This window comes from Candidatus Villigracilis sp. (assembly GCF_057083605.1).
Map to the genome: position 1 here is coordinate 57,672 of NZ_JBXMTI010000164.1, position 57,671 is coordinate 115,342.

Here is a 57,671-nt window from a genome sequence, read left to right on the forward strand (position 1 = left end):
CAAGAACTTCATGCAATTTATGAGAAATGAAGATGAGGGCATAACCATCCTTCACCATTTGGTGCATGATGATAAAAAATTCGTCCACTTCCTGCGGGGTGAGGACTGCCGTCGGCTCGTCCAAAATAAGCAATGCTGCGCCACGATAAAGCGCCTTGATAATTTCAACCCGTTGCTGCTGACCAACGGAAAGCTGCCAGATGTATGCATCAGGGTCGATTTTCAAACCGTAGATACCGGCCAATTCCAGGATTCGTTTCGACACACGGTCGAGATCCATCAACGGGCCGCGGGAGGATAGCAACCCCAACGCTACGTTTTCTGCGACAGTTAATGTTTGCACCAGCATGAAATGCTGATGAATCATGCCAATGCCACAGTTGATCGCATCAGTTGGTGAGGCAATGCTGACAGGTTTCCCATTCAATAAAATTTGACCTTCATCCGCATGGTACATACCATACAGAATCTTCATCAACGTGCTTTTACCGGCGCCATTCTCACCCAGCAAGGCATGGACTTCTCCAGACTTCACATCAAAATCCACGTGGTCGCTGGCAAGCACACCGGGAAACCGCTTGAGGATGCCGCGCATTTCAACACTGTCAATACGGGTCTGGCCTGAAGGTAGTTTATTTGAGTCAGTCATGGCGACACCTAAAGTTGGGAGACTTCGGAAGTCTTGAAGACTTCCGAAGTCTTGGTTTATTCTTTACGGGAGTGTGATCGTGATCGTTCCGTCAATGATCCCCTGAATGGTTGACTCAGCCAATGCCTTGGCATCATCGGGAAGAGCATAGTCCGAGTTGAATTCGATCACCTCGCCACCGTTGGCAAGATCAGCCTTGAAAGACTGTCCACCGAGTGTACCAGCTTGAATGAGGCCGATAATCTCATTAAGAGCAACTTCCCAATGATACACCTGTGAAGCAACCACAATGGAAGGAGCGAGAGACGATTGATTGGACTGCGTACCAAACCAGAGAGCATTTGCTTCCTCGGCTTTGCCAATAGCACCTACAACCATCTGGGCGGTGCCGGTCAACGCATCGGCTCCAGCGGAGATGTGAGTCGTCGCGGCTTCGGAGGCAAGCGCAACGTCAGAGAATGAACCGATGTAGTTCACGTTCACCTGAACCTCAGGGTTGGTCCCCGCAACGCCGGCTTTGAATCCATCCACATAAAGTTTCGCATCACCGACTTCGATTGGGCCAACTACGCCAATGACTTTGCTGGTGGAAAGAGTGGCTGCCAACACGCCATTAACATAGCCGCCTTCCTGTGATGCCGCTTCATAGGCAAAAATATTGGGTTGGCCGAAAGTTTCAGCAGTGGTACCCCAGGCAAAGCTGGTTTCGGGGAAGTCCGGTGCAATCTCTTGCAGAGAGGAGCCGTACTGCGAGCCATGAGCGATCACCAGGTCATAGCCTTCTGAAGCATAATCACGTATTGCGGCGGCAGCATCATCCACATTGAACATGCCTTCAGAGTAAACCAATTCAAAGGCGTCAGGCCCGCCCATTTCTTCCTGAATGCGGATAAGAGCATCGTACATGCTCTGACTAAAAGCCAGGTCATTGATGGCACTCGGCATGATAACAGCAACACGGAACGGTTCCGCCGGAGCGGTAGGCGGCTCGGTGGCTGCGGGAGCCTCAGTTGCATCGACGGGTGCTTCGGTTGCAGCTACCGGAGCTTCTGTAGCCGAAGCACCGCAGGCGCTCACGATCATAACGAACGCAAGCATTAAGGTAACTAACCATACAAACTTTTTCATCTTCTACTCCTTGTTTCAATTCTGATTATCAAATGTTTCAAATGATTTTGCGCAGACATAATTTTCAGGTTTACCAAATTTGGATACACCTCCTTCAAGATAGGATTAATCTTCCCGCTCGAAGGGTTTCGTCAGAGCAGATGGCGCTCGAACCCTTGAGACAGTAACTACCAATACCAAAATCGTGAGCACGTACGGCATCATCACTGCAATATCAGATGGGATGGGAATGCCCAACACTTGAATCCATAGCTGCAATGAGTTGATCATGCTGAATAACAGCGCGCCACCCAAAACTCCCCACGGACGCCACGCGCCGAAGTACACCAACGCCACCGCAATAAATCCAAGTCCGCTGGTCATGTTCTGTTGAAAGACATTCAATAAAGCGATGGAAAGGGATGCACCTGCGATCCCGGATAAGGTCCCGCCAAGGATAATGGTGAAGTATCGGATTCGCGCGACGCTCACGCCTAGGGAATCCGCCGCATCCGGGTTCTCCCCTACTGAACGGATCTTCAGCCCAAGCGTTGTCTTGTTCAACACGAACCACGCTACAGGCACAAGCAGATATGCGCCATAGACCAATATATTTTGACTAAAGAAAATTTCGCCGATGCCAGGAATGTCACTAAGCCCCGGGATGTTAAGCGGGGGAAAACCTTTCACTGTTTCCACCGTACCCATCAATTTTTGGAAAAGCAGGTCGCTCATCCCAAGGCCAAAGAGATAAAAGCCAATTCCACTGATCCCCTGTTCAGCATGTAGATTAACAGTGACATAAGCCATTGCCAACCCCATCAGCGCACCCACGATCATGGCGGTAAGCACGCCGAGCCATAAGCTTCCTGTTGTCAATGCAACATAGAAAGCGGCAAATGCCCCTAACAGCATCTGCCCTTCCACCCCCAGATTAAGCACACCGCTGCGCTGACCGAACGTCTCACCGATGGAGGCATACAAGTATGGAGTAGCTAGGCGAATCCCCGATGCGAGAATTCCAATGAGAACAGTGACAGTAAACAACTCTGAGATCATACGCTGGTCTCCGCTGACTGAGATCGTTCAGTGTCAACTTGAGGCGGGGATTCATCGCTTAACTTTGCGCTGGCTAATCTTCGTCGCTGTCTTCGCCTTCGCCAAAATTCACTGCTCACAACAAAGACCACAACCAATCCATTCAAAGCAATGACCAACGCCGAAGGGACCTGCACAACTCGTTGCATTTTGTTTGCGCCCACCAATAGCGCGCCGAATAAGATCGAAGCGGGAATGGTCAGAATCGGATGCAACTGCCCGAACAAAGCAGCCACAATTCCATTGAAGCCGGCACTGCCTGTAAAGCCCGAAGAGGAACCATCTGTGATCATGCGGTAGTTAACGCCGAATACCTGGGTTGCCCCGGCCAAGCCCGCAAAAGCCCCGCTGAACAATAGCGCCAATACAACATAACGCGGAACTTTAATTCCAGCATAACGCGAGGCATGCGGGTTTTGTCCCACAGCACGGATGCGATAACCAAGCGTTGTGCGCCATAACAAAATGTAAACGAGGATTGCCAGAATCACAGCGATCAATGCGCCAAGGTGCAAACGGGTCGGCGCCAATCGCGGCAGGCGGAAAATTTCCAAGAGGCGAGCCGTTTGAGGGATTTTAGAGGCAAGTTCGGCCTGCGAAGGATCGATCATCGGGCCGCGCAAAAGGAAATTCATCAACTGGACTGCGATGGCATTCATCATCACCGTGCTCAAAATTTCATTCACACTGAAATAAGCTTTTAACACACCCGGTATGCCGCCCCAAATTCCTCCGCCAATAAAACCAGCGATCATTGAAAATGTGATCACCAGCCAGCCCGGCAAACCCGTGAAGGTCAGGCCAACCCAGGTTGCCAAAATGGCCCCAATGATCATCTGCCCCTCTCCGCCAATATTGATCACGTCGCCGCGGAAGGAAATGCAAATACCAATCCCCACCAATAATAAAGGCGTTGCTTTGACGAGGGTTTCTGCAAAGGCATTGGAGCTGCCGAAGGCCCCATCCCAAAGAGCCTTATACGCCTCAATAGGGTTGACCTTCAAGAAGAACAGCATGACCGCGCCAATAAGTAAAGCAGTCATTGCCGCAAAAACGGGCAGAAGTGCATCCACCGAGCGGGAAATCCATTCGCTTTGAAAAAATTTTTTCATGGGTTGGTCACCGTTTGGTTTGAGTTTCGTGTTGCGAAATTCTCTTCATCAAGATTGCGCTTATTCATAGCTATAAACATCGCGGCCATAACCATCACCGGAGTTAGCTCCAGGCCTGTACCAGGCATAAACGTAAAATAGCATCGTTAAAATAATTGGTGCCAAGCGCCAATGGTAAATTATCCCTGCTATAAAATTCCAACTGTAGTTCCAAAATCGTCTTGTCCAATCCATCCCCCATTACGGTTTTTATTTCATTCCCCGCCAACACGGAGCGGATATCAGTAACCGCAAACGCAATTTCCTGGCGACAATATCTCTGCAAAATCTCTCGGATAGGAAGCTGCCCATCGATTTGATCAACTGGTTCGCGCAGATAAGAGGCGGGTATCACGTTGTTCGCCAAGATCACAGGCTGATCATCGGCATAAAACAGCCTTGCCATCGATAACAATTTTTCCCCTGCTCCAATGGCTAAGGCCGCTGCCTCTTTTTCTGTTGCGGCTCTTGACCCAACAGAAAGAGCCTTAATGGAGGGTTTATATCCATTGCTCTCGATCAGATTCACAAAATCCCAAAGGTTGCCGAAGTTTGCGCTGGTTTCGCGTATCTTGGAATTTACATAGGTGCCATCTCCATGCTTACGCAGGATAAGGCCATTCGCTGCCAGCTTGGCAAGAACGGTCCGCACTGTTGCCCGGCTGACTCCGAACTCCTCAGACAGTTCACTTTCTGAAGGGATGCGGCTGCCCGGTGTATAGGTGTCATCACGTATTCGGCCGTGAAGAATTTCCTCTACCTGGCTTACAACCGACTTTGTTTGGGTTACACGCATAAATCCAGCCTCTTAGTGGATAGTCGTCTGACGTCTTAAATCTTGTAGCATTTTCCACAACCAGATTCCAGTGCCATTCATCCATGCAAACAAGACATTCATAATATTTTCCTCCCACATACAAAAAGAGTCATGTGATAACTCATCGTTGTCGCATGACTCTCCATTGCTTATTCTGATCCAGAAATTACAGGCCACGCCCATCACGGGGCGATGGAACAATCACTAATCCCTCTCGAACGGCACACCTAACGCAGCAGGCGGCGATGCTTGCACCGAGCGAATTGCTTTAGCGAGGAATTTACGCATGGTTTCGGGCATGGCTGCCAGGGTCCGCTCCACCCATTCTGCGTTGCCGATGTTGACAAGCAAAAGCGTGAGGATCATGAGCGGAAATGGTGCGACCTGCAAAACCTGTGATGGCACTTCCGTAAACACAGGTTGCAGCACCAAACCAAGCCATTGTAAGAACGCAAAAAGATAAGCGCCAAACGCGGCACGGGATGGATTCCAACCGCCGAAGATGGTGATGGATAAGGCGATCCAACCAATGCCATCCAGACCTGAGATCGTGCCCATCCAGCCGGCACGAATGGCGAGAGAATATGCGGGGCCAGCCAGGCCGATCAATGCCCCACCGATGACTGTGTACACATAGCGCATGAGATTAACGTTTGCGCCGCGAATGAATGCCGCAGCTGGTTTTTCGCCAATACCCTGTAACATCAAACCGGGGCGGGTGCGGAAGATCCATATCCACGCGAGGATGATGGAAACGAAACTGATGTATGTGATTAGATCCTGTCGAAAAAACAGGGTCCCAAGAATTGGAATATCGCCAAGCACGGGAACAGGAAGTGCCTGCAAACGTGGCCCAGGTACGCCCATGTATGGGTTCCCAAGAAAATAGGATAGGTCACGGCAAGTAAGCGCGAGGACGAATCCAACCGCTACCTGGGATTGCTTCAAGGTGATGCTTGCAAATGCCACGACTAATGCCACAAGTGCGCCGATCAACATGCCTGCCAGAAAACCCAAAACGATATTGTCTGTGTTGTAGGCCACCGCGAACCCACCCATGGCCGAAAGCAGGATCGTACCATTCATGGAAAGATTGATCACCCCTGCACGCTCGGAGAATGTCTCACCGAGCACAGCAAAGATCACTGGAGCCGCCGAAGCGAGGACACCAGCTAGGCCGATAATAATAGTTTCCTGAGTCATATTATGCCTTCTTCACAAATTTCTGGCGCGCGCCTCCTGCCAGTAATACAAACAATACTAATGCACCTTGTAAAACGCCTGAAAGAGATGAGTCCAGCTTCATAATGATTGGCAGTTGAATGCTCCCGATATTCAATGCAGCAAAGAACAATGCAACCGGTATAGCCCAAATCGCGCCGTAGTTGATCAGCATGGCAACCATCAGACCGAGATAGCCGTATCCGCTTGAAATAGAGGGGATGAGGCGATGATACACAGCCGCCACCTGCATCGCCCCTGCCGCACCTGCCAGCGCACCACAAACAAGGAAGGAATACATCGAATATTGCCAGGTGGGAATGCCGAGTAAGTATGCAGCACGAAAGTTCTTGCCCACTGCCTTGAGGCGCAAGCCAAAATATGTGCCTTGCAAAATGAAATATACGATCACAATCCCCGCCAGAGCGATGCCCAACGCCCAGGGACTAATCCTCAAATCAGTCAACTGCGGCAGGGAAAATTGATCTGGAAAAGGCACCGTTCCACTCATGGAGGCAACACCGGGGCGCTTCCACGGTCCGAAGATGAGATAGATCGTCAACGCGGTAGAAACAAAGTTCAAACCAAGTCCGCCAAAGATTTCATTCACTCCGCCAAACACCTTTAACAAGCCGGTGAAGGAAGCCCATATCGCTCCGCCCAACATTCCGCCAAGAATGGCGAGGATAATGATCAAGGCAGGCGGCAGGTCGCTTTCAAGGAAATACCGAAACACCCATGTGGTTGTGATCGCGCCCAAAACAACCTGTCCTTCCACGCCGATATTCCATAGGCCAGAGGAGAATGTAACCAGCAAACCTGCGGTCACTAGCAAGAGAGGCACAAAGGCTACCAGTACTTCCGCAAATTTACGCATTGAGCCAAATGAACCTGCAAACATGTTTTTGTAGGCATCCACAGGCGATGCATCAACCGAAATCAAAATAATTGAAACAAACCCAAATGCAAGCAGAAGCGCAATTGTTTGAAAGAGAAACCCTCCGAAACGGCCCTTAAGCATGTTCATCTCCCATATCAGCCCAACCTTTTCCGCCGATCAATTGCCCGAGTACGTCCACGCTGGTTGCACTTGCATCAATTGGTTGGGAAACTTTGCCGTTAAAAAATACGAGCACGCGATCGCTGTATTGCAAAATTTCCTCCAGATCAGATGAAATAAAAATGATCGAAGCACCTTGTTTGCAGCGTTCTTTCAATTTAGCCCAGATGTAGATCACGGATTCAATATCCAAACCGCGGGTAGGATGTTCAAGCAGTACCAATGAAAGCGGGGATTGTAGTAATGCCAATTCAGCACGCTGTTGATTGCCGCCCGAAAGCGACTCAACTGGAGTGAGCGGTGTGCCTCGAATGTTAAAGGATTGGATGCGGTCTTCGGCAAGTTTTTGCCCGGCGACGCGATCAATGAAAATGCCCTTCGGTTCCTCCGCCAGAATAAAATGATCTGTCAGATTCAAACCCGGGACTAAGCCTTCTTCGAGGCGCGCGGCAGGCAGGAAATTCACGCCTGCATGTTTGAATTTATGATAAGACTTCCCGGTCAAATCCTGACCGTTGAGCTGGACTCTGCCTCCGACTGGCCTCACCAACCCTGCACACGCGCGGATGAACATCCCCTGCCCGGAGCCTTCCATGCCAGCCAGACCGATCACTTCCCCAGCTTTAACATCCAAATTTACATTTTTTATTTTCAAGCGCACATCTTCGAGAGAAATTTTGTCCAATGAGAAGCTGGTTGCGCCAGGCTTAGCAGGTTGCTTTTCGCCCAGTGTGATCATTTTACCGAACATCATTTCAACGAATTTTCGTGTGCTATACGGAGGTTTTAGTTCTCCGACCAATTCACCCGCGCGCATCACAGCCACTTGATCACACAGGTTTTCCACATCTTCGAGTTTGTGTGACACGAAGATGATTGTCATCCCTTGCTCTGGAAGTTTTCTCAGCGTTGCGAAAAGCTTATCTTTTTGAATGGCGCTGATACCAGTGGTGGGTTCGTCCAGAATAAAAACGCGGGCCCCCAGGAACAACAAGCGGATAATCTCAAGTTGTTGGCGCTCGCCAACAGTCAGTGAGTCTACATATCTTTCGGGGTCGATGGAGAAATCGAATTCTTTGGCAAGCAGGCTGAAGTCCTGCATGACTTCTTTTCGGTTAGGGAAAAGTTTACCCGGGATGCCAAGCAGGAAGTTATCAATGACGCGCATGGGAGGAAAATCCAATGGGTCTTGATGTAACATGCCCACGCCATACTTAATCGCATCTGCAGGTGAATGAATGACCACGGGTTTGCCATCCAAAATAATTTCGCCGCCCGGGTCGGCTTGAATAAATCCTGAAAGAATTTTCATCAGGGTGCTTTTGCCAGCACCGTTTTCCCCCAATATCCCTTGAATGGAGCCGGAGGGGATATTTAGATTAATGCCTTTATTGGCATGTACCTTGCCAAAATGCTTATGAATGTTTCTTAGTTCGATGTTCATGGGCGTTGCCGGTCTCCATGATTTAAATTGCTCTTTCGGGGGATCATCCCCCGAAAGAGCAAAAGTGTAAAAACAGGTTTACTTACTCGGCGGCGCTCAAGCCTTGCATGCCTTCGAGCAATTGCGGCAGGTACCAAATCTGCTGGTCTGTGGCAACTTCGCCGTCAGCCAGATAGGCGGTACCATCTTGCAGGTTAAGGGGACCCGTCCACAGATTGAGTCCACCAGCGAGTTCGGCAACAAACGCATCCACCGCCGCGGCATCGTCAGCGGCCAATGCAGGGCCATTCACAAAACCAACAGAGGAAGTATCAGGATTGTTGATGTCAGACCAATCGGGGCCAGCCCAAATGAACTGTGAAGTCCAGGAGCCATCCTGTGCGGATGAAACAGCCTTGAGGTACTCGGGCCCCCAGTTGAAGTATGGCACACCGATACAAACATCGGGTGCGGCATCACAAGCAGCCACATAATCATAGGCAACACCAAATGATTTTGTGCCTTCGGCAGTTAACTTCTGGGCCTCGCCGAGGTTGACAGGGTTATCAATACCGGAGATGACAACATCGAACCCGGTGGTATAGAAATCTTTTGAAACATCAACGGGGTCGGTGGTGAAGCCAGGGATATGGAACCAGAAGCCGATCCAGGTCACTTTGAATTCCAAGGCGGCAGGATCGTTGCCAGCAGTTTCCCAACAATGTTTGGCGCCGAGGAAAGCAGAAGCAGCGAGGCGGCGGGTTTCATCGTTGATCAATGGTCCAAGATAGCCGATCTTACCGGTTTCAGAAGTGAGGGCGGCGGCACAGCCACCGATCATCTTGCCATATTCCATGCGACCCATGATATTGGTGAGGTTGGGGATCTCTTCAAAAGCTTTGCCATCCGGCCAGACCTGATCACCAGAAGCCATGATGACGAATACATCCGGGTTGGCTTTCGCGAAAGTGGTGGAGGCGTCTTTCATGTCATCAGAGTTGAAGATGACCAACTTTGCGCCCTGGGCGACCAATTCTTCGGCGAGTTGATCGGGCGTGGTGCCAGGGCGGTCGGCGGGGTTGACCTTATCGAGATAGATCATCTTGGCGCCAAGTTTTTCTTCGAGATAGAGACCAGCTTCGTAGTGAGCCTGGCTCCAACCGTTATCATTGTATGGACCCACGAGCAGCAAACCAAAGACAAAGGGTTCGGCGACAGGCGCTTCGGTAACAACAGGGGCTTCAGTTACAACGGGAGCTTCTGTTACAACGGGGGCTTCAGTGGCGGCAGGTTGACCACCACCACAAGCGGACAGTACGAGCATGAGTGCCAACGCAAACATTGCGAGGCGGGCGAAATTCTTACGCATTCTTCTTCTCCTTATGAAAATATGTTTTGCGACGAAACTTGCAAGGTCAATTATTTCTTTCGACCTCCTTTCAAGCTGTCTCAACAATTGTAATCAAAACAATTGTTCTTGATAAGAAAACAAGCTCTGAATTTCTAAGGCAAACACCCAAAATCACTTCGCACTTGATCCAGCGCAGAAACCTGCTGTGGGGTACTTTCCGTCTCACGCTCAATACGGTCCCACAATTTACAGAGAAGTGGGCCCACATAATTCTTTGATATTTTATATGAAGTTGTCGACAATTCTACCGCTTTTTCCCAATCTCCAACATGAGCATAACCTTCGATAAAAACGAAGCGTTCCACCGGATCGTTGGGATGATCATCCAGCGCGAATGCAGTTTCACCAATTTCTACGACTTGATCCCAATCCCCTTTTTGACGCGCCAACTCGGCCTGTCCAAAATAATAACACCAGTCGTGTTCAGGCTCGCTTCCATAAAGCTGACCTGGTAACTGGTTCTGTTTCTCAAACAGGATCACACTCTGATTCGAATACCGCGCAACGTCTCTTAATGCAGGCGGCAGGAGACGATTCATCTCCTCCACTTCAGGGTCGATCACACGAAAGCACCCAGGCGGCTCATAATGGATGACAAGTATATTGGATGTGTTCCCATAAAAAGTCGGGCCGATGTAATATAACTCATGCGGCTGGCCTGGTTCCACACTTGGCAATGTTTTCCCAACCCGAATAGATGCAAAATACAGTATGAGGTTCATCTCGCCAGGCGGGCTATAAATCCAATTTAGCGGCCCGGTCAACGAATTGTCTGAATAATAAGTGACTGGCAAATCATTGGAAAGCAGGATCGTTCCTTTTTCGAGTGCAGGGATGCGCCATGTCATCTGCCAGAACAAGTCTTGTTGCGTGGCCCAATCACGCCGGAAAATGTCTTCGAGGCGGAAGTGCCTGCTTACAGCAAAGCCAACCAGCAAGGCAACCAAAATCATTTGTGCTCGTTGATTCTTGATCAGCGCGATCATACATGCCAGCAAGAGGCTTGACCCCAGCATAAAAGGCAGCATAAAGCGGTCAATTGAAAAATTCAACTGCGGAACGATCCCGATTACCCACACCGATCCACCTGATAAGCCCCAGAAGACCAGGCCAATAAAACCAGCCTGCTTTGAAAAATCACGGTCATTAGAATCGCCTGACACAAACTTGAAGAGAAATATCCCAGCCAAGATAATGACCGAGAATAACAGAACCAGCATCAAGGTAAGCGTGAGCGGCCCAAATCCTGTTGTACCGATGGTTAACATGGGATACAACCAAACTTCAAACACTGTCCGCCAGAAGCTGAGAGCAATGTTATTTATTAATAGCAATAACCCGGAGATAAAGTCAGCACGGAAGGCATCCAGCAAAACGTATTGATAGCTGGCATTCTGGAAAGTGAAGAAGAACATGCGCCAAAATGTGACGCCTGCAAAAATAAACAGGTATGGCAAAAAGTAGAAAAGGGATTTCTGTACTCGTGATTTCGTTGTCCCTGTGAAGACTTGCCAGAAAAGAAAAATCCGCGCGAACTCGAGGAAATAGAAATATTCCATCGTCAGTAAGTTGACCGCGGCTAGCAAATAGGAGGCCATAAATAAAACCGCGCGATATTTTTCATCCTTCAACGCCAGCAGGGAAAGATAAATTGAAAGCAAATAACAAGACAGCACGATGTAAAAATGGCTGTACATCATCGCGATGAAGTGCTGCCCCATACCGGGATACACAAGAAAAAGCAGGCTTGCCCATAACGCGGGTTTGGAATGCGCAGGCCACAAAACGCGCAGGATCGCCCACAATAAAACTGTGGTCAGCCAGCGTAAAACGACTGCCAGTAATTGCCAAACCCAGGGGTTGGGTCCAATTACTGGCAGGGTTAATTGATAGATCATGCCCCAAAATGGACGACTGGTGGAAAATGTTTTTGTTAAAACATCCGGGCCGAGGCGAAAATAGATCCAGACCCAGGGAAATTCATCCCAGTAAAAGCCGCGCTGCCAGAAGAATAATCCGTAAGACAGCGCGGCAATCAATAGCATAAACCACACAGCGCTGCGTGGTGTAAATTTCAGGACGTTGATGCGCTTGATCCAGTTTTTCATTTGTTACTTGACGATCCGCGTACCTGTTTCACCTTTGAGAGCCCGGCCAATATTTTCAGGGTTGGTGATCAGTGCCTCCGTACCGCCGTTTTCAAGATACCAGATCGCGGCCTGGATCTTCGGAGCCATGGAGCCTTTGGCAAAATGAATGCCTTCGGCAAGGTAGGTTTTGGCTTCGGCAATGGTTATTTTATCGAGCCACTTCTGTTCGGGTTTGCCGAAGTTGATGGCAACTTTTTCGACAGCAGTAGCAATCAGGAACATATCGGCTTTGATGGCTTGAGCCAGAAGTGAGGATGCAAAGTCCTTATCGATCACTGCGGCGGTGCCGGCGAGTTCTCCGTCACCAAGATCAATGACCGGGATGCCGCCGCCACCCACTGTGATGATGATATGCCCCGCATCCAGCAGAAGTTTCACCGATTCAAATTCCACGATCTCTTTCGGCAATGGCGAAGCGACAACCCGCCTCCAGCCACGTCCAGCATCCTCCACAACGGTCCAGCCCATTTCCTTTTCACGACGCTTGGCTTCGGCCTCATCCATAAATGAACCAATTGGTTTAGTGGGTTTCTTGAAAGCAGGGTCATCCTGGTCCACACGTACCTGGGTGATGACCGTGGCGGCTTTCTTGTTGATCTTGCGTCTCAAGAATTCGTTATGCAAAGCTTGCTGCAACTCATAGCCGATTGCACCCTGTGTATCTGCGCCACAGACATCAAGCGGAACTTCGTGCATGCCTTCAGTCTTGGCAGCGATTTCGGAACGACGCAAGATGAAGCCAACTTGCGGCCCATTTCCGTGACCAATGGCCAGATCCCACCCCGCTTCGATCATGTCTACCAGATGGACGGCGGTTTCACGAAGTGCGGCTTCCTGGTCTTCCACGCTAACGTGTTTATCATCTTTAATAAGTGAATTGCCGCCAATAGCGACGACTGCGAGTTTGTTGGTCATGAGCACTCCTAACTCATCGTAAGCGCCATCACGGCCTTTTGCGCGTGCAAGCGATTCTCGGCTTCGTCAAAGACCACAGATTGCGGGCCATTCAGGACGCTACTGGTGACTTCGATATCACGGTCAGCAGGCAGGGGGTGCATGTAGATGGCATCCTTGTGAGCGACTTTCAGCTTGGCATCATCCATGATCCAGTTCTTGTACATATCCTGTAATTTCTTGCCCTCGACGTTGTCATTTGTGGTCAATAACGGGCCCCATGACTTGGCGTAAATCACATCCGCATCTTTGCAGGCTTCGGTCATGCCATCTTTGGTATCAATGATCTCAAACTTGGTGCCAGCGATCTTGGCTTGCTCTTTCGCCTGCGCAACAATATCAGGCATCAATGAGAATTCAGGCGGATATGCCAAAGTCACATCCATGCCGAAGCGCGGCATTTGCAAAATCAAAGACTGGGGAACAGAGATCGGTTTGAGATAGGAAGCAGCATATGCCCATGAAACAACGATCTTCTTCTTGCGCAAATCCTTGCCTTTCTTTTCCATGATGGTCATCAGGTCAGCCAGGCATTGAAAGGGATGATAAATATCGCATTGCATATTCAAAACAGGAGCGCGTGAATTCTTCGCAACCGCATTCAAATATTTGTTGCCATCGCCATAATCGCAATGACGAATGGCAATTCCGTCAAAGTAGCGGCCAAAGATCTCGCCGATTTCAACCGGAGTATCACCGTGTGAGATTTGAGTGGTGTTGCTATCGATGAAAGCGCCATGCCCGCCCAGTTGCGCCATGCCTGCCTCGAACGATCCGCGGGTGCGGGTGGACGAGAAGAAAAACAACATGGCCAACGCCTTATCACGCAGATATGGATGCGGCTCACCAAGAGCGCGTTTGCGCTTCAGATCCCATGCTACTTCCAAAACAGTTTCGACTTCCTCTTTTGTGAAGTCGAGATCGCCGATGAAATCACGGCCACGAAAATTAGTTTGCATTGCTTAGTCTCCTTGTTATTGTGCTACGCGTAATTCTTCCGCGCGTATAAATTTATCATCCCAATATAATCTGACTCCCTCGCAATAATCCACAGAGCCACCCCATGCAGAGAAATCAAAATCGGACAGGCAGCCCACCACGCTCAGTTCCACCACACCGCCGTGATTGACCACCAATACAGAACGTTCTTCAGAAATGTGATTCAGTAAGCTGATGTAATACTTTGCCAATTTACCAGCATACTTCGCTGTGGCCTTGTGGCTGCGAATGGCAGTTGCATATTCCGCAAAGGACATCGGCCACGGAGATTCTTTCTCCACATCGCGCCCGTAGGTATTCATCAATTCATTCTGCTCATCCACGGCAAAGCCCATGGCGATGGCGGTTTCAAACGCGCGCGGAAGCGTGGAGGTGACTACGCGGTCAAACGGGCCGATATTCTGCCCAACCAGGCGAGCAAGTGTCACACCTGTTTGATTCAAATGTTCACCGGGCTGTGTGCGGATGGAATGTCGTCTAATTTCTAAAGTTTTCATGGGTTATGGTAAAAAATATACAAGTACACAGGTAAACATGTAGATACAGACCTGTGTACTTATCTACAATCTCTACTTTATCAAACTTGGCAAGATCGCATAAAACTCCGTCGCCTTGACCATATCTTCAAGCGACACAGAATCGCGGACGGTATGAGCGGTCTCTTCGTCGCCGGGGCCAAAGCCAATGGAGGGAATGCCAGCTTTGCCAGCCCAGTAAATCCCATTGGTGGAGAAATTCCATTTACCGCTTGGGGAGTCAGCAAGGCCAATAGTTTTTCGTGCCAACTGTCCCGCTTGAACGAGCGGATGTTCTTCCTCCAAAGCCCAGGCCGGGAAATATTTATCCACCGGAAAGACAAAACCCGTGTAGGAAGGCTCTTCGTAGAAAAGTTCTTCGAGCTTTACAGAGTCTTTGAAGTCAGCGGGAATTAAATCCTCGACCTGTTTCCTGACCGTTTCCTTGGTTTCGCCGAAGGTCATGCGACGGTCAATAAAAATGACGGCTTCATCAGGCACAGCATTGATAGATGGGGTTTTGACGTGCATATCGGAAACTGTGATCTTGCCATGGCCCAAAAATTCGTGATCGCCGAGTTTGGGCTCAAGGTCACGGATGCCTGTGATGACAGGCAATAATTTATAAATGGCGTTATCGCCGAGGTGATTGCTGGCCGCATGAGCAGATTTGCCTTTTGCGGTTACTTTCATTTCAAGGCGCCCTTTGTGGCCGCGATAGACCAACATTTTGGTCGGTTCGCCGATGACAACAAAATCAGGTTTGATTTTTGGGTCTATTTCAACGAAGGTATTGGGGGCAATGCCGTCGCACCACTCTTCCATATTGCCGAAGTAATACGCGGTCCAGCCATCCAGCAGACCGAGGTCACGCGCCATTGCCAGACCATAGATCATGCCGGGCGTGGAACCCTTTTCGTCACATGCACCACGGGCATACAAAACGCCATCTTCTATCTTTCCTTTGAACGGATCCCATTGCCATTCGTGCGGGTCACCGATTCCAACAGTATCCACATGCGAATCATAAACAATCACGCGCTTGCCGTTACCAATGCGCCCCATAATGTTCCCCATCGTGTCAAAGCGGACTTCATCAAAGCCGAGTTTGTTCATTTCTTTTGCGATGCGTTCGCCCACATCCTTGAGCTGCGAGTCCATCGAGGGGATTTCAACGATCTCCAACATGAACTGGATGATGTCTTCACGTGCTGCCTGCACACGTTTCTGTATTTCTTGAATTGTCATAAATACTCCTTATTGTTTTTTAGCCACAGAGTCACAGAGACACCGAGAATCTTTTTACTGGTCTCTTATGCTGATTTTATAGAATGAAGCGTTTAATCCCATCTTTTACAAGGCGGGAATTGAAATTAATGAGAAGTCCAACATGTTTTTCAGTCAGCCTTAAATAAGTCAATAATTGTGCCTCGAAAACAGGGTCAAACCGTTCAACGCTTTTGATCTCAACTACAACCAAACTCTCCACCAGGAGGTCAAGCCGATAGTTACCCAATTGTCTTCCTTTATAAATTACAGGTATTTCCAACTGCTGTTGATAATGGAGCCCATCCAAATCGAATTCAACAGACATCGCGTTTTCATATACACTCTCAAGCAATCCAGGGCCCAACTGCCTGTGTACTTCTATTGCACATTTTATGATTCGCTGCGTAATCGCGTTCTCGGGTATATCTTCTGGAATTTTCCGAACTGGATAATTTAATGCCATCAAACTTTCTCCACTTAAAAAGTCTCTGAGTCTCAGTGTCTCCGTGGCTAATTAATTCCCCACGCGTCTTACAATATGAAAGTGAAAGTATCCTGGAATAAAGTAACTCAATGAATAATCCACGATCTTTCCATTGACATCGAACAATTGGGAATAGAAGTGTAGTAATACATCTCCGCGCTGGATCTCGATGGCTTTCGCCACTTCGGCAGTTGCGCCGATGGCACTGACGTTCGCACGGGAAGAGGTTAGAGCATCGCCGCGACCCAGCAAAAAGTCAAGGACGGAGCCGTGGAAATCGGCAGGCAGATCCTTCGAACGCAGAATCGTCTCGGGCAGAATGTCCACAAGATAGGCCACAGGTCTGTTATCGGCACGCATTACGCGGCGCACACGAGTTAACTTGTCACCCACTTGAACACCCAGCAGCTTCGCAAGTTCATCATCAGCAGTTTCTGATTCGATGCTCAAATCACTGACCGAAATCTCGAGCCCCTGGCGCTTTGCAATCGTCTCAAGGCTTTCAAGAACTTCAAGGCCGCTATCCAACGCTTGCATCCTGCCGACCACAAAAGTTCCCGAACCCTGCCTGCGGCGAATCAATCCCTGTGTTTCAAAGGAACGCATGGCTTCACGCAAAGTGGCGCGCGAAACGCCAAGCTGTTTTGCAAGGTCTGGCTCAGATGGAAGCCGCTGGCCCGCTGGTGAACGTGAGATCAAAGCCGCCAGGTCGGCTTGCAATCGTTGAAAAGGAAAATTAGCCATTGATCCTCAATCCTCCAACACAGGCACAAAATCGAATTGTGTTACATCCACAAGACCCTTATCCGAAATTCTTAATTCGGGGATCACCACCAGCGCCATCAGGCTCAGTTGCATATTCGGGTTATTCAATTCACAACCACAAGCCTTGAACCCTTCCAGCACCGTCCCAGTTTTCTTCGCCACAACATCCGCGCGCTCGTTAGACATCAAACCTGCGATGGGCAACTCTACCAACCCGACTACTTTGCCATTAATCACCGCGATTTGACCGCCACCGCATTTCGCCAATTCATTCGCGGCAATCGCCATACTTTCATCATCCGTTCCAACCACAATCATGTGATGGCTGTCATGCGCCACTGTCGAACCTATCGCACATTTTCTTGTAAAACCAAACCCGCTGATCAAACCAACTGTAACCTTACCAGTTGCGCGATGACGTTCCACCAGCGCGATCTTCGCGAGGTCACGTTTGATATCTGCTTTGACTTCGCCATTTTCTGGCTTGACCTTCATCTTGAGATGATTGGTCGGTGCCTGGTTTTCGATCACACCTATGATGTGCGCCTCGATCTCCGCGCCGTCAACTGCTCTCGACTGAAGGACAAAGTCTGCCGCTTTGAGATTCCTCTTAATATGAACGGAATTGGTAACCCACTTGGGATACTTAACCACGGGTAATTTGACTTGCCATTCGCCCCCCTCGGCTATGACCTGTCCTTTGGCAATGACTACATCGGCTTTAAATTTCATCAGATCGGTTACAAGCAAAACATCTGCCCAGCGGCCAGGGGCGATCATTCCCATTTCTTTGGTAAGTCCAAAATGTTCAGCGGTATTGATCGTCATCATCTGAATAGCCGTCATCGGATTCAAACCTTCAGAAATTGCATGGCGCAACACGCGATCCATATGGCCTTCAGTCGTTAGCGTCTCCGCATGAGAATCATCGGTGCAAAGGATGAAGCGGCGCGAATCCATTTTCTTTTCGGTAATGGCTTTCACTTGAGCGGCAACATCAAACCACGAGGAGCCATAACGCAGCATGGCTTTCATGCCCTGCCGCACACGCGCAATCGCATCATCCATACGTGTGCCTTCGTGGTCATCTTCCGCGCCACCCGCTACATAGCCATGAAATGGAAGTCCGAGATCGGGCGAGGCATAATGACCGCCGATCACCTTGCCCGCTGCATGAGTGAGAGACATTTCATCCAACATCTTTTTATCGCTCATGAACACGCCGGGGAAATTCATCATCTCACCCAGGCCAATAATGCCTTTCCAGTTCATGGCTTCGGCTACTTCCCTGGGACCAATCGATGACCCGGGAGTTTCAAACCCCGGTGCAGAAGGGACACAAGATGGCATCTGCACCCATACGTGGATGGGTTGCTTGAGAGCCTCATCCACCATCAACTTGACACCTTTGAGGCCAAAGATATTCGCCATCTCATGCGGGTCAATGAACATACCAGTCGTTCCGCGAACTGCCACTACGCGCACAAACTCAGTCACTGTGACCATACCTGATTCAACATGCATGTGAGCATCCAGCAAACCAGGCACGAGAAAACGTCCCTTGGCCTCGATGACTTTTGTTTTCTTTCCAATCGCATGGCTGGCATTACGCCCCACGTAAGCGATGTGTCCCGCCACAATGGCAATATCGATTTCAGGAATAATCTCACCTGATTGCACACTCACCCATTTGCCGCCGCGAATCACGAGGTCGGCAGGAGTGCGTCCCATGGCTACATCAACAAGAGCAGTTGTCAGTTTTGTGGAAGATGACATAAATTACTCCAAGTTACTTATCCAGTGCATATTCGTCCACAACGACACCCAAACCATCTGCAACCCGGTTGACGTAGGCAAAATATGCAACTGTCTGGTTTAAGTCCAGGATGGCGCGGTCATCCAAGCCTGCATTTCGTAATGGCGTTAGGTCTGCCTCGGTCATGGCCCAGGGTTCGCGGGTAAGTTTATCTGCATAATCCAGCATGGCCCGTTGACGTAGAGTCAACTCTGCGGAGCGGTAATCGGTTTTCAAAGCTTCCACCAATTCTGGTTTCTTTACAAATCGCAGCAAACCGCGCGAATGATGCACAATTCAATAATGACATTGATTGATGGCACTCACTACAACCGCAACCATTTCACGCTCTGAACGGCTAAGCGGACTTTTCGCGTGCATGACTGAGTGATACAAATCCGCATGGGCGCGCAGAGTGGGCGGATTCAACGAATGGACAGCCAGTATGTTATCTGTGCCCTGTTTCTCGGCATCGAATTCCTGCTCGTACAGAGCCTTTAATTCACCTTCGGCTTCAGGCTCATCGATGACATGGATCCATGCGCGCTTCATAATGTTTAGCTTCCTCCACCGCGAGCCTGATCTTGCAGATTAAACGCCGCCGAAATCGGAAACAATAATTCTAAAAAGAAAATAAGCAAGATAGCCAAAGGATGGAATCGGCAATATCCATGCAAACACCATTTCATCGCGGCCAATGGCAAAAGCGGACAGGAACGAAAAGAGCGGTATCAATCTCACGATCAATAAGACGCCCGTCCACCCGCCCGCCACATAGGTGACCAGGATGGTCAGCAAAGCAGATGCCACCATCAGCCCAGCCTCTTTTCTGATCAAAGCCAGAAACATCAGGATGATCGCCAGCCCGGCAACCACGATGCCCGGAATTCCCTGGGAAAGTAACATTAGAGTATCGATCACTATGTTCATTTTCTCAACACCTTTAACCAGCTAATAATCTTTTCGCAGCTTTGTTATGCTTCTCGATCAACTTGCGCTGGTCCACCGTCACCAGTTGACCTTCCTTCACAACGAACTTTCCATTCACTACTGTGTAATCTACATTCACGGGTTGACCAAATACGATTGCGGAAACTGGATCATGCATACCTGTATAACCAAGTTTATTCAAATTGACCGCAAAGAAGTCGGCGCATTTGCCTGCTTCCAAACTGCCAATGTCATTTCGCCCCAGGACTGCCGCGCCGCCGCGTGTTCCCAAGTATAAAGCTTCTCTTGCGGTCATCAACTTTCTGCCCCCACCCTGCCCTGCCCCAGAGGGAGAGGGTGAAGCGGAGTATCCCGTAATTCCTTCTTTGACACGTGACAAAAGCATTGCTTGTCTTACTTCAGCTAGAAGATGTGAGCCATCGTTGGATGCAGAACCGTCCACGCCTAACCCCACGCTGACGCCTGCCGCCCGGTATTCTTTGACAGGAGCAATGCCTGAAGCCAGCCGCATATTCGAGGTGGGACAATGTGCCACGCCGCAATTATGCTTGGCAAATACTTTGATCTCTTCGTCATTGACCCACACTGCGTGCGCAAACCAGACGTCATCCCCCACCCAATCCAGTTCCTGCATGTATCCAACGGGGCGGTGACCAAATTTCTGCAGGCAAAATTGTTCTTCGTCTTCTGTTTCGGCGAGATGAGTATGCAGATGCACACCATATTCGCGCGCCAGCTTGGCAGACTGTTTCATTAAGTCGCCCGTCACACTGAAGGGCGAACAGGGTGCAAGCACAATCTGAGTCATCGCGCCATTTTTTGCGTCGTGATATTTTTCTATAAGACGTTGTGAATCTTTGAGGATATTATCTTCTGTATCTACAACTGAATCAGGCGGGAGGCCGCCCTGGGATTCGCCGAGGCTCATGGAACCGCGCGAGGCTTGCAGGCGTAGACCGATCTCGGAGGCTGCGGCAATTTCATCGTCCAGTTTGGAGCCGTTTGGAAAAAGGTAGAGATGGTCGGCTGCGGTGGTGCATCCCGAAAGGGCCAACTCGGCCAGTGCGGTCTGAGTCGAAATAATAATATCCTCGGGGGTCAGGCGCGCCCAAATGGGATATAAAGTTTTGAGCCAGTTGAAGAGATTTGCATCCTGCGCGGCAGGGACAGCGCGCGTGAGGGTTTGATAAAAATGATGATGGGTGTTGACCAGCCCCGGCAGAACCACATGACCCTTGAGGTCGAGCACTTCATCTGCGGTTTCTGGAAGCTCAGCCATGGGACCCACTTCCTGGATCAGGCCGCGGCGAATGAAAAGACCACCGTTGGGAATCTCCCGTTGATGGTCGTCCATGGTTACGATGTGCGCGTTTTTGATGAGTAAAGTGGTCATTAGCTTTTAGCGGATGGCGATTAGCTGTTCGAAATCGGTGCGCCGATAATACTGGCGTTGTATAGTTGTCTGACAACTTCAAGTGTAGCAAAAAAGGGGGAGGATGTCAATTAGGATAAGAAACAGATTATTGTTTGATCCTGATTTGCGCACGAATTTGCCTAAGACACTGAGGGTACATTAGGCATGATTTTCCACCACTCTTCTAACTAAGTAATTATTGTCAATTTTTGCCTTTCCAATTATATAGTTATAAGTAAGTTCATTAATTTTCTTTATCATAGACACTTGATGTAGTACAGCCCACCTAACCTTATAATCATCATCGTCCATCATTTTTGATAACCTATTAACTACAAAATCTGCATATCGCGATTCTATCAACAGGTATAGAGATTGCACTGTATGATATCTAACATCATGACTTTCATGGAAACAAAAAGCCGATATGTATTGAACTAATATAGGCATTACAGGTTTTTCAACCAGGTTATTTACTTCAAAGCTCAGGAAATCTTTTAGAGCGATTAGGGAAGATATTATTTCATATTCCTCACTGCTGTTAAGTAAAGCCAATATCTCTAGAAGTTCTTGCAGGCAATCTATATTAAAGGCTATTCGGATAAATATTAGGTATAACCGCAATGAAAGCGTCTCGTCTCTCATAAAGAATCCAGAGTACCCTTTTTCTATTTCGGAAAAGTGCTGCTCAAGTTTTGCGTAGTAATTGTCCCAATTGTAACTATAGGATAACTCCTGCCTCTTCAGAGTCATCATTAATTCAATTGCATCGATTTTCTCTGAGTGAGTTTGCGTTTCAAGACGCAGGGTGTTCAAAATTGTTTCGAGCAAATCATTAAGAAGTTCTTCTGAAAGTGATGGTTTTTCAAGTTCGATGATCCTTCTTATTGTGTAATATGGACGATCTACAAAACCAATAAATCTACCATCTTTACCTTGTGTTTCATTTCTAACTTTGATGTTATTGATATATCGTTGAATATGCGTATCTCGTTTTTCTGGAAAAATTTCCAAGTTGTAATCTTTTTCATAAAACTCGGGGTAAAACTTCTTTACAGTTTCATCTATTTCAGTGTTGAAATTATCTTGTCCTTTTCTCATCTTAATAAGAAGATTCTCTACATGCTGGTAATCCCGCTTTTTGTCCTCGTTGCCTAGCACGGCTTCAATTTGCGATAACAATCTTTTGGTAAGTTCTTTTGATAGTTTTGAAAAATCTAAATCTGATAATATTTCAAAAATCGAATCAAAAAATCGAAAATATTTTTTGTCTAGAATTTCTATTGAGAAGACAATAATTGTTTCTTGTGAAAGCCTCCTAATGTTAGATTTTAGAGCTTTAAATAGATTTTCACCTAAGAAGATATTCGTATTATCTTCTCGTATCCACTCACGCGAAAATCCAAGCAGCTCATTTGAAACAATTTCATAATCGGTATCCGAAAAATAATACCCAAACTCCCTAAATAAAATAATTTTCCATTTTGTTTGTTCATACTGCAATGGCTTTGTGTTGGCAAGCTCATACAACTCAAGAATTTCTCTTGTTGTGCCACGAGACAACGAAGACCCATATTTACTTGCGATATTATTAAAACCCGATTCATCGCCGAATAATACGCTGATCCTCATTAACTGAATTTTGTGCAGCAGATTGTTTTCTTGTTGCACTAAATGAAATAGCGCCTTCTGAATTTCCTTCAGTGTAAGTACAATGTGTGTATATGATCCATAATAGATCGCGGCAAATAAATAATTTGTAATGTAACCAAAAAGATGCTCCAAATTGTAGTATGTGGTTGAATATGGAGAACTTGTTATTGCCTTGAAATTTCTATCCCAAATATCATCGTTTATGTTTGTGCTAAACCTGTCAGTCAGAGGGAAGAATATTAATGAATTTTGCTGATTGATTTTTTCTTGAATAGAAAAGCTGTAAACATTCTTAATTTGGTCGTCGGTGGTTTTTAGATTATGCCAATCTATTAGAATATCATTTAGCAACCAATTTGGAATTGACCCATCTTTGGGGGAGGCGTTGTAGACTGCTTCGTTAATGGATAGTGCGTTTTCTATATCCCCATTATAAAAACTTGCTATCACATCCCACCTCCGGCTAACCAGTTCATGCAATTTGGGCGATTGAATCGCACTAAGTGTTTTCAATAAAGTTTCAAGATTAATATCTTTAAATTTCTTTTCGCCAAGAAGAAACTCTACAACATCTAAGCATAGTTTATCTAAATCGGATGTTTGAGCATTTTTTTCATCTGTTCGATGGACTAAACTAACAATTTTATTTCTTGTTAATCCTAAGTTTTTGAATATTTGTTTATCGATATCACCTGTATCTACAGGAAAACTCTCTGCGGTTATTTCTATGGAGGATGCTTCTGTTTTGTTTTCGCTGAGATATCCTCTACAATATTTTTGATATGTCTCTAGTATGTCAGTTATTACCGCTTTATAACCAGCATCAATAAACTCTCTAATATCGTATATGTCATTGTAATGTCTTCCATCTGAACCTTTAAGGTTTTTTTGAATGCTTGTTGCTTCACGATTTCGATCTTTAAGAAATAGATAGATTGATTTCTTGTTAGTCTGCTTTGCTCGTTCAACTTCGAGCAGAACACCTGACGATATCTCCTTGTCAAAATTGTCAATTAGAAACAAACAAACATCGCTTTGGTCTAGCTTGAAGAGATAGTCATCCCTCGATGATGATGTTGATGCTGCATCATCTTCAAAAGTATAAGTTTCAATAAATCCTGTGTTTTCAAGGGCAATCTTTAGGGCTCTTCGCACGAGGTCATAATTAGTCGTAACAGCTTTATCTGCGACAGTTTTTTTGTCACTTGATTCTGTTTTGACTAACTCGTCGAAATTTATTCTCTCGCCGCCGCATTTCGAGCTGATGAATACTTTGATTTTCTCTTCACTTCTCATTTTTTCACCCAAAAACCATTATCCCTATATTTTGTACATTAATTATATTGTACTCTTTTTCTCCTATACGAATAATAAGTCTTTATATATTTCAAACTTTTGTTTTTATGAAGTATTTATCCTGTCCACCTTACTGAAATACTGAATAAATCTTCTGTCTTCATTTACCAGCGCAAAATATCGAAAGGACAAACTCACATGGTCTACATCACTCTTCGTCTCAATGTAGCAGACTACCCCCACCCGTCCTACCTCTCGCTCCGTTCGGGTACGATGTCCTCCAAATTCCAAAGTGCGGACTTTGTCTATCCTCAACGTGATGGGGGGGAGAGAGATACACCAAGGCAGTTCGCGATACAATTATGGGTAGGATTGATATAGAGCAAAAGGAGATACTACAATGACCGTCTGGCGATTAATAGGGATTATCTTCATATTCGTCTGCGTCACGATTGCCTGGGGCATCCTCGGCACAAGCATCATGGTGCGGACGGATTCAGGCTACGCTCAACTCAACCGGCAGGTGGAAGACTTGTGGGGTTCAGAGCACTATCAGAAGGCCCCAACCGTTACACTGAAAACGATCGAAAAGGATGGGGATAAAGAGAGAGAAGTCATTACTCCTGTCGAATTGGAATCGAGCGATATTCAGGTGGCTTTTCAGCTTGAGCATCGCCGTAAGGGACTGCTGTGGTATTCCACCTATGATGTGGATTTCGATGCAGTCTATCTTTTCAAGAATCCGCTCAATCAGCGCGCCGAAGGAACGGTAACGTTCTATTTCCCGGCATCCAGCACCATCTACGATGGCTTTGAATTCCGCGTTGACAAGGTGAATGTAACTCCCAACGAAGACAACGCCTACGATGGCATTAAAGCGGTGGTCAACGTCCCTGCGGGAGGTGAAATACCCATCCATATTGCCTACAAGTCACGTGGCTTGGATAGCTGGCTCTATAGTTTCTCCGATGGAATCACCACCGTGAAGAACTTCTCCCTCAAGGCGGTCACAGACTTCACTGAATACGATTTCCCGGAACAGAGCATCTCCGCCTCCACCAAGACACCCACGGATAAGGGTTGGACGCTGGAATGGGCATTTAACAATCTGGTCTCTGATTTCGACATCGGCGTACAGATGCCCAGCAAACTAAACCCGGGTCCGCTCGCCAGTCGGATGAGTTACTTTGCGCCTGTTTCGTTGCTGTTCTTTTTTACGACACTTATCGTGCTGGGAGCTGTAAGAGACAGGAACCTACATCCGATGCATTATTTCTTCCTCGGTGCCAGCTTCTTTGCGTTCCACATTCTATTTGCCTATCTGGTGGATCATCTATTGATCGAGTTATCCTTCATCATCGCGGCGCTTGTATCCATGGCGCTCGTGTTCACCTATTTATATCGGTCGGCCGGAAGTCGTTTTGCCATTTGGGTCAGTGTTGCTCAATTGGTGTTCCTGGTGCTGTTCTCGTACGCCTTTTTCTTTGAAGGCTATACAGGTCTGGTCATCACCGTTAGCGCCATCCTGACGCTGGCGATCATGATGCAACTAACCGCGAAAGTTGATTGGACGGAAATCTTTCGCAAAAAGGAATCGAAGAGCCAGGCAGCGGATTAAGCTTCTCTCAAGTGAAAAACTTATTGCCCCGTCTGCGGACCCAATACGTGTTACACTGAAAGAGTAATAAATTGGATCTCTCTGTTGTACCTTGACCGCTGACCCTCTTATTAAGGGTTGCGGTCATTTTTTATTATCCAGCCGAGCTGGAAGAAGGAAGTTAATAAAATGGATATTCGAATTTACGTAGGCAACATCAACAAGTCCACCACACAGGACGAAATCAACACCCTATTCGCAACCGCTGGAACCGTCTCTTCGGTGGAACTGGTCATGGACAAGGGCACTGGCCTCTCAAAGGGCTTCGCATTTGTCTCCATGCCCGAGCAGGCCGATGCAGACAAGGCGATCAGCATGTTCAATGCTTATTCCCTCGCTGACAATGCACTCAAGGTCAATGTTGCCAAGCCCAAAGTCTAAGCTCATACAATAAATACAGCATGACAAACCCCTCGCTCCAAAAGGAACGAGGGGTTTTCTATTCAGACTAGCCGATCCAATATCCGCTCAGCATTCCGTTCATCACATAGATCAGTATATCTCTCATATCATAGCAAGGTTTTTTTTATTTGGCGTGTGCTATACTAAATTAAATTTATTCATCAAATTCATGGAGATGTAATATCTTTAGCAGTAAAGAGACTTGGCAATAGGCAGGTATTCAATTCATTCGTTCATACAATTAATTGAGCAAGGGAAAGGAATCAAGCATGAAAAGCCGAGCATGTATCCTCCTGTCGTTCCTAATCTTATTGACATCCTGCGCACCGCCTCCCGCTCCAGCACCAACATTCGTGCCGCCTACATTTGTAATACCTACATCCACACCAACCCCGATTCCTGCTGCAATGGCAGGGACTCCGATTCCCATCCCAAACACAGCGATCACAGTTGAAAACGTCAGCCGCCTCACCCAGCTTGCAGGATGGGGCAACGGGACCATCGTCAAGATTGAGGCGAGTGCAGATGGAAGCCTGCTGGCTGTGGCTACTCCGTTGGGAGTCCATGTGTATGACTCTCAATCATTCACTGAGACAGGGTTTATCGAAGCGGAAGATTGGCTGAATAGCATTGCCTTATCGCCTGATGGACAATTGCTGGCATTCGGCTCTTTGGATGGGTCGATTCAGATTAAGCAGGTGTCTGATGGCTCATTAAAAAATAAAGCGAGTGGATCACCCAGTTCAGTTGCCAGCCTGGCCTTTTCTCAAAACGGGAAGTTGCTGGCCGCAGGCGCTGAAGATGGAAATGTATTCGTATTCGATCTCGAAACCCAAGCCTTACGCACCCTTGCCGGGCAGAGCGCGCGCATCCAAAGCCTGATCTTCGCTCCTGATGGTGAAACGCTGATCTCCGCTTCTGCAGACCGAACTGTCAAATTCTGGAAGTTCGGCATTGGAATTCTCAGCCAAACCATCACTGTGAGTACGAAGTCGCTCAATACGGCGGCCCTCTCAGCGGATGGGAGTCTGCTCGGGATCGGCTCACTGGATGGCGCGACACAAGTCTGGCAGGTGGCTGATGGGAGGCTGCTCCGTTCTGTTCCAGCCCTTGGGCCGGCTGTGCTCGGCATCGCATTCTCAAGCGATGAGACAGAGCCTCTGCTTGCCGTCGCGACCAATGACAGTACGATCTGGCTTAGGCGTGCCCGCGATGGAAGCTTTGTAGGGAGCCTGGAGGAGCATACCAGCGGAGTTAACAATGTTGCGTTTTCGCCGGATGGGACGCGGCTCTATTCTGGATCTTTTGATGGAACCCTCCGAGTCTGGCAGGTGCCCGAGGCTGTATCCGTGTATACGATTAGCGGATTCTCCAGCCCGATCACAGGCGTTAACTTTTCGCCTGATGGAACAAAAATAGCTGCGGCGATGTTCGATAATTCGATCCGCATCTGGGAAGTGGCGAACGGAAACCTGGCACAGACTCTGTGGGGGCATGATGGCCCAGTCCGTGATATTGCTTTCTCCCCGGACGGATCGCTGCTCGCCTCTGTATCTGACGATACCCAAACCATCCTTTGGAATGTTGCCGATGGCAGCCAGGTGCGCTCCGCAGGTGGTCATACGGATAGTGTACTAACAGTCGCATTTTCTCCAGATGGAACGCTGCTCGTAACGGGGTCAGCTGACCAAACCATTCGTATATCGCAGGCATCCGATGGGCATCGACTAGCCACGTTGAGCGGACATACAGACAGCGTTCTGAGCCTGGCATTTTCACCAGATTGGACCATGCTCGCCTCGGCCTCTGCCGATCATACAATTCGATTATGGCATATGCCTGACGGAATCCTGATCAAAGCCCTGGAAGGGCATACCACCAGCGTTCCAAGCCTTTTCTTCTCCCCTCAACAATTACTTTTGGCATCTGGTTCAGCGGATGGCAACGTGTATCTTTGGGATGCCAACAACGGAATCGTTCAACAGATCCTGGGAGGTCACACCGGGGCGATCCAGAGTCTGGTGATGACAGCAGATGGTGAAATTCTGTTCTCAGGTTCCTCCGATGGCACAGTCCGCTTCTGGCGTGTTTCAAGCGGAACATCCCTTGGGTCACTTAAGGTCAAGGGCCTTGCCAATAGCCTTACAATTTCACCTGATGGAACGCTTGTGGCAATGGGCTGTGAGGACGGCATCCTGCGTTTATGGGGCATTTCACCTTAGAGGCTGTCTGAAATCTCAACTTTAGATATGGATTTGTAGGGACACAGCGAAACGACTTACGTCCAAAATCTTGAATTGACTCGCTGTGTCCCTACTTTTCAGACAATTTCTTAGGATTGCAATTCTGAAATCTTCCTACAGCATTTGACAGACTCTCAATAGAATTTGCAAGCGCCTCCTTTGTATCCTTGAAGCAAGGACAAAGGAGGCGCTGTTATGAAAGTCATTTCGATCCTTTTGGCTTTTATCAACTCATTAGGAGGCGGGCTGTTGATCCTTTCTTGCGTGTCTGCGGGCGAGGCTTTGGGATGGGTCACCTTTAAGACAGGCATGGGAATCATCGCGATTTATTTTGGCATTCTGACTTTCAAAGATGGCATCCAACCCATCAGTCAGAGCCGCATGTTGTTAAGCGGATTATTCATCATCATCGTAGGTATGTCCATTTTGGCCTGGGGGATTCACTGGTCGATCATCAGTGGAAACATAAAGAACACGGTTCTGTTGTTCGGGGGCAGTCTGTTCATACAAGGATTAACCTCTGTGTTGGGGATGGAGCCCAGCGAGAAACAACCCTAGCTCCTCACCCAAATTACCTATTTCTTCCTATAAATTGCCCATCTTTTAATTTGACTTTCATTTTCAAAGGCGAGAATTAATTAGGCGGAGTGACAATTGCCACAAGTTTGGTTCTGTTTGAAGAAAGGAGATAACATGAGCCAGCTCAATAACACAGACCCCATGCGGACAACAGGTCGTCCAACAGGAACAGGCATTCGCGTGTTCACCATCAACGAGGAAACCCTGCGCCGCCTCACTGGATTGATCCAGTTGGCTTTCGGGGTATTGGACGGATTGATCGGGTTACGCTTTCTGCTCAAGCTGATGGCAGCCAATCCCCTGAATCCGTTCGCCAGTTTGGTCTACTTCCTCACACAGCCTTTCATATGGATGTTTCAGGACCTGACCCGCACCCCGAGCTTCGAAGGTATCACAATCGAATTCTTCTCGCTGATCGCCATCGTAGTCTACGCGATGATCGGCTGGATCATCATTCAACTGATGTGGATCCTGTTTGCACGATTGAAGTAAGCAAGTTTCAAAAAGAACCCCGCCATGAAGCGGGGTTCTTTTATCCTATTGAAAATGATCCAATAGGAATTTAAGATATTCATTGTTACCCCTTTTCTTTGTCAACTGGAGGCGCAATGAAGTGTAAGGTTATCCCTGGTTTTTATCTGATAGGCACGTTCCTTCTCTTTGGCTGTGCGCTGCCCTCAGAAAAAGCCACCACGGCAGAGCCAGTCACAATCAATGGGACATATGAATATCATCGTGAGATCCGCGGTGCAGATGCAGCCGTTTTTACAAGCGATAAGATCGACACGGTTGTGAAATTTACTGCCACTTCACAAGCCGACAATTCCATGAAAGGCGTGGCACATATCACCTACACGGAAGCCTATGAATTTCAATACAGCGAAGAAGGTTATGAACCCTGTCATCTCCTTTGGGCCACAGAGCCCATTATCTGGACTGCCGAACTGATGGGCAGGATCCAACAAAACACAGACGGCAGCCTCACTGTGATACTGCTGGCAAACCCAAAAGATGGTCCGCCTTTTTCGCAGCAATTTGATTGCGATGCCGCAGAGTCGAAGACTCCAAGTTTTGCCTTTGTCAACGGCGTGCTCGTGGATGGGAAATACAAGAACAGAATCGATTATGCCCTTCATCCGATGACTGTCGGTTCAACCTATGAAATTACAAGCATGGAAGTGATCCCGTAAACCCCAAATTCTGCTTGACAAATAAAACATACGTTCTATAATCAAAGCCTTGCAGAAAGGCTCCCATGTTCACACGACTTAACAAACTTTATCACGAGTTCCCTCCCCGCTTCTGGATCATTGTCCTGACCTTCTTCATTGACAGTATAGGCGGCACGCTGCTCTTCCCCTTCTTCTCGCTTTACATCACCGATAAATTCAATGTCGGCATGACTCAGGCTGGCATGGTGCTGGCTATGTTTTCGATCTTCGGCATCGTTGGCAACATGATCGGTGGCGCACTGACCGACAAATTCGGACGGCGAAAGTTGATCCTCTTCGGTTTGGTGTTCAGCGCACTCAGCACACTGACACTTGGGATGGTCAACTCGCTGGCAGTTTTATTCCCACTAGCTGCCTTCATCGGTCTACTCTCGGATGTCTCTGGCCCAGCGCACCAGGCCATGATGGCAGATATCCTCTCTGAAAAACAAAGGCAGGAGGGTTTTGGTCTTTTGCGAGTCGTCCGCAATTTGGCATGGATCATCGGTCCCACCATTGGCGGGTTCCTCGCCAACCGCTCCTTCATGCTTTTATTCATCATCGACGCCATTGTAAGTTGTATCGTAGCGATGATCTTCTATTGGTATATGCCTGAAACAAAACCAGCCGCACACGCAGACACAAAACACGAATCAGTCTGGAATACCTTAATGGGATATCGCATCGTGCTCAAAGACTTTGCCTTCATGGCTTTTATCGTCGCCGCCATTCTGATGGGCGCAGTCTATCAGCAAATGTATAACTCGCTTTCCGTATTCCTGCGCGACAATCACAACATCGATCCGCAGGGCTACGGCTTCCTGATGACCACCAGCGCCATCACAGTCATCCTCTTCCAATTCAGTGTCACGCGCATCATCAAACATCGCCCGCCATTTCTCATCATGGCGCTCGGCACATTGTTCTATATGATCGGTTTCAGCATGTTCGGCTTCGTATCTGTATATTGGTTGTTCATGTCGGCCATCGTAGTCATCACCATCGGCGAGATGTTGATCATGCCCACCAGCCAGACCATCGCCGCCAACTTCGCCCCCGAAGAAATGCGCGGGCGTTACATGGCAATCTTCGGGCTAACGTGGCTGCTCCCCTCCACTTTTGCGCCCATGCTGGCGGGCCTTGTGCTCGACAACTTCAACCCCAACCTGCTCTGGTACATCGGCGGGACTTTATGCGCCGTCTCCGCCTTCGGCTATTGGACTCTGCACCTGCGCCTCGGCAGGCAGGAACGCTTCATTGTCGCCTCTTCCTCCGACGAGCAGCCTGCTCCTGCATAAAAGGCATTCGCCTCGCTGATGTTCTTCACTCAATTAACAGTAAGAAAACATAATTAACCCCAAATTTAATACGGGACGCGGACGAGCGCTGATGAACGCAGATTCAAAAAAGAATCCGCGTTTTCCGCGTTAATCAGCGTCCTTTTTGCTCTTAAAAACAAACTCACCCACGAAAGATTAATTTCGGGGTAAGTCATGTTTTCTATTTCCTTCCGAACACCAGCCCTGGAATTAACATCGGCGTCTTGCGCTTATACTCTGCATACGATTCACCAAAATCACGCAGGAGCTTGCGTTCTTCAAAATATGCGCCGATCAAAACATAGAGAGTTGTGCCGATGTAAAACACCAGGGAATTTTGCGAAACGCTGGGTGAAAGCCAGATGAATAACAAACTGAGCGTGTACAGCGGATGGCGTACCACACGGTATAACCCGCTAGTGACAAGTGCGCCTCTTTTCTCCTGTTCAAACAATTGACGGATGCCCATGAAAGAAAGCCCGTCCGTTTGTAGGAATGCCATAAACAGCAGCAGCACCGCAAGCACCTGTCCGCCCAACATCAGGTAACTCCACGGCGCGGAGACTTGATACACAGGCTGGTCTGGCAAGGTGGTGACCAGGTAAATAATGGGGAGAAAGCTGATGCCAGCAAATATGTTGTAAGCCAGGCGATAAAGATCGCTCCCGCCTAATTTCAAGCGGAATAGATCCTTTGCCAAATGAGAGGCGAGGAAGGAATGTACAACGCCCCAAATTGCAAGCGCCAGCAGAAGAATGAAAATGCTCATGATGGTTATATCCCTTTAAACATAATGACGACCTGAGGTCGTCATTATGTTACATCAGGCAGACCTGACAGGTTTCCGCAGATGTCTGGTCAAACAAGGAGATTGTGATTCGCAGAATTTCTAATCCGTTCTTGCGCCATGAAACCTATCAGGTCTTAGTTTACTCAGCACCAAAAGCAGGCAGCTCCAAGGTCTCATCCCCAGATTGCACGATGTAGAATGGCTTCCATGCCACACCGAAGAGATTGACGTGAATATCCGTCTTCTTCGGGTTGATACTCACTTCACTCGTTTGGTTGACCACTGCTCCCCAGCGTTCATTGATCTCAGCATTTATTTCTTCACGTTCACGCATCAGATCAGCGAGATCTTTTTTCAGTTGTGCAATCACATCAATCGATTCCTGCACATCCTCTTTGGCATTTTCGGTCTGGCGTCGCTTGGATAGCGATGATGACAACCTGCGCGTACTGCGGCTGCCTGCAAACAAGCCCAACACATTCTCGGCATGAGTGCCCATCTCTTCCATTTTGCGATGCTGGAGGTCGGTTTCATCTTCACGAAGTTCGCGTTCTTCACGCGCGAGTTTATCTTCCATCGTTTTGATCTTCTTATCAATGGCGGTTGTCTTCTTGGATATTTCCGCATCACGCGCATCGCGGGCCGTATCGGCGCAGGCCTTCATAAATTCCGCCTGGCTGACGTCTGGTCCGCCAAAAACTTTGAGGGCCAGGTTTGCGCGTGCGCTAACAGATGAATTACGGAATACCCAATCGGTGAAGTCCTTTTGCAGGGCGGTCATTAATTTCGAGTCATTCAAAGGAGAGTCGATGCCGCTGTAACGAGCAGAAGGTGCTGGCATGGTCCCCACTTTGTCGAGCGAGGGCCCGCTATATGAAAACTCATCCCAGCGGACAATGCCACGCCGATCCAATGAATCCACGAGGGCAGCGCGGGTGATCTCCGTGTCCACGCCATATTTTCGGTCAAGGATGCGGATCTGTGCAGCAGCCAGCAATGTAGGGCGATACATCACCCCTTGGATCATGGCTTGGTTGGTCACGGCACGCCCTGCAGATTGGAATGCCTCGGGCAGGCTGTAATTTTGAGGAAGATAATATTCGCGAATGCCAGCGGGAAGAGGAGGCTTTGTCAAGCTACCATCAGATTTTTGATTTACGATTTGTGATTTGCGATTGGTTTCTGCAATGGGGGGAGATATTGGTTGTGATGAAATTGGGATCGAAACAGGTTGTAGGGTTTCAACCGAAGGCCGAGGCTTGGATTCGCGCTTCGGAGCAGAGGCAGCTACGGGCGCGGATTGCAGCGTTGTATCGGCATTGGCAAGCTCGTTGAGGTCGCGAATCTTATTGCGTGTGATCGGTCCTGCGAGAAAATTCATCACCCAACGGGTTTGGAAAATTACAGGCACCTTTTCGTGGACATTGTTCATAATAAAGACGCGCTTGCCGAGCGAGGAAATAAGTTTGTCCATTGAGGCGCGGGGGATGCCGCCAGTCAGGCTTTCGAGACCATCCAGCAGGCGATTCTTATCGCGCTCGGTTTGCAGTTTTCCGATGAACCATGTGCCTGCATTGGAGAGGGCTTTGTAATCGATATCGACTGGGTTTTGGGTGGCGAGCAAAAGGCCGAGGCCAAAGGCGCGCGCCTGCTTCAACATGCGCAGCAGCGGCCCTTTGGATGGCGGAACCGCGGTGGGCGGAAGATAGCCAAATATTTCATCCATGTAAAGGAGTGCACGCAATGAAGATGAACCACCCTGGGTGCGCATCCAGGTTTCAACGGCTGAGAGAAGCAAAGTGACAAAGAACATGCGCTCACCATCCGAAAGATGGGCGAGGTAAAAAATGCTGTGGCGCGGACGGCCATCGTCCGTGAAAAGTAGGGATTGAATATCAAGCGGCTGGCCTTCGCGCCAGGTTTCAAAGGCAGGCGCAGCCAGGATGTTGTTCAAGACCATGGCGAGCTCCATGCGGTCTTTGGGCGGGAAGAATGTGTCCACAGGAAATGCGCCAAGTTTATCGAATGGCGGCGTTTGAGTTTGCAGGATCAACTCTGTGAGTTCAACATCGCGCCCCTTGCTCCAATGGTCTTCGAAGATGTTTGAAAGCAGGATATGTTCACGCGAGCGGATCGGGTCAAGATCGGTCAGGCCGACCAGTCCCAATAGAGCTGTAACCGTACTTGAGATTCGCTCACGCAGAATCTCGCGGTTGCTTTCCCAATCCAAATCTGGTGCGGCAAGTGAGGAGACTACACTGACGGGAATGCCGGCATCGGAGCCCGGCGTAAAGATTGCAAATTGTGCAGCGTTCTTTAGTGCAAGCACGCGGTTTTCATCCATACCCCACTCCCGGAGGCCATTGTGCCATGCAATGGAGGCTTCATCTGCGGCTTCCTCTACAGTTTTCTTTGCGCGTCGCGCCATTTCAGGGTCGATCCACGGCTCAAAATCCTGAGGGAGGAGTTCAGGGAAATGTAAAAGTAAGTTAGTCAAATCACCCTTTGGGTCGATGATGATGGCAGGCACACCCTGCAAAGCGGCTTCTTCCAAAAGAGCTACACACAGGCCCGTCTTTCCAGAGCCAGTCATACCAGTAACAACAGCGTGTGTGGTTAAATTTGCAGGATCATACTCAAGCCGATCGGCTGTAACTTTTGCGTTCTTCGAATCGAGCAGGCGTCCAAGATAAAAATTTGATTCGGGCATGTGATCTCTCCTGAGTTAAGACTTCGGAAGTCTCTATATCAAACATAAATCGGGCAATCTCCGAAAAGACTTCCGAAGTCTATGTTTAGAACGTGCGTGCTATCCTGCTAATTTAATCGATTTTGTTCCAAAAGGCAAATTAAATTTGATGGAAATAAAAACTGCGAGGGGCCGCCTCGCAGTTTTTATCGTTAATGATCATTGCTATCGTTACTGTCGTCTCCGCCATCGTCGCCATCATTGCTGCCACTATGGTCATCATTTCCGTTATCTTCACCATTATCATTATTATCATTTTCTTCATTGCTGTTGCTCGAATTCTCATTCGAATCTGAATCGTCTTCGGAGTTTGAATTGGAATCATCATTTCCACCGCCGCCGCTGTCAGTTGAACATGAACCTTCCGATTCCACTTCTGTCACAATAAACCTGCCGTCTTCGGCAAAATATCCTTTGACTTCCACACGAAGGCCAATACAAAGCTCACCGTCAACCCGCGCATTATTCAGATAAACCGTGAGGTCATTGATAACCAGAGTGTTGATTGAGATGGCTTCAAGTGTTCCTTCCATAGCATAATAGCGGGGGCTGGATTCATCAGGCGCCTCATTACTGGACCCCGAACCTGATTCAGTTTCCGATTCCAATTCCACCTCGACGGGGTTTCCCACCGGCACAACCGACCCATCTGGAAGTAGCTCAAGGGTTATGACTTCAACCACACCCTGGGAGTTGGTCTGCCCGGTCAAGATCACTGCCGCACCATTAGCGGGCAATTGGATGCCAGAAGGAAGAATGACCTGGATGCCGGAAACATAGTCCATGCTATTTACTTGCATGAAGACGCCCGCAAATTGTATGGTCTCATGGCGGTCTTCAATAAGCAATTCATTTACTTCATGCAATCGTTCATACTCAAGTTCATCTTCCAAAAGGTTTCGCGCTTCTTGATTAAAGATCAGAAGCAGGCGCAGGCCCTCCCACGAGCGCTTGACCGGATACAAGCTCTCTCCCGGCAACGCAGAGGCCGAGGCGTTGAGCAAGCCCGTGCCACTTAGTAGCAGCAAAGCAGCTAATGTAAATGAAAGAGCCATTCTTTGAAAAGCAGGAATTACCCGTTTACGAGGCATAACCTTAGACTCACGCATTTCGGCGGCTCGCTGCATGAGTTTAGCTCGTCCGCGGCGAACGGCATCCGCGGAAGGTTCAGGAGCAGACATATTGCTGGCTTTTACAGAAGCGCTTAAGATGGGGCGTAATTCATTTGCATGTTCAGGAAAACGCGCAAGGACAGTTTCCATATCTGCGCCGTTTTCAAGTTCCTGCAAGCAAATTTCTAAAGCATCAAATATATTATTATTCATAATCCACCTCGCCAATCTCGCGCTGAAGTGCAGCCAGCGCACGGAACTGGAGAGCTTTTACCGCATTGATGTTCCTATTCATAAAAGTTGCGGTTTCCTCGAGAGAATATCCCTGTCCAAAACGCAAGGCAAGCACATGTTGTTGTTCAGGAGTCAACTGCGAGTATGCACTTTGGACCGCGCGGTTCTGCTCGCGTTGATCAACCTCGTAAGCGGGACCAGGATTCAGGTCCGGTAGTGATTCGGAAATTTCTTCTTCAGGACGGCGATATTTTTTTCGCATGTGATCCATCACAACATGAGAAGCTGTCCCGATCAGCCAAGCTTTGAGGTTGGACTGAGGAGCACGCCCGTCTTGAATCGCTTCCAGCAAACGGATAAATACATCACTAGCCATATCCTCGGCCAGGGTCTGATCTCCAATTCGATACAATACATAACGATAGACCTCGGAAAAATACTGGTCATATATTGCGCCAATCGCTTGTGAGTCCAATTCGCGCAGGTTCTTTAATTCCTGTTTCCCATCCGCCACAGACATTGTTTTCACAGACACCCGGTTCCCAAAAAACATCACTCAAAAATCAACAAATATATCTTATCACTGTTCCAATACTTCAAAAATGACCGCTTGTTCATCGCGATAGACCTCGATTAAACCATGGTCATATTTGGCCTCGCGTAGAAAGTTCGTGTGCTTTAAATCGGTATGTACATAGTGTGCCGAGAAGCGCTTCAAGATAACCTGGGATGGTTGTTTCACTTCACCCCGCGTGATCTTCACCCACACATCATACAAATCCCTGTCATACAATTGCAAATATGTGGGGTCAAGCCCGGCAAGATAAGTATTCTGTGTATTATAGAAAAATAAACGCGGGAAATCATCCCAATCGGTTTGGAAGACGCGCTCTCCCGGCGGGGTATTCTGCATCAACCAGGTGGATGCGCCCTCATATAAATCATAGGGCTTGGAATCGGCGATGTGGCCCTGAGTTGCAGGGATCGTTTTTATAATTCCAACAGACACGGCGGCCACCAATATAATGGAATAAAAATTAGCTTGTAAAATTGCAAAAGATTTCAATGTGGATGGAACAGGCTGTCGCTCCACACTAATCAGAGGCGCCCATGCAAATGCTGAAAAGATCAATGCAAAAGGCGGGAAGTATTCCACAAACCTGCGCGCCTTGAACAGCATCAACCCAAACAACAGGGCGATCAAAAAAGAGTTTGCGGTGCGCAAATCCATTTTGCGGCCTGCCAACCCCAACGCCAAAGCCCCGCTGACAAATGCGATTAAGGCAGGCAGGGAATTTTCCAACAATTGACCCGTATCGTATGGAAACCATTCGTTGCCAACGCTCACAGAAGTTGCATCCTGCAATTTGGGTAAAAGATGATGATAGGTAAATATTAGGTTGTTAGGGAAATATGGATTAATGATCAACCCTGATGCGATACCAATCCCTGCCCATAAAAGCGGACGAAACTCCAGCCTGCGTTCAATCAACAAAACAGCCAGAAAATGCAGCCCGGCAATCGCCAGAATTAACGGAAAGGCATCGTACATCCAAACATAAAAGAAAGATAGCACGGCCAGATTCTTATACTTTCCCTCCAAAATCCATGTGAGGCCCAGGGCCAGGACAGCCAGAGACAGGGATTGAGCACGAGTAATGGACATGCGAAACAAAAAAGCATCTGAAATGCCCAGCAATGCCAGCGCCCACAACCCTGACAGAGGTATTTTCTGGCGGTGAAACAAATACCAGATGCTTAGGAAGGCAAGAGCGGAAAAAGTCACTGCTGCCCACTTTGCACCCAAACGCAGATCACCAAATGTAAAGGGGATTAAAGCCACATGAAAGAGAAAGTGATGATCATAAAAATCACCTTCATTCAGGATGCTCAAGGGCAGCCAGGGGAAATCAGGCTTCAGGCTATCTGTGCGCATCAACCAGGCTAATTTGATGTGATAAAAGCCGTCATTATCGGGCAAGTCAGGGGTTGCGAATTGGACAATGGCCATTCCACAAAAAAACAGAAGCAGCAATATTGATGGGATCCACAGGCGTTTTGGCATTTAATATTTCCACAAGAAATCTACAACACAGAGATGGGTCGCCTGGAATTTTTAGAAATTCCAGGCGACCCAGACAATTACTAGCTCACGATACGATACTTAATCATCGTTGTCGTTGCTGTCATCGCTGTTGTCGTTATCATCATTGTCATCGTCGTCGCCGTTATCATTGCTATCATCATCATTATCGTTGCTGTTGTCATCGCTGTCGTTATCATTGCTATCGTCATCATCACCATTGTCATTGCTATCATCATCGCCATCATCGCCATCATCGTCACAGTCGTCGCCGTTATCGTTGGCGTCTGCTGTATTGTCGTTGCTGTCGTCGTCACATTCATCATCATCGTCGTTGATGTTGCCATCGTTCGAATTGGCATCATTGCTGTTATCGTCGTTGGAATTATCGTCAGTTTCGGGGGCTTCAACGCGTGTTACGACAAGGGAGCCATCATCCTGAACTTCCACTTCCACTTTGACGGTATCGCCCACATTGAAGGGGCCATCGCGCAATACGGAAGGGTCAACAGTGAGCACCTGCCCGTTAACCGTCCACTGATTACCATCCATGGCTTCGATCACACCTGTGAACTCTACCAGAGAGGCCTGGCCTTTTCCAAGGCCAGTAGAAGGTGCAGCAGCGGCAGCGCCACATGCACTGATAAACATGGCGATCAGAGCCATCACGACCAAAAACATATAGGAAATCTTTTTCATTTTTTCACCTTTTCTATTATTTGATTGGTTATATCCAATAGTCGCAATACAGGTGAAAAAGTTACGGCTTCCTCCAATGAACCTTCAGGGAAAAGCTATGATTGTGAAAAATGATTCAAGACCGCCTACTGCGTTTGAGCATATATTCTTTGAAACTCGGCGATAAATTGGGCGGCAATGGCTTCATTATAAATAACAAGCAGCGTTTCATCGTTCCTGGTTTCGGCGCTGGCGGTGAAATTGTACGAACCAAAGATAACAATGCTTTCATCAATGATCATCACTTTATGGTGCATTTGACCTGCATTCCCATCTCGATATACATCCAAACCTGCCTGGTTGAACGGATCAAACTCCGTGCCCACATTTGAGTTGACCTGTTCGGTATCCATCACGCCTGCAACAGTGACACCATCTTCTGCGCGGGCACGGACTGCTGCGCCAATTGGGTCGGCCGTGAATGAAAACGCCATGAAATAAATGCTTTCCTTTGCAGTGTTGACAATATCCACAAAGCTGGCTTGCACATTGTCATCTGGTGAGAAATATATATCAATGGGTGTTTCATCAATCGTCACACGCGGGTTCGGAGTTTCGGAGACGATATTGTCACCGAATTTATCATCAACAAACATCTCTTCGAATTCCTTGGTGAAATTTTCAGCCACCTTTACCGAGCGGATGCGGATCATATGGTTGTTATCCTCATATGCGCCTGAATCTGTGAAGTTCGTCGAGCCTGTCCATACTTCGGAGTTATCGATGACAGCAAACTTGTTGTGCATCAGTCCTTCGCGGCGGTCACCTATAATAGGAATGCCCGCATCTTTCAAAATCTGCGGGTCACTGCGATCCAAATTATCACTCTCCATCACCACACGGACTTGCACACCACGGTCATGTGCACGGAGCAAGGCGTTACGAATGCTATTCAAACTTAAACTATAAACAGCCACATCCACAGTTAATTTTGCAGAGTCAATTGCGGCGGCGAGAGGGCCGTCTATGCCGCCAGTCTCTTGTGAAGCAAGTGGACTAGTAGGATTCGTAAAATACAATTCAAACCATCCACCATCCACACCATAACCTGAAGCGAGGGGAATATCTATCAGCGTGGTAGCAGGTTGTTCGGTAACAGAATCAGTTGGCGGCGGAGTCTGAGGCGTTGTCTTCAGCAGGTCACATGCAGTTAATAAAATCAAGATCACAAAGAACAGAGTTGAAATTTTTTTCATGGAATTCTCCCGATGGGATTATAGCGTGGATGCGAGAGTAGGCTGCTAGGCAGTTTCATTCCGAAACGGAAGATATTTGAGATAATACATAATCAAAATACAATATTTTAAGGTTAGCATTGCCGAAAAAGACAAAAACGGCTTGAATTATCTAAATTTATTTTGTATAGTGACTTCATACGAAATTTTTTTTATAAGGAGAGAATGCCATGCCCCGTTCGCCTTTAACCAATAAGTTGCAAGACATCGTTTCAGTTGTTTCTGAGGCAATGCAACGTGATGTACCCACTGATCAAGTTATTTCAGAGCGCACAATAAAATACAACTCTCGCCGTGACTTTTTGAAACTCGCTGCCGCCACCCTGGCGGCGGTTGCGTTTCAGCCGATCACCCGCTCACTTGCGGCCTCTCCGCGCATTGCCGTGGTTGGTGCGGGGTTGGCAGGCCTCACTGCCGTGTATCGTTTGAAGCAAGCTGGATATTCAGCCACTATATTTGAAGCGGCAGATCGTATCGGCGGACGTTGCTGGACGGGGCGCGGATTGTTCAACGACGATCAGATCATTGAACACGGCGGTGAATTAATTGATACGGGTCATACTCAAATCCGACAATTGGCTCAGGAACTCGGTTTGAATCTTGATAACCTTTTCAATGCAGATCCCAGCGGCCTGGAACCGCTTTATTATTTTGACGGTCAGCCTTATTCATACACACAAGCCACAAACGACCTCAAAGGCATCTGGCAGAAAATTCACAGCGACGTTTCGGCTGCGAGTTACCCAACGCAATATAACCTTTACACTGAGCGCGGCTGGGAATTGGACCATATGTCCATTATTGACTGGATCAATGAAAGCGTGCCCGGCGGCATAAATTCAAAACTGGGTCAGTTGCTGGATGTTGCCTATAACATCGAGTATGGGGGTGAAAGCAATATCCAAAGCTCGCTGAATCTGCTTTATCTGATCGGCTATTCCGGCCAGGGACAGTTGCGCATCTTTGGCCCATCTAATGAAAAGTATCATGTTAACGGCGGCAATGATCAGATCGTATATCGTATGGCAGATGCACTAACGGACCAGATCCAACTTGGTAAGGAACTTGTGGCCATCAAACAAAACCTGGACAGCACATACACGCTGACCACAAAGAGCGGCAAAAAACTCACCGATTCCACTTTCGACAAAGTGGTTTTGACAATTCCATTTTCCATCATGCGCACTTCTGTTGACTTCAGCAAAGCAGGCTTTAGCGATCTAAAGAAGACTGCCATTAATGAATTGAGCATGGGTACGAACTCAAAAATGCAGCTGCAATTCACAAACCGCCACTGGGAAAATATCGGACAGAACGGCGATACTTTTGCCGACACAGGATATCAGGCCTCATGGCATGTCACTCGCGCACAGCCGGGTGAATCTGGGATCATTGTGGATTATACCGGCGGCAATATCGGCGCAAGTTTTGGTTCAGGCACACCTGCCAACCGCGCCAGGCAATTCCTGCAGCAACTTGAACCTGTTATGCCTGGCATCACACCCCTGTGGAATGGCAAAGTCACTATTGACCACTGGCAAAGCTATAAATGGACACTCGGTTCTTACTCGTTTTGGAAAGTGGGCGAATACACCAGATTCTCAGGCATTGAAGGTGTGCAGGAAGGCAATTGTCACTTTGCAGGCGAACACACATCTGTGGACTTTCAAGGCTACCTCAATGGTGCAGTCGAAACCGGAGAACGTGCTGCAAGCGAGATCCTCGCAGATTTTAAATGAACGATCGAGATCAACAACAGGCCGCACATAGCGGCCTGTTGTATTTTAACAGGATGTATAATTGCCAGCCATGACCGAAATCAAATCGAATGCAAATCAACAGATCGCTCGTGCCGCCGGCACGGTGATGATCGCCATTGTGCTTGGGCAGATCACCGGGCTGGCGCGCAGTATTATTGTGGCGGGTACATTCGGCGCTTCGCCCGAGTTGGATGCGTTCACCGCCGCGAACCGTGTGAGTGAAACACTTTTTCTTTTGGTGGCGGGCGGCGCGCTTGGCTCTGCGTTTATTCCGACATTCACTGGGTTGCTTGCCAAAGATGAAAAGGACTCCGCCTGGCGGCTGGCTTCTTCGCTGGCGAATGCGGTCACGCTAACCCTCAGCCTGCTTGCGCTGCTATTTGCATTTTTCGCCCCACAAGTGGTGCGCTACGCGTTGGCTCCGGGCTTCTCTGAAAAACCCGAGCTCTTCGCGTTGACGGTTTCATTGCTCCGCATTCAACTCGTCTCAGCAGTATTGTTTGGTCTGGGCGGTCTGATCGTTGGTATTCTCAACGCACATAAAATTTTCCTTGTGCCCGCATTAACCCCTGCCATGTATCAACTGGGAATCATCTTTGGCGCCTTGGCACTTTCGCCTTTAATGGGAATTTACGGTCTTGCGTGGGGCGTAGTGATCGGCTCGGCACTTTACCTGCTGGTGCAGTTCCCCACACTCATCAGGCTTCTAGATGGTTCATCGAACATATTACGCAATACGTATTACGCAATACGTAATTACAGTTTTGATCTGGGAATTAATAACCTAATTGTTCGCAAAGTATTTCTTTTGATGGGACCGCGTCTGGTTGGCGTGGCGGTGGTGCAGCTTAATTTTTGGGTGAACATTCGGCTGGCTTCGCAGATGGTGGAGGGAAGTGTAGCAAGCCTGGCTTATAGTTTTTCATTAATGATCATGGCGCAGGCGGCGATTGCGCAATCTGTGGCGATTGCAGCGATGCCCACTTTTTCGGCGCAACATGCGTTAGGTCAACAAGATGAAATGCGTTCGTCGCTGGCTTCCTCTCTACGCGGAATTTTATTAATGGCAATCCCTGCCAGCGTTGGCTTGATCCTTTTGCGCGTGCCGTTGGTTTCATTCTTATTCCAACGCGGCAAATTTGATGAGCAGGATGTTCAGCTAACGGCCTGGGCCTTGCTCTGGTATGCGGCAGGGATTGTGGGACACTCCGTAATGGAAATATTAACCCGCGCGTTTTATGCGCAACATGATACAAAGACACCCGTCATCATCGGCACAATTGCAATGGGATTGAATGTAGTATTCAGTATTGCCTTTTCTAAATTATTTGAATCCGTCGGCTGGATGCCGCATGGCGGACTTGCACTGGCAAATTCATTGGCAACCGCGCTGGAAGCAACTGTGCTATTTGTTGTGATGCGCAATCGATTAAGCGGAATCGAAGGCGGTCATATTTTGCGCGGTGCTTTTCCCTCTATAATCGCGGCATTGGGCATGGGTCTTTCATTATATGGCTGGTTGTATTTTGGAAACAGCTTAAGCACATGGATTCTTGTGCCGATAGGCGTGATCATCGGCGGCGGAGTTTATCTTGGCGCGCTGTTTATCTTACGTGTGCCTGAGTTAACGTATATTACGAATGGGGTTTTGAGGAGATTGAAGAGAAGCTAAATGTCGTTGCGAGGAGGGTGCTCTTCCCGACGACATCGTACCCGTATGGGTAAGCAATCTTCTCGTTAGGTCGGAGATTGCTTCGGGCAAGAACAAGAACGCCCTCGCAATGACATGATAATTACTACGGCCAGATCACCCACTGCACGATCCCTACAGTCAAACCCAAAATGATTCCGCCAACCACCTCCAGCGGAGTGTGGCCGATCACTTCCTTTAATTCATTTTCATCCCACATATGGCCGTGCAATAATTCCTCGAATAATAAGTTGATGCGCTCCGCGTGCATGCCTGCCTGTCTGCGCACACCTGACGCATCGTGAACAACGATCATGGTGATGCCAACCGCTATAGCGAAAATTGGGTTGTCGAAGCCATGATACAAACCCACAGCCAGAGTCCCTGCAACCATCAAAGCCGAGTGTGAAGAAGGCATTCCGCCTGCTGCAAAAAACATAGCCCACATCCAACGGCGTGAACGTAAATATTCGGTGGGAATTTTCAACGCCTGCGCCAACAGCCAGCCTGCCATCACAGCCATCAATACTTTATTGTGTATCAATTGTTGAAAGATCATTCAGACTCTTCCTCGAAGGCAACGATGGACTCTCCGACTAATTTTTGCACTTTGAGTTGAGCTGACTCAAGCAAAGCGCTGCAATGCGCTGCCAATGCCTGCCCCCGTTCAAAGAGCTTCATCGAATCTTCGAGCAGATTCTGCGAAGCATCCCCTTCCAACGATTCGACAATGGCCTCCAGCTCGGCAAGAGCTTCTTCATACGATAATTCGTCCACAAGTTTGGGGGATGATTTTGATTTTGCCATGAATACTCCATAGGGTGTCACTCTGAGCGTAGCGAAGAGTCTCTACAATCTCGCAAATGACACAATTATTATTTTTTTACTTCAAACTCACCGTCACTAACGCGCACCTTCATTTCACCTTGCGCTTGTGCTACTTTGCTGACGACCTTGCCATCCACTTTGCGGGTGACGATGGCATATCCGCGCGATAATATACCTTCGGGGTTCAATGCTTGCAAGCGTTTGGACATCCCATCTACGTTGGCAGATTGCAATTGGAGGCGGTGGGCCAGCGCGGAAAATGCGCGGCGCGAGAGTTCATCGAGATGCTGATATTCGGTTTGGATGTGTCTTATCGGTGAACTATATTTTAGTTGCGAGATCAAAGAGGAAATAAAGGCCTTTTGTTCAGCGAGCAGGTTAAAGGTCGAAGTTAAGATGCGAGATTGGAGATTAGAGACCAATGCCTGCAAGTCCTGAATCGTGGTTTGAGTCGCGAGTTCGGCCGCGGCGGTGGGAGTCGGTGCGCGCAGGTCGGCTGCGAAGTCACAAAGCGTAAAGTCCGTTTCATGACCCACGCCGCAAATGATGGGCACTTTTGAATCAGCCACAGCGCGCACGACACGTTCATCATTGAATGCCCATAGGTCTTCTATCGAACCGCCGCCGCGCGCAAGCAGGATTACATCTGGCAATTGGAGATTGAGAGACTGGATGGCTTTCACAAGAGCGGGAGGAGCTTCAACGCCCTGCACGGGCGAGGGAGCGATGATAACTTGCGCAAGCGGCAAGCGGCGTCGAAGTGTGTTAAGCATGTCACGCAGCGCCGCTCCTGTTCCTGAGGTGACGATGCCAATCTTATGCAGCAATTCAGGGATGGGACGTTTACGCTCAATATCAAAAAGACCTTCAGCCTCCAGCATGGCTTTCAGCCGCAAAAATTCCTGATATAACGCGCCTTCGCCTTTCGGTTGGATAATATTGACTGCAAGCTGATAAGTCCCTTGCGGTTCGTAAACTGTGATCCTGCCGTGCGCCTCGATGGCCATACCATCCTGCAAGTTGACTCGCAGACGCAGCGCATCTGGCTTCCACATCATACAACGCAGAGAAGCATTCTTATCTTTAAGTGTGAAATAAATATGGCCTGATGCCGGCCGCGAGAGGTTGGAAATTTCACCATCCACCCAGACATCCTGTAATTCAGGATTACCCTCCAATAATTTGCGGATCTGGAAAGTGAGTTGTGTGACGGTAAGGTGAGCGGAAGAAAACAATGAAGGTTGAGACATTGGGGCGAGGATAATCGAAAATTAGGGAATGGGGAATAGTCGAAATAGCTATAATGTTACGGGGTTTAGAAATTGAGAGCTTAATAACAAGATTAGTAAAAATTTGGGCAGAAGATTTTTCGCCTATAATTATTTTCAATAATTCAAACGTACAAATGATTGTTAATTATTAAGCTTGTTCACTACAAAGAACATCAGGAGGAAAAATGGACAGATTAACTCTAGACACCAATACGCTCAGGGATTGGGCTTGGTGTGAAGGATTATCAAACGAGCAGAGATATCCATCAGAACCCGAAAAGAGAAGCGAATTGAAACATCTTTTCAATTTATTAGTTCAATTAAAAGAACAAAAAAACTGTGAACTGGGAGTCTCCAATCAGATATTCACAGATTATGGAGAAGATTTTCTGCCAACGCATATATCAAAACTCCTTGACTTTTATGTTTCTGATCGCTCCTCTATTTCAACATTTCCAATGACATTTCCATTTACCTTTATCGAAAACGAGCAAATTGACGATTTGTTCAACGTGGTTTTTCCTCAGAGTAAGCCCGATCACAAACAGTATAAAAATAATAGAAAAGATGCAATGCAATTACTTGCACACTTGATGGCTAAGAGAGATTATTTCATAACATCGGATAAAGAGATTTTAAGGTCAAATTCAACCTTAAAACAGAATTTTGGAATACAAGTTTTATCATTAAACGAGTATCTCAGCTCAAAATCATCATAGTTTTCTGCTAAAATCATCCCATCTTATGACTCACCTCTGGTCACCCTGGCGTATGACATACATTGAAAACCACGAAAAAGTAGACGGCTGTGTCTTTTGCATGGCACAGGCCTCGGCGGATGGCCCCGAAAATCTGATCGCCTTCCGCGGGAAAAACGCGTATGTGATCCTCAACCGCTTTCCTTATACCAGCGGGCATCTCATGATTGTGCCTTTTGAGCATAAGCCCGGCCTCGAAGAATTGGATTTCGAGACACGCACCGAACTTATGGAGTTGGTTTCGCATTCCATGATCGTATTGCGTGAAATCTACAGGCCGCAGGGATTCAACATGGGCGCAAACATCGGTGAAGCGGCAGGCGCAGGCGTGGTGGGTCACGTCCATATTCACGTTGTGCCGCGCTGGGCCGGTGACACGAATTTTATGTCTACCCTTGCGGCCACACGCGTGCTGCCGGAAACATTGGAGGATACATATCAGCGGGTGAAAAGGGCGTTTGGCGGTTCTTAACGTTCAAACGTTAAAACGTTTGAACGCTTTCATACCAAACGGGGGAATTTTTGGAAATGGAGAATCTATGCGAGCACCCACCAGACTATTGTCGCCAGTATTCATTGCAAGCCTATTGTTTCCACTACTCCTCACTTCATGTAGCGTAGAAGTTACGAACGCGAGTCCAGCCCCAACACCCGCCATGCAAACACAAACCGCAGAACCAACCCCTACATCCACCCCGCTGGTCGCGCCGGATGCCAATCCGCTCACAGGGTATTATGTTGAAGATCGTTCTCTCCTGGACCTGCCCGCCCTCCTCGTATCCATCTCGCATTTTCCAGTGGAGGCACGCCCCCAAGCAGGGTTGTCCTTTGCGCCCTGGGTTTTTGAAATATACATTACCGAAGGCGCAACTCGTTTTCTGGCAACCTATCATGGCAAGTTCCCTGAACCCGAAATCCCGCTCAGCGGAGATTGCATCGTACGAAGCGAGCCACTCCAGCAGGCCTCAAACACACTTGGCAACCGCGTCTGGTTGGACGAAAACGGAAATAATATTCAGGATGATTGGGAACGCGGCATCGGCGGTATATGCGTAACATTGTATGATGAAAGCGGCATGCCGCTCCAGCAAACATCCACGAACAGTAACGGCTTTTATGGATTCAACGTGGAAGCGGGCAGGTACGTTCTTGTTTTCCAAAAACCTGCATGGATGGAATTCGTGCAGAAGAACTCAGGGAATGAGAATCAAGATAGTGACGCCGATCAGGTCACAGGTCAGACTGAAGCGGTGGAGATTACCTCTTCGAATCACAACGTGGACGCTGGTTTGATTCTGTCCCCCGAAGCTGTTCCCATCTCCGAGCTTCCCGTCGCCAAAGTGGGGCCAATCCGTTCGGGGCGTTTGGTTTACGCGGACATCGCCGCCTTCTTCCCCGAGTCATGTCTTATCTATGCGTTTGCGTCGCCCGAAGTTTTGGAAGAACTTCCGATATGTTTTTTTGTGACGCACGACATTCAAGGCGGCGGGTACATGCTGGAAATCAACCAGATGCAGAAGCTGGCATACGAAAGCAAGAAATATGACGTGGATTATGCCAGCAATGCTTTTGATCCCACGCCGCCCGCGGGCGGCGTGGGCGCTTCACGCTTGCATGTGTATACTTCCTATCTCAATCAGTCTGCGTGGGTGTACGATGCCGCATCCGAAAGTTACTGGCGCTATGTGGACAATGCCGACCCTGACACGGCGGGAATCGTTCACCCGGAAGTGGATCGGCTGACAGGGCGTCAGTTACAAATTGAAAATGTGATCGTGCTCTTCGCGCAACATGATGTGATCTCCCCCACCAATCTTGATATTCATCTTGAAGAAGAGAGGACTGGTGATGCATTTCTATTCCGCGATGGACGGATGTATGATATTTCCTGGAGCACACAGCTCAGCGACGAAGAAGTACAGACGGGAAGGCACAAGCCGATAAAATTCATGAACCCTGAAGACAACGCCCTAATGCCCCTTAAACCCGGTCACACATGGATTCTGGTTGTCACGCCAGAAACATCTGTAACTGAGAGAAGTCCGGGCAGCTGGCTGCTGGAGTTTGTCCCGCCCGCTGGATCGCAGTGAAATGTAGAAAGTAGTGAGTAAATTATGAGCATCAAAGGATCGTTGAAAAAAAATGTGTTTCTTATTATTTCCGTCGTCATTCTCGCATCCTGTGCACACGAGCCAGAGACTAAAGCATTTCCAACCGCAACGCTCAACCCGAGGACAACTGCCACGCCAGAGCCCACGCAAACGGCGTCTCTGACATCTACGCCACAACCGCTCAGCACACCAATGATGTTCGGGCCCGATATCGAAAATTTCCCCTCTGACTACAACCCATTGAATGCGCAGCAAGTCGAAGATCCAAATATGTTAAAAGTACCTGCGCTGTTGGTTTCGATTTCACACTTTCCTCCCGCGGCGCGTCCGCAGGCGGGGCTGTCTTTTGCGCCGTGGGTTTTTGAATTTTATATTACCGAAGGCGCCACGCGTTTTCTTTCTGTTTTTTATGGCGAGTATCCGAAACCAGAGCTTCCCATCACTGGCGATTGCGGAATCCGTAAATTACTGTTTACTCAAACGTCAAACATCCTTGGCAATCGAGTCTGGTTGGACGAAAACAGGAACGGGCGGCAGGAATCCTATGAACCCGGTATTGGCGGTGTGTGCGTCAATCTTTATGATTCGTCGGGTAAATTTATTCAGGCCACTTCAACCGATTCAAATGGCTATTACGGCTTCAATGTGGATGCGGGCAACTACGTTATTGAGTTTGATCTGCCAGAATGGCTGGAGTTCACGAGTCAAAATATCGGGGATGAAAATGCTGATAGCGACGCCGACCAGTTATCAGGGCGGACCGAGGCGGATGTTAAGTCCTCGCTTCTTTATCTGGATGCAGGTCTGGTCCTGTCCGAAAAAGTGGCCCTGCCCATAAGCCAATCCACCAAACTGCCCACAGCAGAGGTTGGTCCCATTCGTTCGGGGCGCATGTTTTACTCGGATGTTGGAGGCTTGTTCCGCAGTTCATGTTTGATCTATGCTTTCGCATCGCCTGAAGTTTTGGAGTTGATCCCGCAATGCGTGTTCGTGCCGCACGATGAATCGAGCGGCGGAGCGATGATGTCGCTGGAAAGAATGACGAAGATCGCGGAAGATAACAAACGCCTGACGCCAAGCAACTTTAATTATTCTGGCAATCTGTTTTCTGAAGAAATGCCCGCAGGCGGCGAACCAGCGGACCAGATCAATGTGCGCGTGGCATTATTGAATCAATCAGGCTGGACCTATGACCCACTATCGGAGTCATGGCTGAGATTTGTGGACGATGCCCTGGTGGATACCGCGGGGCAACTTCACCCCGCAATAGATCGCCTGACAGGGCGGCAACTCAAGTTTGAAAATGTCATCGTTATTTTTGCCGAACATGATGTGATCACGCCCACTAATTTGGACATCCACCTCGATTTTGGCAATAGCAATTATGCATATCTATTTCGTGACGGCAAAAAATATGACATTCGCTGGAGCCTGAAAGCCCGTGAATATGAAAAGACGACGGGACGGCCCAGGCCCATTTACTTTGCCAACCCTGATGGAAGCCAGATCGCGCTCAAGCCCGGAAACACATGGATCTTCGTAGCCACGCCATATTCAATCGTATCCGATGAAGGTGACGGCACCTGGCAAGTCAGGTATATTCCGCCCGAAGGCGCGAAGTAAAATAAGCCGTGAGGGTGCGTCGCACCAGACGGGTGTGTTTAGCTTGTAAATCAGAAGAATCTTATCGAGCAAGCTTTACTCATTAAGTCTGGTGCGACGCACTTCAGCAAGGAGACCCAATGCACCCCTACGCTCTTTCACTAAAGAACCTCTTCGAGCAAAACGCTGACCCTATTCAAGCAGAGCCGATGAAGAAATACATGCGTAATCAGTTTGAATATTTGGGGATAAAAACACCGATCAGGGCGGCCTTGCAAAAGGAATTCATCAAGGGAAATGGACTTCCTCCTCTTGATAAACTCGATTCAATTTCGCACGATCTCTGGAGCCTGCCTCAACGTGAATTTCAATACACGGCAACCAGTCTGATCGGAAAGCTTGAAAACAAACTCGAGCCAGATTTCATAACCACCCTTGAATTTCTTCTCATTACCAAATCCTGGTGGGATACAGTGGATACGATTGCAGGCAATACAGTAGGCGCACATTTCAAACGCTTCCCTAAAGTACGGGAGACATATCTCAAGAAGTGGCGCAAGTCAGATAATTTCTGGCTGCGGCGCACGGCTTTGCTATTCCAACTTGGCTATAAAAAAGATACGGACTTTGATCTGCTATGTGAGATCATCAGGGAAAATCTCGGCTCGGACGAATTCTTCATCAACAAAGCCATTGGCTGGGCATTACGCCAATATGCGTGGACAAATCCTGTAGCTGTGAAAAAATTTGTGAAAGCTACAAAGGAATTGCATCCATTAAGTCAGCATGAGGCGTTGAAGAATATTGGGAAATAGACGACAGACTGTAGACGATGGGCAATTGACCGCGGTCTATCGTCCATCGTCTACAGTCATTCATTGATTCCTCATAAAATCCGCCACCTCGGCAAAACGGGATTTGAGATGCGCGGCCACGACGGGCAAAAATCCACTTTCATCGATGGCTTTGTTCATGCACCACAGCCACTGATCACGTTCGCGCTCGCCGATTGAAAAAGGCGCGTGCCGTAAGCGCAGGCGCGGGTGACCATATTTCTCAATATACAACGAAGGTCCGCCAGACCAGCCAGAGAGGAACATAAACAGTTTCTCGCGTGATCCCTTCAAGCTAGCTGCGTGAAAGGCACGGATATCCTTTGCCTCAGGTGAGGAATCCATGATGTCATAAAACCGATCCACCAGGGCGCGAAGTTCTGTCTCGCCGCCGATCAGATCGTAGAGGGATGAATTAATATCAATCATGTCGGAATTGTAATCCATGAACCAAAACCGATCATGCCGCCTTTGCAATTTTGTGGGAAAATAATCACATACACACAGGAGAAATCATGAACAAAGAGAATGAAGCCGTCATCTTAAGCGCCGCGCGAACTCCGATCGGGAAATTTCAGGGCGCATTGAATGGCATCAACGCCACCAACCTTGGCGCAATCGCCGTCAAGGCCGCTGTGGAACGCGCGGGTATCGACCCGAAAGATGTTGAAGAAGTATTGATGGGCAATGTTGTGCAGGCAGGTAACGGGCAGGCTCCCGCACGTCAGGCCGCGATCTATGCGGGCGTGCCTGCTACGGTCAGCGCAACTACTGTCAACAAGGTCTGCGGCTCGGGCTTGAAAGCTGCCATGATGTCTGCGCAGGCTATTCGGGCGGGTGATGCGGAGCTTTTCATCGCAGGCGGCATGGAGAACATGAGTCGCGCGCCATATCTTGTCAACGGGCGTTCGGGCGAATTGAAGTTTGGCAATCAATCGCTCACCGATGCCTTGCTCAACGACGGGCTGTGGGATCCATTTGAGAATTGGGGCATGGGCATGGCTGCCGAATTCATTGGGGATGAATATGAAGTGACTCGCCAGGCAATGGACGAATTTGCGCTTCGCTCTCACCAGAAAGCTGTTGAGGCTCAAGAAGCGGGACGGTTCCAACTGGAAATTGTTCCTGTTCAAATCCCCGGGCGAAAAGGTGACGTGACCATTTTTGATAAAGACGAAGGCCCACGCAAAGATACTTCATTGGAGTCACTTGCAAAACTTAAGCCCGCCTTCAAACCAGACGGCAAAGTGACTCCTGGTAACGCTTCAGCCATGAACGATGGCGCAGCAGCGGTTGTGATCTCATCCCGTGCTTATGCTGAAAAAAATAATCTCAAACCTATGGCTCGCATTGTCGGTTATACACAAGCCGCCGTGGAACCAAAATATCTCTTCGCCGCACCTGCACACGCCATACCGAAATTATTAAAAAAGGTCGGCTGGACGATGAAAGATGTCGACTTGATCGAACTCAACGAAGCCTTTGCCGCACAAGTCCTGGCAGATGGCTACGCTCTCGCCGACCAGGGCTGGGATTGGGACAAGGTCAATGTGAATGGCGGCGCGATTGCCTTGGGACATCCACTCGGCGCAAGCGGTGCGCGCGTGCTGACAACTCTCATCTATGCCTTGAAAGATCGCGGCCTGAAACGCGGCATCGCTTCATTATGTTTGGGCGGTGGTGAAGCGGTAGCGATGGCGATTGAGGTGGAATAACAAAAAATAAATGGCATACTCTGGTGGTCGAGTAGCGAGCGCACCTTGCGAGCGTATCGAGACCATCACATAAATGAATGGCTTTTTATTAACAGGTGGTCTCGATACGTGCGGGAAGAGCATCCGCACTACTCGACCACCGGGAGAATATAGAAAATGGACACCAAGGAACGCAATGAAAAGATAGAACTCTACGGGCGTGGATTCAGCTTATTGAGAGCCGCGCTGGCTGAGGTCCCGCAGGAGGCGATGTTGTTTAAGCCAGAACCCAAAGAGTGGAGCGTCTATGAGATCATCATCCACATCGCGGACTCCGAATCCAATGCTGCGTTACGTGCGCGCAAATTGATCGTTGAACCTGGCGGAGCCATCATGGCCTACGATCAGGCGCTGTGGGCAGATGTCCTAAATTATCACGAACACAATTTTGAAGACGCACTCGAAGTGACAAGGCTCGCAAGAAAAACAACATACGAATTGCTCAAGAGGCAGCCTGAGGATGTGTTCAGGCATTTCATTGTCCATCCTGAATATGAAGAACCTTATACTTTCGACAAATGGATTGACATTTATTCGGCACATATCCCAGGGCATATTGAACAGATACAGAATAATGTAAAGTTGTGGGAGGATCGATAATATGAATATCAACAACATCTTCATTATCGGAGCAGGCACCATGGGCAACGGAATTGCACAGGTTGCCGCAACTTATGGTTATCAAGTCACATGCATGGATGTAATGCCTGCCGCACTCGAAAAAGCAAAAGCCAACATCCAGAAATCCTCCGCAAAACTCTTCGAAAAAGGAGTGATCACTGAGGAGCAAAAGGAGTCCATCGAAAAAATTCATTTCGCCACAGACGTGACTCACATGGCTGAAGCCGATCTTGTCATTGAAGCCGCAACGGAAAACCCCGAATTAAAGTTCAAGATCTTCCGCGATATGGACATGCATGCGCAGGCCCACGCGATCCTGGCGACCAATACTTCGTCCATTTCGATCACCAAGATCGCGGCAGTCACGAACCGCCCGGAGCGAGTCATCGGTATGCACTTCATGAATCCCGTGCCGATGATGAAGCTGGTCGAAGTCATCCGCGGACTGGCGACCTCAGACGATACATTGACAACCGTTGTCGATGTCTGCAAATGGATGGGCAAGGAACCTGTGGAAGCCAACGACTCGCCTGGGTTTATCTCAAATAGAATCTTGTGCCCTATGATCAACGAAGCCATCTTTGCCTTGCAGGAAAACGTCGGCACGCCTGAGGCGATTGATCAAGTAATGAAGCTCGGCATGAATCATCCCATGGGCCCGCTCGCACTTGCGGACTTGATTGGCCTGGATGTGGTGCTATTCGTAATGGAAGTTTTGCAACGGGATTTAGGTGAAGACAAATATCGCCCCGCGTATTTGCTGAGGAAGATGGTGGACGCGGGATATTTGGGAAGAAAATCTGGAAGGGGTTTTTACCAGTATTAGATTAAGACCTAACAGGTTTCCACATGACACTGGCATTTCTGAATCCCTGTTCTCGCACTCAACGTGGTTAACCCACCTTAGGCAGTGTCATTCTGAGCGAAGCGAAGAATCTCTGATTTCGGGGGAGAGACCCTTCGCTCCGCTCAGGGAATCACGGGCAAGTGCGTAAGGTGAGTTGATTAACAGTGGTGCGGATAAAACCTGTCAGGTCTGCAAAGTGGCTGCCACGTTTCGTAATTGTATTTCGCCCGCTTTTGTTCTATCATTACCATAATGGATTTTTTACTTTTAGAGGAGGCCGCTATGCCCCGTAAAACTTTAGCCCAAAGCACAATATTAATTTTGTTGGCACTGATATTGCTTGGGACTCCGTCTGCTGCGCTGGCAGGAGGCGTGTGCGGCGGCACATACATCGCCGAAAAAGGGGACACAGTCGACAAGCTGGCGGCGATGTGCGGAACCTCAGCCAGCCTGATCTATGCAGCCAACCCCGGAATCAGCGCTACATTATCCGTTGGCCAGGTGTTGACCATTCCCGGCCTGAATTACAGCGCATCCGTCCCGCCCAACAGCGACCCCGCGTACTACTACAATAATTTTAGTTACTCTCCCTCAGCCGGTAACGCCAGCACCTATATCGTTCAATTCGGAGATACATTTGCATCGATTGCAAATCGATATGGAATCAGTATTGACGCTCTGTGGGGAGCGAACCCACAAATCTGGGATACCAACCTTCTATACGTTGGGCAGATGGTTTACATCCCCACTCCATTCTTCATCACCGCTCCGGGTGCGGTTGTGATATCTCCCGTCTCCACCGCAGAACCTACTACGCTCATATTCCCCGGTGACATCCCCAAAAACGCTCCACGTGGAAACGTTAGGCTGGTCAATAAGGCTAATGCAGATGTATATGTATCTCTGCGCATCACCCGCGCAAATGGGACGAGTGCAATTTACGAATATCCCGTTAGCGGCACAAAACAGGTGGAGATCCCAGCGGGTTGGATCGATTATGTGGCCTCAGTTGGCGGGGTGAAATTTACCGGCGGATTCCAACTCAAAGAAGGAACCTATCACACCCTCACATTCAACAAGAGCAAGGTAGTTGTGGATTGATGTCCATCACCAAAGCCTAAACACTGCTGGCACACCCATCCGCCCGCGGATCGCTGCCCGCACACAGTACGCCCGATTCCGCGTCGCGCAAAATTACTTGTCCCCTGCCAAAAAGCGCACGCTCATAACCTTTCACTTCATACAATGGATGTTCCATCTTTTGCAGGGCATCCATTGTTTCTTTTGGCATCCCTTCTTCGATGGCAACTTTTCCGCTTGCTTCGTCAACGTCGATGCAAAAGCGTGGGAGGTCAAGTGCGGCTTGGGGGTCAAGTCCGTTATCAGCCAATGCTGATAACACTTGCACATGTCCCTGTGGCTGCATGAAGCCGCCCATCACACCATAGGATGCGTAAAGTGAATTATCAGACTCGCGAGTGACCATCGCGGGAATAATTGTATGATACGGTCGTTTGCGCGGCTCAAGCGCGTTGGGATGATTCGGGTCGAGACTGAAATTATGTCCGCGATTTTGCAGGGTGAAACCCCAGCCCTTCGGCACCATGCCTGTGCCAAAGCCCATGTAATTGCTATTGATGAATGAACAGGCATTCCCAAACCCATCCACCACACTGAGATAAACGGTATTCGATGAAGCCACAGGCGTGCCTCGTTTCTGGTCAATCGTCGCGCGCTTCAAGTCGATCAACTTGCGGCGCTCGTTGGCATATCCCTTCGACAATAGTTCGTCCATCGGTATCTTTGAAAACGCGGGGTCAGAGACATACCATTTTGCATCCGCAAAAGCGAGGCGCATGGCTTCAATCATCAAATGCATTTTTTCAGGCGATGTCGCATCCAGCGCGGTCAGATCAAAACCTTCCAACAAATTCAACGCGATGAGTGCCGTGATGCCCTGTCCATTTGGCGGACATTCATACACGCGCAGTCCGTGATAATCCACCGAAAGCGGAGTCTCCCATGTGGAACCATGCGATGCGAGATCATCGGCGGACATGCACCCGCCCGCCTCTTTAATCACGCGGACAATTGATTCTGCAATTTGACCCTGGTAAAACCCTTCAGCTTTTTTCTCGGCAACAACCTTGAATGTTTTCGCCAGCCCAGGGTTGCGGAAAATTTCTCCAGCCTTCGGCGCGCGCCCGTCGATGGTCAACTCATGCCCATTCAATGCGGACTTCAATTGCCTATCCACACCGCGTGACCAAAAGTGGGAAGTGAGCGGTGCAACGGGAAAGCCCTCATCCGCGAGACGAATGGCGGGCGCAAGGATTTCGGCCATCGAACGCGAGCCGTGCTTTGCGATCAAGTCACACCAACCCGCACACGCCCCGGGGACAGTGATCGTATGTGCGTGGAATGGAGGCAACGATTCAGCGAGTAACCCTTCACTCTTTAGCCGATCAATTGTCAGCGCGGAAGGAGCGCGGCCCGATCCATTCAAGGCGGTCACTTGTTTTGTCTGCGCGTCAAAATACAAGGCGAACATGTCACCGCCGATTCCTGTAGAGGTTGGCTCGGTGACATTGAGCGCAGCGGCGGCGGCCACGGCGGCATCTGCGGCATTGCCGCCCTTGGAAAGGATCTCGATGCCCGCGGCAGTTGCCAGCGGCTGGGACGTGGAAACAATGCCGCGACGGCTATAAACGGGAGAACGGCGGGAGGTGAAGTTTGGGTTGGTCACTTTTATTATTCCTGTCATTTTGTAGGGACACAGCGAAACGATTGATCGTCAAAATCATTCATTAATTCGCTGTGTCCCTACTTTCTAAATTCTTTTTATGCATAGCCACGAGTATAATTCCATTCAACGAGGTGGACGATGAAAAAACTACTCTCCCTGATCTTCACAATTAGCTTAACCCTCTCCGCGTGTGGGACGGCGCAAACGCAATCCGCGCCACCTGCTCAAACCTCTACGCCGACAATAATTCTAGCATCAACACAAACTCCCATACCGCCCACTTCCACCATTACTCCCCTGCCCACCATCCCAACTT

Annotated in this window: 52 protein-coding genes (2 of these 52 cut by a window edge); 19 read left to right on the forward strand and 33 right to left on the reverse strand. The window is 48.6% G+C overall.

Translation table 11 applies throughout. From position 1 onward, the window contains the following. The 21 genes from AC14M5_RS23880 to AC14M5_RS23980 all read right to left on the reverse strand — a co-directional run. Positions 1 to 649 carry the 5' end (the start) of an ABC transporter ATP-binding protein gene (locus AC14M5_RS23880; RefSeq protein ID WP_484032233.1) on the reverse strand. The gene continues 920 nt to the left of window position 1, outside the view, so the window shows 649 of its 1,569 coding nt (coding positions 1–649); its start codon is at positions 647 to 649; the stop codon falls past the left edge of the window. A 63-nt stretch (positions 650 to 712) separates the two neighbouring features. Further along, a complete protein-coding gene (locus tag AC14M5_RS23885) occupies positions 713 to 1,777 on the reverse strand; it encodes a BMP family protein (RefSeq protein ID WP_484032234.1) in 1,065 nt (354 codons plus the stop codon). Between the two features lie 105 nt (positions 1,778 to 1,882). After that, positions 1,883 to 2,815 carry an ABC transporter permease gene (locus tag AC14M5_RS23890; protein ID WP_484032235.1) on the reverse strand — a complete coding sequence of 311 codons (933 nt, stop codon included), beginning with the start codon at positions 2,813 to 2,815 and terminating at the stop codon, positions 1,883 to 1,885. Continuing rightward, positions 2,812 to 3,966, reverse strand: coding sequence for an ABC transporter permease (locus tag AC14M5_RS23895; protein WP_484032236.1), 1,155 nt, complete (start codon positions 3,964 to 3,966; stop codon positions 2,812 to 2,814). The genes AC14M5_RS23890 and AC14M5_RS23895 overlap by 4 nt, the downstream gene beginning before the upstream one ends. Before the next feature lie 103 nt (positions 3,967 to 4,069). Beyond that, entirely contained in the window at positions 4,070 to 4,801 is a 732-nt protein-coding gene (locus AC14M5_RS23900) for a GntR family transcriptional regulator (protein WP_484032237.1), read from the reverse strand. A 225-nt stretch (positions 4,802 to 5,026) separates the two neighbouring features. After that, positions 5,027 to 6,025 carry an ABC transporter permease gene (locus AC14M5_RS23905; RefSeq protein ID WP_484032238.1) on the reverse strand — a complete coding sequence of 333 codons (999 nt, stop codon included), beginning with the start codon at positions 6,023 to 6,025 and terminating at the stop codon, positions 5,027 to 5,029. A 1-nt stretch (position 6,026) separates the two neighbouring features. Further along, a complete protein-coding gene (locus tag AC14M5_RS23910) occupies positions 6,027 to 7,064 on the reverse strand; it encodes an ABC transporter permease (protein WP_484032239.1) in 1,038 nt (345 codons plus the stop codon). After that, complete coding sequence (locus AC14M5_RS23915) at positions 7,057 to 8,547, reverse strand: ABC transporter ATP-binding protein (RefSeq protein WP_484032240.1); 1,491 nt, start codon at positions 8,545 to 8,547, stop codon at positions 7,057 to 7,059. The genes AC14M5_RS23910 and AC14M5_RS23915 overlap by 8 nt, the downstream gene beginning before the upstream one ends. Positions 8,548 to 8,629: 82 nt before the next feature. After that, positions 8,630 to 9,895 (reverse strand): BMP family lipoprotein, encoded by a 1,266-nt coding sequence (locus AC14M5_RS23920; protein WP_484032241.1) that lies wholly within the window; start codon positions 9,893 to 9,895, stop codon positions 8,630 to 8,632. Between the two features lie 134 nt (positions 9,896 to 10,029). Continuing rightward, on the reverse strand, positions 10,030 to 12,045 hold the full coding sequence (locus AC14M5_RS23925; protein ID WP_484032242.1) for a hypothetical protein: 2,016 nt from the start codon (positions 12,043 to 12,045) through the stop codon (positions 10,030 to 10,032). Between the two features lie 3 nt (positions 12,046 to 12,048). Then, positions 12,049 to 13,002 (reverse strand): carbamate kinase, encoded by a 954-nt coding sequence (arcC, locus tag AC14M5_RS23930; protein ID WP_484032243.1) that lies wholly within the window; start codon positions 13,000 to 13,002, stop codon positions 12,049 to 12,051. Between the two features lie 8 nt (positions 13,003 to 13,010). Then, positions 13,011 to 14,000: an ornithine carbamoyltransferase gene (locus AC14M5_RS23935; protein ID WP_484032244.1), complete on the reverse strand. Its 990-nt coding sequence runs from the start codon at positions 13,998 to 14,000 to the stop codon at positions 13,011 to 13,013. A 15-nt stretch (positions 14,001 to 14,015) separates the two neighbouring features. After that, a complete protein-coding gene (locus tag AC14M5_RS23940) occupies positions 14,016 to 14,537 on the reverse strand; it encodes a histidine phosphatase family protein (RefSeq protein ID WP_484032245.1) in 522 nt (173 codons plus the stop codon). A 72-nt stretch (positions 14,538 to 14,609) separates the two neighbouring features. Next, the gene (locus AC14M5_RS23945; RefSeq protein ID WP_484032246.1) at positions 14,610 to 15,803 is read right to left on the reverse strand and encodes a YgeY family selenium metabolism-linked hydrolase; all 1,194 of its coding nucleotides are present in this window, start codon (positions 15,801 to 15,803) and stop codon (positions 14,610 to 14,612) included. A 76-nt stretch (positions 15,804 to 15,879) separates the two neighbouring features. Next, complete coding sequence (locus AC14M5_RS23950; protein WP_484032288.1) at positions 15,880 to 16,287, reverse strand: GxxExxY protein; 408 nt, start codon at positions 16,285 to 16,287, stop codon at positions 15,880 to 15,882. A gap of 51 nt (positions 16,288 to 16,338) precedes the next feature. Next, positions 16,339 to 17,052: a GntR family transcriptional regulator gene (locus AC14M5_RS23955; protein WP_484032247.1), complete on the reverse strand. Its 714-nt coding sequence runs from the start codon at positions 17,050 to 17,052 to the stop codon at positions 16,339 to 16,341. A 6-nt stretch (positions 17,053 to 17,058) separates the two neighbouring features. Continuing rightward, positions 17,059 to 18,849 carry an adenine deaminase gene (gene ade / locus AC14M5_RS23960; protein WP_484032248.1) on the reverse strand — a complete coding sequence of 597 codons (1,791 nt, stop codon included), beginning with the start codon at positions 18,847 to 18,849 and terminating at the stop codon, positions 17,059 to 17,061. A gap of 13 nt (positions 18,850 to 18,862) precedes the next feature. Beyond that, positions 18,863 to 19,420 carry a peroxidase-related enzyme gene (locus AC14M5_RS23965; RefSeq protein WP_484032249.1) on the reverse strand — a complete coding sequence of 186 codons (558 nt, stop codon included), beginning with the start codon at positions 19,418 to 19,420 and terminating at the stop codon, positions 18,863 to 18,865. Positions 19,421 to 19,459: 39 nt separating this feature from the next. Next, complete coding sequence (locus tag AC14M5_RS23970; protein WP_484032250.1) at positions 19,460 to 19,798, reverse strand: hypothetical protein; 339 nt, start codon at positions 19,796 to 19,798, stop codon at positions 19,460 to 19,462. Between the two features lie 13 nt (positions 19,799 to 19,811). Further along, complete coding sequence (locus AC14M5_RS23975; protein WP_484032251.1) at positions 19,812 to 21,212, reverse strand: 8-oxoguanine deaminase; 1,401 nt, start codon at positions 21,210 to 21,212, stop codon at positions 19,812 to 19,814. A 180-nt stretch (positions 21,213 to 21,392) separates the two neighbouring features. Next, positions 21,393 to 24,194: a hypothetical protein gene (locus AC14M5_RS23980; RefSeq protein ID WP_484032252.1), complete on the reverse strand. Its 2,802-nt coding sequence runs from the start codon at positions 24,192 to 24,194 to the stop codon at positions 21,393 to 21,395. A 388-nt stretch (positions 24,195 to 24,582) separates the two neighbouring features. Between AC14M5_RS23980 and AC14M5_RS23985 the strand changes: the two genes are divergently transcribed. The 7 genes from AC14M5_RS23985 (at position 24,583) to AC14M5_RS24015 (ending at position 31,572) form a co-directional block, all read left to right on the forward strand. Continuing rightward, positions 24,583 to 25,800, forward strand: a complete 1,218-nt coding sequence (locus AC14M5_RS23985) for an inner membrane CreD family protein (protein WP_484032253.1) — start codon at positions 24,583 to 24,585, stop codon at positions 25,798 to 25,800. Positions 25,801 to 25,968: 168 nt separating this feature from the next. Further along, positions 25,969 to 26,220, forward strand: a complete 252-nt coding sequence (locus AC14M5_RS23990) for an RNA recognition motif domain-containing protein (protein ID WP_484032254.1) — start codon at positions 25,969 to 25,971, stop codon at positions 26,218 to 26,220. Between the two features lie 290 nt (positions 26,221 to 26,510). After that, positions 26,511 to 28,463, forward strand: coding sequence for a WD40 repeat domain-containing protein (locus tag AC14M5_RS23995; RefSeq protein ID WP_484032255.1), 1,953 nt, complete (start codon positions 26,511 to 26,513; stop codon positions 28,461 to 28,463). Positions 28,464 to 28,679: 216 nt separating this feature from the next. Continuing rightward, positions 28,680 to 29,042 (forward strand): hypothetical protein, encoded by a 363-nt coding sequence (locus AC14M5_RS24000; RefSeq protein ID WP_484032256.1) that lies wholly within the window; start codon positions 28,680 to 28,682, stop codon positions 29,040 to 29,042. A 135-nt stretch (positions 29,043 to 29,177) separates the two neighbouring features. Next, the gene (locus tag AC14M5_RS24005) at positions 29,178 to 29,555 is read left to right on the forward strand and encodes a hypothetical protein (RefSeq protein ID WP_484032257.1); all 378 of its coding nucleotides are present in this window, start codon (positions 29,178 to 29,180) and stop codon (positions 29,553 to 29,555) included. Positions 29,556 to 29,671: 116 nt separating this feature from the next. Then, complete coding sequence (locus AC14M5_RS24010; protein WP_484032258.1) at positions 29,672 to 30,253, forward strand: hypothetical protein; 582 nt, start codon at positions 29,672 to 29,674, stop codon at positions 30,251 to 30,253. 65 nt (positions 30,254 to 30,318) lie between these two features. Beyond that, on the forward strand, positions 30,319 to 31,572 hold the full coding sequence (locus AC14M5_RS24015; protein ID WP_484032259.1) for an MDR family MFS transporter: 1,254 nt from the start codon (positions 30,319 to 30,321) through the stop codon (positions 31,570 to 31,572). Between the two features lie 202 nt (positions 31,573 to 31,774). On the opposite strand, the gene AC14M5_RS24020 is transcribed toward AC14M5_RS24015, so the two are convergent. From AC14M5_RS24020 to AC14M5_RS24050, 7 genes are all read right to left on the reverse strand, one after another. Beyond that, complete coding sequence (locus AC14M5_RS24020) at positions 31,775 to 32,362, reverse strand: methyltransferase family protein (protein WP_484032260.1); 588 nt, start codon at positions 32,360 to 32,362, stop codon at positions 31,775 to 31,777. A gap of 160 nt (positions 32,363 to 32,522) precedes the next feature. Then, complete coding sequence (locus tag AC14M5_RS24025) at positions 32,523 to 35,093, reverse strand: ATP-binding protein (RefSeq protein ID WP_484032261.1); 2,571 nt, start codon at positions 35,091 to 35,093, stop codon at positions 32,523 to 32,525. Between the two features lie 191 nt (positions 35,094 to 35,284). Then, on the reverse strand, positions 35,285 to 36,457 hold the full coding sequence (locus AC14M5_RS24030; RefSeq protein ID WP_484032262.1) for a DUF5667 domain-containing protein: 1,173 nt from the start codon (positions 36,455 to 36,457) through the stop codon (positions 35,285 to 35,287). Next, positions 36,450 to 37,013, reverse strand: a complete 564-nt coding sequence (locus AC14M5_RS24035) for a sigma-70 family RNA polymerase sigma factor (protein WP_484032263.1) — start codon at positions 37,011 to 37,013, stop codon at positions 36,450 to 36,452. The genes AC14M5_RS24030 and AC14M5_RS24035 overlap by 8 nt, the downstream gene beginning before the upstream one ends. A 45-nt stretch (positions 37,014 to 37,058) precedes the next feature. After that, positions 37,059 to 38,543 carry a hypothetical protein gene (locus AC14M5_RS24040; protein WP_484032264.1) on the reverse strand — a complete coding sequence of 495 codons (1,485 nt, stop codon included), beginning with the start codon at positions 38,541 to 38,543 and terminating at the stop codon, positions 37,059 to 37,061. Positions 38,544 to 38,642: 99 nt separating this feature from the next. Next, complete coding sequence (locus tag AC14M5_RS24045; RefSeq protein ID WP_484032265.1) at positions 38,643 to 39,260, reverse strand: DUF5666 domain-containing protein; 618 nt, start codon at positions 39,258 to 39,260, stop codon at positions 38,643 to 38,645. Positions 39,261 to 39,385: 125 nt separating this feature from the next. Then, the gene (locus AC14M5_RS24050) at positions 39,386 to 40,495 is read right to left on the reverse strand and encodes a phospholipase D-like domain-containing protein (protein ID WP_484032266.1); all 1,110 of its coding nucleotides are present in this window, start codon (positions 40,493 to 40,495) and stop codon (positions 39,386 to 39,388) included. A 209-nt stretch (positions 40,496 to 40,704) separates the two neighbouring features. Between AC14M5_RS24050 and AC14M5_RS24055 the strand changes: the two genes are divergently transcribed. Both AC14M5_RS24055 and murJ read left to right on the forward strand, forming a co-directional pair. After that, on the forward strand, positions 40,705 to 42,273 hold the full coding sequence (locus AC14M5_RS24055) for a flavin monoamine oxidase family protein (protein ID WP_484032267.1): 1,569 nt from the start codon (positions 40,705 to 40,707) through the stop codon (positions 42,271 to 42,273). Positions 42,274 to 42,343: 70 nt separating this feature from the next. Further along, complete coding sequence (gene murJ, locus AC14M5_RS24060) at positions 42,344 to 43,966, forward strand: murein biosynthesis integral membrane protein MurJ (RefSeq protein ID WP_484032268.1); 1,623 nt, start codon at positions 42,344 to 42,346, stop codon at positions 43,964 to 43,966. Between the two features lie 124 nt (positions 43,967 to 44,090). On the opposite strand, the gene AC14M5_RS24065 is transcribed toward murJ, so the two are convergent. The 3 genes from AC14M5_RS24065 to xseA all read right to left on the reverse strand — a co-directional run bounded on the left by AC14M5_RS24065 (position 44,091) and on the right by xseA (position 46,062). Beyond that, positions 44,091 to 44,543, reverse strand: a complete 453-nt coding sequence (locus tag AC14M5_RS24065) for a divergent PAP2 family protein (RefSeq protein WP_484032269.1) — start codon at positions 44,541 to 44,543, stop codon at positions 44,091 to 44,093. Next, positions 44,540 to 44,791: an exodeoxyribonuclease VII small subunit gene (gene xseB / locus AC14M5_RS24070; protein WP_484032270.1), complete on the reverse strand. Its 252-nt coding sequence runs from the start codon at positions 44,789 to 44,791 to the stop codon at positions 44,540 to 44,542. Before xseB ends, AC14M5_RS24065 begins: the two co-directional genes overlap by 4 nt. A 68-nt stretch (positions 44,792 to 44,859) precedes the next feature. Then, entirely contained in the window at positions 44,860 to 46,062 is a 1,203-nt protein-coding gene (gene xseA / locus AC14M5_RS24075; protein WP_484032271.1) for an exodeoxyribonuclease VII large subunit, read from the reverse strand. Between the two features lie 206 nt (positions 46,063 to 46,268). Between xseA and AC14M5_RS24080 the strand changes: the two genes are divergently transcribed. The 5 genes from AC14M5_RS24080 to AC14M5_RS24100 all read left to right on the forward strand — a co-directional run bounded on the left by AC14M5_RS24080 (position 46,269) and on the right by AC14M5_RS24100 (position 51,369). Further along, positions 46,269 to 46,802 carry a hypothetical protein gene (locus AC14M5_RS24080; protein ID WP_484032272.1) on the forward strand — a complete coding sequence of 178 codons (534 nt, stop codon included), beginning with the start codon at positions 46,269 to 46,271 and terminating at the stop codon, positions 46,800 to 46,802. Positions 46,803 to 46,854: 52 nt separating this feature from the next. Beyond that, positions 46,855 to 47,313: an HIT family protein gene (locus AC14M5_RS24085; protein ID WP_484032273.1), complete on the forward strand. Its 459-nt coding sequence runs from the start codon at positions 46,855 to 46,857 to the stop codon at positions 47,311 to 47,313. 67 nt (positions 47,314 to 47,380) lie between these two features. Next, positions 47,381 to 48,931 carry an SdrD B-like domain-containing protein gene (locus tag AC14M5_RS24090; protein WP_484032274.1) on the forward strand — a complete coding sequence of 517 codons (1,551 nt, stop codon included), beginning with the start codon at positions 47,381 to 47,383 and terminating at the stop codon, positions 48,929 to 48,931. A 24-nt stretch (positions 48,932 to 48,955) separates the two neighbouring features. Beyond that, complete coding sequence (locus tag AC14M5_RS24095) at positions 48,956 to 50,575, forward strand: SdrD B-like domain-containing protein (RefSeq protein WP_484032275.1); 1,620 nt, start codon at positions 48,956 to 48,958, stop codon at positions 50,573 to 50,575. Between the two features lie 119 nt (positions 50,576 to 50,694). Then, on the forward strand, positions 50,695 to 51,369 hold the full coding sequence (locus AC14M5_RS24100) for a DNA alkylation repair protein (protein WP_484032276.1): 675 nt from the start codon (positions 50,695 to 50,697) through the stop codon (positions 51,367 to 51,369). A gap of 60 nt (positions 51,370 to 51,429) precedes the next feature. Here AC14M5_RS24100 and AC14M5_RS24105 read toward each other — a convergent pair whose 3' ends face one another. Continuing rightward, positions 51,430 to 51,834: a group II truncated hemoglobin gene (locus AC14M5_RS24105; protein WP_484032277.1), complete on the reverse strand. Its 405-nt coding sequence runs from the start codon at positions 51,832 to 51,834 to the stop codon at positions 51,430 to 51,432. 68 nt (positions 51,835 to 51,902) lie between these two features. Between AC14M5_RS24105 and AC14M5_RS24110 the strand changes: the two genes are divergently transcribed. From AC14M5_RS24110 to AC14M5_RS24125, 4 genes are all read left to right on the forward strand, one after another. Continuing rightward, positions 51,903 to 53,102: a thiolase family protein gene (locus AC14M5_RS24110; protein ID WP_484032278.1), complete on the forward strand. Its 1,200-nt coding sequence runs from the start codon at positions 51,903 to 51,905 to the stop codon at positions 53,100 to 53,102. A 156-nt stretch (positions 53,103 to 53,258) separates the two neighbouring features. Beyond that, positions 53,259 to 53,741: a DinB family protein gene (locus AC14M5_RS24115; protein ID WP_484032279.1), complete on the forward strand. Its 483-nt coding sequence runs from the start codon at positions 53,259 to 53,261 to the stop codon at positions 53,739 to 53,741. A 1-nt stretch (position 53,742) separates the two neighbouring features. Then, a complete protein-coding gene (locus AC14M5_RS24120) occupies positions 53,743 to 54,588 on the forward strand; it encodes a 3-hydroxybutyryl-CoA dehydrogenase (protein ID WP_484032280.1) in 846 nt (281 codons plus the stop codon). A gap of 303 nt (positions 54,589 to 54,891) precedes the next feature. Beyond that, positions 54,892 to 55,710 (forward strand): LysM peptidoglycan-binding domain-containing protein, encoded by an 819-nt coding sequence (locus tag AC14M5_RS24125; protein ID WP_484032281.1) that lies wholly within the window; start codon positions 54,892 to 54,894, stop codon positions 55,708 to 55,710. A gap of 16 nt (positions 55,711 to 55,726) precedes the next feature. Here the strand turns inward: AC14M5_RS24125 and ggt are convergent, their stop codons facing one another. Continuing rightward, the gene (gene ggt / locus AC14M5_RS24130) at positions 55,727 to 57,355 is read right to left on the reverse strand and encodes a gamma-glutamyltransferase (protein WP_484032282.1); all 1,629 of its coding nucleotides are present in this window, start codon (positions 57,353 to 57,355) and stop codon (positions 55,727 to 55,729) included. 138 nt (positions 57,356 to 57,493) lie between these two features. Between ggt and AC14M5_RS24135 the strand changes: the two genes are divergently transcribed. Next, positions 57,494 to 57,671, forward strand: partial view of a hypothetical protein gene (locus tag AC14M5_RS24135; protein WP_484032283.1) — the start only. 1,157 nt of this gene lie beyond the right edge of the window; 178 of the gene's 1,335 nt are visible here — the first part of the coding sequence; it begins with the start codon at positions 57,494 to 57,496; the stop codon falls past the right edge of the window.

Bases quoted from the DNA above. Each gene is read 5' to 3' on its own strand.
- AC14M5_RS23885 (WP_484032234.1), bottom strand. From the start codon at position 1,777: ATGAAAAAGTTTGTATGGTTAGTTACCTTAATGCTTGCGTTCGTTATG.
- AC14M5_RS23890 (WP_484032235.1), bottom strand. From the start codon at position 2,815: ATGATCTCAGAGTTGTTTACTGTCACTGTTCTCATTGGAATTCTCGCA.
- AC14M5_RS23895 (WP_484032236.1), bottom strand. From the start codon at position 3,966: ATGAAAAAATTTTTTCAAAGCGAATGGATTTCCCGCTCGGTGGATGCA.
- AC14M5_RS23900 (WP_484032237.1), bottom strand. From the start codon at position 4,801: ATGCGTGTAACCCAAACAAAGTCGGTTGTAAGCCAGGTAGAGGAAATT.
- AC14M5_RS23905 (WP_484032238.1), bottom strand. From the start codon at position 6,025: ATGACTCAGGAAACTATTATTATCGGCCTAGCTGGTGTCCTCGCTTCG.
- AC14M5_RS23910 (WP_484032239.1), bottom strand. From the start codon at position 7,064: ATGCTTAAGGGCCGTTTCGGAGGGTTTCTCTTTCAAACAATTGCGCTT.
- AC14M5_RS23915 (WP_484032240.1), bottom strand. From the start codon at position 8,547: ATGAACATCGAACTAAGAAACATTCATAAGCATTTTGGCAAGGTACAT.
- AC14M5_RS23920 (WP_484032241.1), bottom strand. From the start codon at position 9,895: ATGCGTAAGAATTTCGCCCGCCTCGCAATGTTTGCGTTGGCACTCATG.
- AC14M5_RS23925 (WP_484032242.1), bottom strand. From the start codon at position 12,045: ATGAAAAACTGGATCAAGCGCATCAACGTCCTGAAATTTACACCACGC.
- arcC (WP_484032243.1), bottom strand. From the start codon at position 13,002: ATGACCAACAAACTCGCAGTCGTCGCTATTGGCGGCAATTCACTTATT.
- AC14M5_RS23935 (WP_484032244.1), bottom strand. From the start codon at position 14,000: ATGCAAACTAATTTTCGTGGCCGTGATTTCATCGGCGATCTCGACTTC.
- AC14M5_RS23940 (WP_484032245.1), bottom strand. From the start codon at position 14,537: ATGAAAACTTTAGAAATTAGACGACATTCCATCCGCACACAGCCCGGT.
- AC14M5_RS23945 (WP_484032246.1), bottom strand. From the start codon at position 15,803: ATGACAATTCAAGAAATACAGAAACGTGTGCAGGCAGCACGTGAAGAC.
- AC14M5_RS23950 (WP_484032288.1), bottom strand. From the start codon at position 16,287: ATGGCATTAAATTATCCAGTTCGGAAAATTCCAGAAGATATACCCGAG.
- AC14M5_RS23955 (WP_484032247.1), bottom strand. From the start codon at position 17,052: ATGGCTAATTTTCCTTTTCAACGATTGCAAGCCGACCTGGCGGCTTTG.
- ade (WP_484032248.1), bottom strand. From the start codon at position 18,849: ATGTCATCTTCCACAAAACTGACAACTGCTCTTGTTGATGTAGCCATG.
- AC14M5_RS23970 (WP_484032250.1), bottom strand. From the start codon at position 19,798: ATGAACATAGTGATCGATACTCTAATGTTACTTTCCCAGGGAATTCCG.
- AC14M5_RS23975 (WP_484032251.1), bottom strand. From the start codon at position 21,212: ATGACCACTTTACTCATCAAAAACGCGCACATCGTAACCATGGACGAC.
- AC14M5_RS23985 (WP_484032253.1), top strand. From the start codon at position 24,583: ATGACCGTCTGGCGATTAATAGGGATTATCTTCATATTCGTCTGCGTC.
- AC14M5_RS23990 (WP_484032254.1), top strand. From the start codon at position 25,969: ATGGATATTCGAATTTACGTAGGCAACATCAACAAGTCCACCACACAG.
- AC14M5_RS23995 (WP_484032255.1), top strand. From the start codon at position 26,511: ATGAAAAGCCGAGCATGTATCCTCCTGTCGTTCCTAATCTTATTGACA.
- AC14M5_RS24000 (WP_484032256.1), top strand. From the start codon at position 28,680: ATGAAAGTCATTTCGATCCTTTTGGCTTTTATCAACTCATTAGGAGGC.
- AC14M5_RS24005 (WP_484032257.1), top strand. From the start codon at position 29,178: ATGAGCCAGCTCAATAACACAGACCCCATGCGGACAACAGGTCGTCCA.
- AC14M5_RS24010 (WP_484032258.1), top strand. From the start codon at position 29,672: ATGAAGTGTAAGGTTATCCCTGGTTTTTATCTGATAGGCACGTTCCTT.
- AC14M5_RS24015 (WP_484032259.1), top strand. From the start codon at position 30,319: ATGTTCACACGACTTAACAAACTTTATCACGAGTTCCCTCCCCGCTTC.
- AC14M5_RS24020 (WP_484032260.1), bottom strand. From the start codon at position 32,362: ATGAGCATTTTCATTCTTCTGCTGGCGCTTGCAATTTGGGGCGTTGTA.
- AC14M5_RS24025 (WP_484032261.1), bottom strand. From the start codon at position 35,093: ATGCCCGAATCAAATTTTTATCTTGGACGCCTGCTCGATTCGAAGAAC.
- AC14M5_RS24030 (WP_484032262.1), bottom strand. From the start codon at position 36,457: ATGAATAATAATATATTTGATGCTTTAGAAATTTGCTTGCAGGAACTT.
- AC14M5_RS24040 (WP_484032264.1), bottom strand. From the start codon at position 38,543: ATGCCAAAACGCCTGTGGATCCCATCAATATTGCTGCTTCTGTTTTTT.
- AC14M5_RS24045 (WP_484032265.1), bottom strand. From the start codon at position 39,260: ATGAAAAAGATTTCCTATATGTTTTTGGTCGTGATGGCTCTGATCGCC.
- AC14M5_RS24050 (WP_484032266.1), bottom strand. From the start codon at position 40,495: ATGAAAAAAATTTCAACTCTGTTCTTTGTGATCTTGATTTTATTAACT.
- AC14M5_RS24055 (WP_484032267.1), top strand. From the start codon at position 40,705: ATGCCCCGTTCGCCTTTAACCAATAAGTTGCAAGACATCGTTTCAGTT.
- murJ (WP_484032268.1), top strand. From the start codon at position 42,344: ATGACCGAAATCAAATCGAATGCAAATCAACAGATCGCTCGTGCCGCC.
- AC14M5_RS24065 (WP_484032269.1), bottom strand. From the start codon at position 44,543: ATGATCTTTCAACAATTGATACACAATAAAGTATTGATGGCTGTGATG.
- xseB (WP_484032270.1), bottom strand. From the start codon at position 44,791: ATGGCAAAATCAAAATCATCCCCCAAACTTGTGGACGAATTATCGTAT.
- xseA (WP_484032271.1), bottom strand. From the start codon at position 46,062: ATGTCTCAACCTTCATTGTTTTCTTCCGCTCACCTTACCGTCACACAA.
- AC14M5_RS24080 (WP_484032272.1), top strand. From the start codon at position 46,269: ATGGACAGATTAACTCTAGACACCAATACGCTCAGGGATTGGGCTTGG.
- AC14M5_RS24085 (WP_484032273.1), top strand. From the start codon at position 46,855: ATGACATACATTGAAAACCACGAAAAAGTAGACGGCTGTGTCTTTTGC.
- AC14M5_RS24090 (WP_484032274.1), top strand. From the start codon at position 47,381: ATGCGAGCACCCACCAGACTATTGTCGCCAGTATTCATTGCAAGCCTA.
- AC14M5_RS24095 (WP_484032275.1), top strand. From the start codon at position 48,956: ATGAGCATCAAAGGATCGTTGAAAAAAAATGTGTTTCTTATTATTTCC.
- AC14M5_RS24100 (WP_484032276.1), top strand. From the start codon at position 50,695: ATGCACCCCTACGCTCTTTCACTAAAGAACCTCTTCGAGCAAAACGCT.
- AC14M5_RS24105 (WP_484032277.1), bottom strand. From the start codon at position 51,834: ATGGATTACAATTCCGACATGATTGATATTAATTCATCCCTCTACGAT.
- AC14M5_RS24110 (WP_484032278.1), top strand. From the start codon at position 51,903: ATGAACAAAGAGAATGAAGCCGTCATCTTAAGCGCCGCGCGAACTCCG.
- AC14M5_RS24115 (WP_484032279.1), top strand. From the start codon at position 53,259: ATGGACACCAAGGAACGCAATGAAAAGATAGAACTCTACGGGCGTGGA.
- AC14M5_RS24120 (WP_484032280.1), top strand. From the start codon at position 53,743: ATGAATATCAACAACATCTTCATTATCGGAGCAGGCACCATGGGCAAC.
- AC14M5_RS24125 (WP_484032281.1), top strand. From the start codon at position 54,892: ATGCCCCGTAAAACTTTAGCCCAAAGCACAATATTAATTTTGTTGGCA.